The organism is Curtobacterium sp. MCBA15_016, assembly GCF_001865105.1.
GTDB lineage: Bacteria > Actinomycetota > Actinomycetes > Actinomycetales > Microbacteriaceae > Curtobacterium.
The window spans coordinates 1-57,671 of sequence record NZ_MJGR01000029.1; the positions used below are offsets into that span (position 1 = coordinate 1).

General features: G+C 72.1%; 40 protein-coding genes, 3 tRNA genes and 1 other RNA gene (1 of these 44 running past the window's edge). 35 read left to right on the forward strand and 9 right to left on the reverse strand.

The annotated features are described in order from the left end of the window. Window positions 1-123: 123 nt before the first annotated feature. The 6 genes from BIV03_RS12475 to BIV03_RS12500 all read left to right on the forward strand — a co-directional run bounded on the left by BIV03_RS12475 (window position 124) and on the right by BIV03_RS12500 (window position 8,365). On the forward strand, window positions 124-2,349 hold the full coding sequence (locus BIV03_RS12475) for an adenylate/guanylate cyclase domain-containing protein (RefSeq protein WP_083403412.1): 2,226 nt from the start codon (window positions 124-126) through the stop codon (window positions 2,347-2,349). Next, window positions 2,346-3,779 carry a mechanosensitive ion channel domain-containing protein gene (locus BIV03_RS12480; protein WP_070418391.1) on the forward strand — a complete coding sequence of 478 codons (1,434 nt, stop codon included), beginning with the start codon at window positions 2,346-2,348 and terminating at the stop codon, window positions 3,777-3,779. Before BIV03_RS12475 ends, BIV03_RS12480 begins: the two co-directional genes overlap by 4 nt. A 10-nt stretch (window positions 3,780-3,789) precedes the next feature. Beyond that, window positions 3,790-5,154 (forward strand): cystathionine beta-synthase, encoded by a 1,365-nt coding sequence (locus tag BIV03_RS12485; RefSeq protein ID WP_070418392.1) that lies wholly within the window; start codon window positions 3,790-3,792, stop codon window positions 5,152-5,154. 47 nt (window positions 5,155-5,201) lie between these two features. Further along, window positions 5,202-6,347, forward strand: a complete 1,146-nt coding sequence (locus BIV03_RS12490; RefSeq protein WP_071295942.1) for a cystathionine gamma-synthase — start codon at window positions 5,202-5,204, stop codon at window positions 6,345-6,347. A gap of 73 nt (window positions 6,348-6,420) precedes the next feature. After that, window positions 6,421-7,809, forward strand: a complete 1,389-nt coding sequence (locus BIV03_RS12495) for an MFS transporter (RefSeq protein WP_083403413.1) — start codon at window positions 6,421-6,423, stop codon at window positions 7,807-7,809. A gap of 10 nt (window positions 7,810-7,819) precedes the next feature. Further along, entirely contained in the window at window positions 7,820-8,365 is a 546-nt protein-coding gene (locus BIV03_RS12500) for a substrate-binding domain-containing protein (protein WP_175475816.1), read from the forward strand. Window positions 8,366-8,384: 19 nt separating this feature from the next. Here BIV03_RS12500 and BIV03_RS12505 read toward each other — a convergent pair whose 3' ends face one another. Next, complete coding sequence (locus BIV03_RS12505) at window positions 8,385-8,966, reverse strand: TetR/AcrR family transcriptional regulator (RefSeq protein WP_070418395.1); 582 nt, start codon at window positions 8,964-8,966, stop codon at window positions 8,385-8,387. 271 nt (window positions 8,967-9,237) lie between these two features. On the opposite strand from BIV03_RS12505, the gene BIV03_RS12510 reads away from it, so the two are divergent. Both BIV03_RS12510 and BIV03_RS12515 read left to right on the forward strand, forming a co-directional pair. Continuing rightward, window positions 9,238-10,494, forward strand: coding sequence for a multidrug effflux MFS transporter (locus tag BIV03_RS12510; protein ID WP_071295965.1), 1,257 nt, complete (start codon window positions 9,238-9,240; stop codon window positions 10,492-10,494). A 62-nt stretch (window positions 10,495-10,556) separates the two neighbouring features. Next, window positions 10,557-12,527 (forward strand): helicase HerA-like domain-containing protein, encoded by a 1,971-nt coding sequence (locus BIV03_RS12515; RefSeq protein WP_071295966.1) that lies wholly within the window; start codon window positions 10,557-10,559, stop codon window positions 12,525-12,527. Between the two features lie 4 nt (window positions 12,528-12,531). Here the strand turns inward: BIV03_RS12515 and BIV03_RS12520 are convergent, their stop codons facing one another. Both BIV03_RS12520 and BIV03_RS12525 read right to left on the reverse strand, forming a co-directional pair. Beyond that, window positions 12,532-13,173, reverse strand: coding sequence for a hypothetical protein (locus BIV03_RS12520; RefSeq protein ID WP_070418396.1), 642 nt, complete (start codon window positions 13,171-13,173; stop codon window positions 12,532-12,534). Window positions 13,174-13,486: 313 nt separating this feature from the next. Further along, window positions 13,487-13,574, reverse strand: a tRNA-Ser gene (locus BIV03_RS12525). A gap of 120 nt (window positions 13,575-13,694) precedes the next feature. On the opposite strand from BIV03_RS12525, the gene pta reads away from it, so the two are divergent. Both pta and BIV03_RS12535 read left to right on the forward strand, forming a co-directional pair. Next, window positions 13,695-15,803, forward strand: coding sequence for a phosphate acetyltransferase (gene pta / locus BIV03_RS12530; RefSeq protein ID WP_071295944.1), 2,109 nt, complete (start codon window positions 13,695-13,697; stop codon window positions 15,801-15,803). Window positions 15,804-15,855: 52 nt separating this feature from the next. Continuing rightward, a complete protein-coding gene (locus tag BIV03_RS12535) occupies window positions 15,856-17,052 on the forward strand; it encodes an acetate/propionate family kinase (protein WP_071295945.1) in 1,197 nt (398 codons plus the stop codon). A 148-nt stretch (window positions 17,053-17,200) separates the two neighbouring features. Here BIV03_RS12535 and BIV03_RS12540 read toward each other — a convergent pair whose 3' ends face one another. Continuing rightward, a complete protein-coding gene (locus tag BIV03_RS12540) occupies window positions 17,201-17,875 on the reverse strand; it encodes an SDR family oxidoreductase (RefSeq protein ID WP_071295946.1) in 675 nt (224 codons plus the stop codon). A gap of 37 nt (window positions 17,876-17,912) precedes the next feature. Here BIV03_RS12540 and ffs point away from each other — a divergent pair. The 13 genes from ffs to BIV03_RS12605 all read left to right on the forward strand — a co-directional run bounded on the left by ffs (window position 17,913) and on the right by BIV03_RS12605 (window position 39,801). Further along, window positions 17,913-18,009: signal recognition particle sRNA small type (gene ffs / locus BIV03_RS12545), an RNA gene on the forward strand. A 416-nt stretch (window positions 18,010-18,425) separates the two neighbouring features. Beyond that, on the forward strand, window positions 18,426-25,796 hold the full coding sequence (locus tag BIV03_RS12550) for a choice-of-anchor G family protein (RefSeq protein WP_175475818.1): 7,371 nt from the start codon (window positions 18,426-18,428) through the stop codon (window positions 25,794-25,796). A gap of 142 nt (window positions 25,797-25,938) precedes the next feature. After that, window positions 25,939-28,827 (forward strand): DNA polymerase III subunit gamma and tau, encoded by a 2,889-nt coding sequence (locus BIV03_RS12555; RefSeq protein ID WP_071295948.1) that lies wholly within the window; start codon window positions 25,939-25,941, stop codon window positions 28,825-28,827. Next, entirely contained in the window at window positions 28,827-29,426 is a 600-nt protein-coding gene (gene recR / locus BIV03_RS12560) for a recombination mediator RecR (protein ID WP_070418402.1), read from the forward strand. The genes BIV03_RS12555 and recR overlap by 1 nt, the downstream gene beginning before the upstream one ends. Before the next feature lie 131 nt (window positions 29,427-29,557). Then, entirely contained in the window at window positions 29,558-30,823 is a 1,266-nt protein-coding gene (locus BIV03_RS12565) for an aspartate kinase (RefSeq protein ID WP_070418403.1), read from the forward strand. Window positions 30,824-30,840: 17 nt separating this feature from the next. Then, window positions 30,841-31,893 (forward strand): aspartate-semialdehyde dehydrogenase, encoded by a 1,053-nt coding sequence (locus tag BIV03_RS12570; RefSeq protein WP_071295949.1) that lies wholly within the window; start codon window positions 30,841-30,843, stop codon window positions 31,891-31,893. Window positions 31,894-31,986: 93 nt separating this feature from the next. Beyond that, a complete protein-coding gene (locus BIV03_RS12575) occupies window positions 31,987-33,474 on the forward strand; it encodes a malate:quinone oxidoreductase (protein WP_139201961.1) in 1,488 nt (495 codons plus the stop codon). Between the two features lie 46 nt (window positions 33,475-33,520). Beyond that, complete coding sequence (locus tag BIV03_RS12580) at window positions 33,521-34,684, forward strand: Rv2578c family radical SAM protein (protein ID WP_071295950.1); 1,164 nt, start codon at window positions 33,521-33,523, stop codon at window positions 34,682-34,684. A gap of 170 nt (window positions 34,685-34,854) precedes the next feature. Continuing rightward, on the forward strand, window positions 34,855-36,078 hold the full coding sequence (locus BIV03_RS12585) for a sensor histidine kinase (RefSeq protein ID WP_070418406.1): 1,224 nt from the start codon (window positions 34,855-34,857) through the stop codon (window positions 36,076-36,078). Beyond that, window positions 36,075-37,313, forward strand: coding sequence for a hypothetical protein (locus BIV03_RS12590; RefSeq protein WP_071295951.1), 1,239 nt, complete (start codon window positions 36,075-36,077; stop codon window positions 37,311-37,313). Before BIV03_RS12585 ends, BIV03_RS12590 begins: the two co-directional genes overlap by 4 nt. Then, complete coding sequence (locus BIV03_RS12595; RefSeq protein ID WP_229086463.1) at window positions 37,300-38,001, forward strand: response regulator transcription factor; 702 nt, start codon at window positions 37,300-37,302, stop codon at window positions 37,999-38,001. The genes BIV03_RS12590 and BIV03_RS12595 overlap by 14 nt, the downstream gene beginning before the upstream one ends. Beyond that, window positions 38,001-38,627 (forward strand): thymidine kinase, encoded by a 627-nt coding sequence (locus tag BIV03_RS12600; protein WP_071295952.1) that lies wholly within the window; start codon window positions 38,001-38,003, stop codon window positions 38,625-38,627. Before BIV03_RS12595 ends, BIV03_RS12600 begins: the two co-directional genes overlap by 1 nt. 130 nt (window positions 38,628-38,757) lie before the next feature. Next, on the forward strand, window positions 38,758-39,801 hold the full coding sequence (locus BIV03_RS12605; protein ID WP_071295953.1) for an LLM class flavin-dependent oxidoreductase: 1,044 nt from the start codon (window positions 38,758-38,760) through the stop codon (window positions 39,799-39,801). Window positions 39,802-39,980: 179 nt separating this feature from the next. Here the strand turns inward: BIV03_RS12605 and BIV03_RS12610 are convergent. The 3 genes from BIV03_RS12610 to BIV03_RS12620 form a co-directional block, all read right to left on the reverse strand. Then, window positions 39,981-40,054, reverse strand: a tRNA-Pro gene (locus BIV03_RS12610). A gap of 94 nt (window positions 40,055-40,148) precedes the next feature. After that, entirely contained in the window at window positions 40,149-41,105 is a 957-nt protein-coding gene (locus BIV03_RS12615; protein WP_070418410.1) for a metallophosphoesterase, read from the reverse strand. Continuing rightward, window positions 41,102-43,663 carry a transglycosylase domain-containing protein gene (locus BIV03_RS12620; RefSeq protein ID WP_070418411.1) on the reverse strand — a complete coding sequence of 854 codons (2,562 nt, stop codon included), beginning with the start codon at window positions 43,661-43,663 and terminating at the stop codon, window positions 41,102-41,104. Before BIV03_RS12620 ends, BIV03_RS12615 begins: the two co-directional genes overlap by 4 nt. Before the next feature lie 50 nt (window positions 43,664-43,713). Between BIV03_RS12620 and BIV03_RS19670 the strand changes: the two genes are divergently transcribed. Then, window positions 43,714-43,872, forward strand: coding sequence for a hypothetical protein (locus BIV03_RS19670; protein ID WP_022907077.1), 159 nt, complete (start codon window positions 43,714-43,716; stop codon window positions 43,870-43,872). Next, a complete protein-coding gene (locus tag BIV03_RS12625; RefSeq protein WP_071295954.1) occupies window positions 43,869-44,330 on the forward strand; it encodes a RidA family protein in 462 nt (153 codons plus the stop codon). The genes BIV03_RS19670 and BIV03_RS12625 overlap by 4 nt, the downstream gene beginning before the upstream one ends. A 78-nt stretch (window positions 44,331-44,408) precedes the next feature. On the opposite strand, the gene acs is transcribed toward BIV03_RS12625, so the two are convergent. Next, entirely contained in the window at window positions 44,409-46,397 is a 1,989-nt protein-coding gene (gene acs / locus BIV03_RS12630; RefSeq protein ID WP_071295955.1) for an acetate--CoA ligase, read from the reverse strand. A gap of 604 nt (window positions 46,398-47,001) precedes the next feature. Here acs and BIV03_RS12635 point away from each other — a divergent pair. The 9 genes from BIV03_RS12635 (at window position 47,002) to BIV03_RS12675 (ending at window position 55,439) form a co-directional block, all read left to right on the forward strand. Beyond that, window positions 47,002-48,000, forward strand: a complete 999-nt coding sequence (locus tag BIV03_RS12635; protein WP_083403414.1) for a TadA family conjugal transfer-associated ATPase — start codon at window positions 47,002-47,004, stop codon at window positions 47,998-48,000. An 8-nt stretch (window positions 48,001-48,008) separates the two neighbouring features. Then, window positions 48,009-48,845: a type II secretion system F family protein gene (locus BIV03_RS12640; protein ID WP_071295956.1), complete on the forward strand. Its 837-nt coding sequence runs from the start codon at window positions 48,009-48,011 to the stop codon at window positions 48,843-48,845. A gap of 103 nt (window positions 48,846-48,948) precedes the next feature. Further along, a complete protein-coding gene (locus BIV03_RS12645; protein ID WP_071295957.1) occupies window positions 48,949-49,155 on the forward strand; it encodes a DUF4244 domain-containing protein in 207 nt (68 codons plus the stop codon). Window positions 49,156-49,204: 49 nt separating this feature from the next. Continuing rightward, window positions 49,205-49,510, forward strand: coding sequence for a hypothetical protein (locus BIV03_RS12650; RefSeq protein ID WP_071295958.1), 306 nt, complete (start codon window positions 49,205-49,207; stop codon window positions 49,508-49,510). A 440-nt stretch (window positions 49,511-49,950) separates the two neighbouring features. Beyond that, on the forward strand, window positions 49,951-52,743 hold the full coding sequence (gene topA / locus BIV03_RS12655; RefSeq protein WP_070419502.1) for a type I DNA topoisomerase: 2,793 nt from the start codon (window positions 49,951-49,953) through the stop codon (window positions 52,741-52,743). After that, complete coding sequence (gene tmk / locus BIV03_RS12660) at window positions 52,740-53,375, forward strand: dTMP kinase (protein WP_071295959.1); 636 nt, start codon at window positions 52,740-52,742, stop codon at window positions 53,373-53,375. Before topA ends, tmk begins: the two co-directional genes overlap by 4 nt. Before the next feature lie 25 nt (window positions 53,376-53,400). After that, on the forward strand, window positions 53,401-54,543 hold the full coding sequence (locus BIV03_RS12665; RefSeq protein WP_070418418.1) for a DNA polymerase III subunit delta': 1,143 nt from the start codon (window positions 53,401-53,403) through the stop codon (window positions 54,541-54,543). Window positions 54,544-54,677: 134 nt separating this feature from the next. Continuing rightward, entirely contained in the window at window positions 54,678-55,322 is a 645-nt protein-coding gene (locus BIV03_RS12670; RefSeq protein ID WP_071295960.1) for a TetR/AcrR family transcriptional regulator, read from the forward strand. Between the two features lie 44 nt (window positions 55,323-55,366). Continuing rightward, window positions 55,367-55,439 (forward strand) — tRNA-Thr (locus tag BIV03_RS12675). Window positions 55,440-55,605: 166 nt separating this feature from the next. Here BIV03_RS12675 and BIV03_RS12680 read toward each other — a convergent pair. After that, on the reverse strand, window positions 55,606-57,285 hold the full coding sequence (locus BIV03_RS12680; protein WP_071295961.1) for an HAD family acid phosphatase: 1,680 nt from the start codon (window positions 57,283-57,285) through the stop codon (window positions 55,606-55,608). 168 nt (window positions 57,286-57,453) lie between these two features. Here BIV03_RS12680 and BIV03_RS12685 point away from each other — a divergent pair, with 168 nt between their 5' ends. Further along, window positions 57,454-57,671, forward strand: the 5' portion of a protein-coding gene (locus BIV03_RS12685; protein WP_070418420.1) for a Gfo/Idh/MocA family protein. 763 nt of this gene lie beyond the right edge of the window; only the first 218 of its 981 coding nucleotides appear in the window; it begins with the start codon at window positions 57,454-57,456; its stop codon lies off the right edge, out of view.

Consider the following 57,671-nt stretch of genomic DNA (forward strand, 5'->3'; position numbering starts at 1 on the left):
CCGTCCGTCGTCGGGTCGCGACCACGGCGTTTTCCGGTCGACCCGACGGACACGAACGATGCTCGTGTGGTAGCTGTGAAGGAACCACACTCAAGCGCACCGTGCCCCTGAGCGGAGTCCGAAGTGACAGCAGTCCCACCGACGTCCGACCCCATCCCGCCCACGGGCCGGATCGCCCCCGATGCACCACGCGTCGTCGAGGACGCGCCCCGCAAGAAGGGGAAGTTCCGCGCGTTCCTCACGAGCGGCTCCCTCGACATCCAGTCCAAGCTCCTCGTGATGCTCCTCGCGGTGAGCATCGTGGCGGCGCTGGTCGTGGGTGTCGTCGGCTACCTGAACGGCCGGAGCTCGCTCGAGGCCGCGGCGTTCAACCAGGTGACCTCGCTGCGCGAGGCGAGGATCACCGAACTCCAGCGCTCGTTCGGCCAGTTCACCCAGACGGTCGTCGCGCAGACCCGCAACGAGAGCGTCATCGGCGCGACGAAGGCGTTCGAGTCCGGGTGGGACGACCTGCAGTCGCGGCCGGTGTCCGACGACGACCACACGAAGGTCGAGGACTGGTACCGGGACTCCTTCGTCCCGCAGCTCGACGACCGCAACGGCGGCACCGCCAACCCGGACCAGTTCGCGCCGACCGAGGACCCGCAGGCCTACCTGCAGGCGCGGTACACGGCGCCGTTCACCGACTACGACAAGGCCATCGACCAGGACGACGCCGGTGACGGCAGCGCGTGGTCGGCGGCGCACGCCGAGTACCAGCCGTACTTCAAGCAGGCGGTCGAGTCCGCCGGGTACGAGGACCTCCTGCTCATGGACACCGACGGGGACGTCGTGTACTCGGCGTACTCCGGCGCGGACCTCGGCACGGACCTCGAGAGCGGGCCCTACCGCGACTCGAACCTCGCGACCGGGTACCAGCAGGCCCTGCAGCTGACGAGCTCGGACGACTTCGTGGTGACGGACTTCGCGCGGTACGTGCCGAGCCTCAACGTCCCGACGCTCTGGGTGATGTCGCCGGTGGGGGAGGACGGCAAGATCATCGGGGTGATGGCCGTCCAGGTGCCGGTCGACCTCATCACGCAGGTCATGACGGGCAACGAGCAGTGGAAGGACGACGGCCTCGGGGACACCGGGGAGTCGTACCTCGTCGGTGCCGACCACCTCATGCGGTCGTACCCGCGCCAGCTCATCGAGCACCCGAAGCAGTACCAGCGCGACGTCGTCGCTGCCGGGACGGCGCCGTCGACCGCGGCCCGCCAGGTCGCGGTGAAGGGCTCCGTGCTCCTGCAGGAGGTGAACACGACGCCGGTGACACGGGCGCTGCAGGGGAAGTCCGGCACCGTGATCTCGACCGACTACCGCGGGAAGGAGGTGCTCGCGGCGTACGCGCCGCTCGAGGTCGACGGGCTCCGCTGGGTCGTCGTCGCGCAGATGGACACGGCCGAGGCGTTCGCCCCGGTGAACGACTTCGCCCGGAACATCGGCCTCGCGCTCGTCGGGATCATCGTCCTCGTCAGCCTGCTGTCCCTGCTGCTGGCCCAGGTGTTCGTCCGGCCGATCCGCCGGTTGCAGACGGCGGTGAACCGGGTGTCGTCCGGCGACCTCGGCGTCGAGGTGCAGACGAAGGCCGGCGACGAGATCGGCGACCTCGGACTCGCGTTCAACGACATGAGCCGCAGCCTGCAGGTGAAGCAGGACCTGCTCGACGAGCAGCGGCGGCAGAACGACACCCTGCTGCTGACGCTCATGCCGGAGGAGGTCGCCCGTCGCTACAAGCAGGGCGACGAGACGATCGCGGCCGACCACCAGGACGTCGCCGTCGTCTACGCGGACATCATCGGGTTCGACGAGTTCGCCGCCGGCCTCACGGCCGAGGAGTCCCTGTCCCTCGTCAACGACGTCTGGCGCTCCCTCGACGAGGCGGCCACCCGCCACGGCGTCGAGCGGGTGCGCACGACCCGGAGCGGGTACCTCGCCAGCTGCGGCCTGAGCGTGCCGCGCGTGGACAACGTCCGCCGCGTCGTCGACTGGGCGGAGGAGGCGCAGGGCGTGCTCGAGCGCTTCAACGCGCAGCACGGATCGAAGATCGGCTTGCGCGCCGGCATCGACACCGGCCAGGTCACGAGCGGGCTCGTCGGGCGCTCGAGCATCGTCTACGACATGTGGGGCGACGCCGTCAGCCTGGCGTACCGGGTGCAGGGGATCGCCCCGGCGCCGGGCGTGTACGCGACGCAGCGCGTGGTCGACAAGCTCGGCGACCGCGGGGGCGTGCAGGACGCCGGCGAGGTGCAGACGCAGGCCGGACCGCAGCGGGTCTGGAAGCTCGAGCGCACCGGAGCGGCGTCGTGACCGCGTTCTGGGAGCAGCCGTGGTTCTGGCCGGCGATCAGCGTCATCGTCGGCCTGCCGCTGCTGCTGCTCGTCCTGACCGAGCTGCAGTCGAACCTCGAGCGGCGCGGCAACTCGCTGCACAAGGTGGTCGGACTGCTGCGGAACGCCGTGGTGCCGATCATCGCGATCCTCGTCCTGTCCGTCCAGGTCACCGACGCGGTCGACCCGGGCAAGCCCGTGGTGAACCAGATCATCGGCACCGTGCTCGGGTTCCTCGTGATCGTGTTCGTGCTGAACGGGCTGAACATCGTCCTGTTCACGAACGCCCGGAAGGGCACCTGGCGCGAGAAGATCCCGTCGATCTTCGTGGACATCGCCCGCATCGTGCTCATCGCGCTCGGGCTGGCGCTGGTGTTCAAGATCGTCTGGGGCGCGGACGTCGGCGGGATCTTCACCGCGCTCGGTGTCGGCTCGCTCGTCATCGGCCTCGCGCTGCAGTCCGCCGTCGGCCCGGTGATCGCCGGGCTGTTCCTGCTGTTCGAGCAGCCGTTCCGGCTGGGGGACTGGCTCGACGCCGGTGGCGTGCGCGGCCGGGTGGTCGAGGTGAACTGGCGGTCGGTGCACATCGACACGGGCGCCGGGATCCTCATCATGCCGAACTCCTCGTTGGCGGGGGCGTCGTTCACGAACCTCAGCCGGACAGGAGGCACGTTCCCGGTCGCCACGGACGTCACGTTCACGACGGACGACCCTCCGGCAGCGGTGGTCGCCCTGCTGCAGCGGGTCGCGTCCGGCCTGCCCCAGCGGTACCCCGGCACGCAGCCGGTGGCGGTGCCGACCGGCGGATCGTCGTACACCGTGTCCTTCGAGGTGCGCGGACCGTCGCAGGAGGGCGACGCGCTCGCCCAGTTCCGGATGTGGCTCTGGTACGCCGCCCGGCGCGCAGGGCTCGGCCTCGACGGCGACACGACCGACGACTTCGTCACCGACGAGCGTCGGGACGCCGCCCTGGCGTCGATCGCGCCCACGCTGTACCTGACGGGCGACGACGGGGCCGCGCTGGCACCGCTCGTCCGACTCGAGCGGTACGCCGCGGGCGAGACGATCGTCACGGCCGGCACGGTGCCCGACGCCGTCCGGTTCGTCCTGTCCGGCAGCGTCGACCTGCGCGTCCCGTTCGAGGACGCCGAGTTGCCGGCGACGCGCGTCGAGACCGGCGACTACCTCGGGCAGACGGCGTTGACCCGGGAGGCGCTGCTCACCACCGCCGTCGCGCTCACCGAGGTCGCGGTGCTGGTCGTGCCCGCCACCGCGCTCGACCAGATCGTGCGCGGCACGCCGGCGCTCGCCCGGGACATGGGGGAGGTCATCGACCGCCGCCGGCAGGAGGTCTCCGCGGCGGTGTCCGCCCACGTCGCATCCCAGCGGAAGACGGTGTCCGCCGCCTAGACTCGACCGCGTGCGTTACGCGAACTCCGTGGTCGACCTCGTCGGCGACACCCCGCTCGTCAAGCTCAACCGGGTGACCGAGGGGGTGCGCGCGACCGTCCTCGTGAAGGTCGAGTACCTCAACCCCGGTGGGTCGTCGAAGGACCGGATCGCCACCAGGATCATCGACGCGGCCGAGGCCTCCGGCGACCTGGGCCCCGGCGGCACCATCGTCGAGCCGACCTCCGGCAACACCGGTGTCGGCCTCGCGCTCGTCGCCCAGCAGCGCGGCTACCGCTGCGTGTTCGTCCTGCCCGACAAGGTCGGCGAGGACAAGCGGAACGTGCTCACCGCGTACGGCGCCGAGATCGTCGTCACGCCGACGGCCGTCCCGCCCGAGCACCCGGAGTCGTACTACTCGGTGTCCGACCGGCTGGTGCGCGAGATCCCCGGCGCCTACAAGCCGAACCAGTACGCCAACCCGAACGGCCCGCGCAGCCACTACGAGACCACCGGTCCGGAGATCTGGCGCGACACCGAGCAGCGCATCACGCACTTCGTCGCGGGTGTCGGCACCGGCGGCACCATCTCCGGCACCGGACGCTTCCTGAAGGAGGCCTCGGACGGCCGTGTCCGCATCGTCGGCGCCGACCCCGAGGGCTCCGTCTACTCGGGCGGCACCGGTCGCCCGTACCTGGTCGAGGGCGTCGGCGAGGACTTCTGGCCGACCGCGTACGACCCCGGAGTCCCCGACGAGATCATCGCCGTGTCGGACGCCGACTCGTTCGCGATGACCCGTCGGCTCGCCCGTGAAGAGGGACTGCTCGTCGGTGGCTCGAGCGGCATGGCGGTCGTCGCCGCGCTCCGCGCCGCCCGCGACCTCACCGAGGACGACGTGGTCGTGGTGCTCCTGCCGGACGGCGGCCGCGGCTACCTCGGCAAGATCTTCAACGACCGGTGGATGCGCTCCTACGGCTTCGCCGAGACCGACGACGAGCGCACCGTGGGGTCGCTCATCGCGGGCAAGGACGGCCGGCTGCCCGACCTCGTCCACGCCCACCCGGCGGACACCGTGCGCGAGGTCGTCGACATCATGACGAAGTACGGCGTCTCGCAGATGCCCGTGCTCAGCGCCGAACCGCCCGTCGTCATCGGCGAGGTCGTCGGCGCGGTGGCGGAGAAGGACCTGCTCGAGCAGGTCTTCACCGGCGCCGCGAAGATGACGGACGCGCTGTCCGGATTCGTGGGCGACCCGCTCCCGCTCATCGGTGTCGGCGAGTCGGTCTCGTCGGCGCGACGTGCGCTCGAGTCGGCGGACGCCCTGCTCGTCGTCGAGGACGGCAAGCCCGTCACCGTGCTGACCCGCCACGACCTGCTCGCCTACCTGTCCGAGTGACCCGCGTCCCGCGTGACGCCCCCGACCCAACGAGGAACGAAGCCCGCATGACCGAGTTCAGCACCCGCGCCGTCCACGCCGGCCAGGAGCCCGACGGCCCCACCGGCGCCGTCATCCCCCCGATCCACCTCACGTCGACGTACGTGCAGGACGGTGTCGGCGGCATGCGGAACGGCTACGAGTACTCGCGCGCCGGCAACCCGACGCGCGACTCGCTGCAGACCCTCCTGGCGGACCTCGACGGCGGCGTCGCGGCGTACTCGTTCGCGTCCGGGCTCGCCGCCGAGGACGCCCTGCTGCGCGCCACGCTCGTCCCCGGTGCCCGCGTGGTGATGGGCAACGACGTGTACGGCGGGACCCACCGCCTGGTCAGCCGGTTGCACGTGCCGTGGGGCGTCGAGCTCGTGGTCGTCGACATGAGCGACACCGACCGCGTCCGGGCCGCGCTCGAGGGTGCTCCGACGCAGACCGTCCTCTGGGTCGAGACCCCGACGAACCCGCTCATGAAGATCGCCGACATCGCCGCGCTCGCCGAGATCGGCCACGCGGCCGGTGCCGTGGTCGTCGTCGACAACACCTTCGCGTCGCCGTACCTGCAGCAGCCGCTGTCGCTCGGCGCCGACGTCGTCGTGTACTCGACGACGAAGTACCTCGGCGGCCACTCCGACGTCGTCGGCGGCGCCGTGGTGCTCGCCGACGAGGAGCTCGCCGCGAAGGTGCAGTTCCTGCAGTTCGGCGCGGGGGCGATCTCGTCGCCGTTCGACGCGTTCCTCACCACGCGCGGCATCAAGACCCTCGCGGTCCGGATGGAGCGGCACTCGCGGAACGCCCAGGCGGTGGCCGAGGCACTCGTCGGTGCTCCGGGTGTCGAGCGCGTGTACTACCCGGGGCTCGCCGAGCACCCCGGCCACGACGTCGCGGCACGCCAGATGCGCGGCTTCGGGGGCATGCTCTCGGTCGCGCTGAGCGGCGGGCCCGAGGCGGCGCGTCGCTTCGCGGAGTCGACCGAGGTGTTCGCGCTCGCCGAGTCGCTCGGCGGGGTCGAGTCGCTCATCGGGTACCCGTCCGAGATGACGCACGCGTCGGTGAAGGGCACGGAGCTGGCGGTGCCGGAGAACGTCGTGCGCCTGTCCGTCGGCATCGAGGACGCCGGCGACCTCGTGGCGGACCTGCAGCAGGCGCTCGCGCGCTGACCCACTCGACGGCGGTGGCGGGCCCGACCTCGGCGGCCCGCCCGGCGTCCGTGGGCGGCCCTACGATGATCGGGTGAGCACCGCGGCGACGAGGACCAGTCTGTTCAGCGGACCTTACGCCCTCGCCACCGTCGGCATGGTCGCGATCGTCGCGGTCGCGGCGTTCCAGAACCTGGCGATGACGACCGTCATGCCGGAGATCAGCCGCGACCTCGACGGCGAGACCCTCTACGCGCTGGCCTTCGCCGCACCCCTGGCGGCCGGCGTGCCGGGCATGGTCCTCGCGGGCAACTGGACCGACCGCGCGGGTGGACGCATCGTGGCGTGGGTGTCGGCCGGCCTCTTCGCCGTCGGCACCGCCGTCGTCATGCTGGCCCCGACGATGGAGGTCTTCCTCGTCGGCCGGCTCGTCGAGGGCTTCGGTGCCGGCGCGATCGACGTCGTGCTCTACGTCCTCGTCGCCCGGATCTTCCCCGCCGACCTGCACGGCCCGGTGTTCGCCGGGTTCGCCGCCGCGTGGGTGGTGCCGGCGCTCGTCGGTCCGGCGCTCGCGGGCATCGTCACCGACGTCTGGAACTGGCACTGGGTGTTCGCCGGTGCACTCGTCATCGCGGTCGGCGCGTTCGCCCTGCTCGTCCCGACCCTCGGCCGGCTGCACCCACCCGCACCCGAGGTCCGTCCGGCGTGGCAGCGGTCCCGGATCGGCTGGTCGGTCGCCGCCGCGGTGGCGATCCTGCTGCTCAACGTCGCCCCGGACCTCGGCGCGTGGGCGCGGGTCGCCGCCGTGCTCATCGGCCTCCTCGGGACGTGGTTCGCACTCCGCCCGCTGCTGCCCGCCGGCACCTTCCGCGCCGCCCCGGGGCTGCCGTCGGTGATCCTGCTGCGGGGGCTCGTCGCCGCCTCGTTCTTCGGCAGCGAGGCGTACGTGCCGTTCCTGCTGCAGGCGAAGGACGGCCTGTCCGCCTCGGCGGCGGGGCTCGCACTGACGGTCGCGGCGCTCAGCTGGGCCGGGTCGAGCTGGCTGCACGGACGGCTGGGCGAGGAACGGCTCACCGCGACCCGGACCTTCGCGATCGGTCTCGCGCTCGTGCTCGTCAGCCTGCTCACGGCGCTGACGGTCGCCACGTTCGGCCTGCCGTGGTGGCTGCTCGTCGTCGGGTGGTTCGTCGGCGGCGCGGGCATGGGGGCGATCTACCCGCGGACCTCGATGCTGACGCTGCGCTTCTCCGGCGAGGGCGACGACGGGTTCGCGAGCTCGGCCCTGACCATCGCCGACGCCTCGGGCAGCGTGATCGGGCTCGCCGTCACCGGGCTGCTGTTCATCGGGACGGGCGGTGCCGACGCCGCGGTGTCGTTCCCGCTCGTGTTCGGCGGCATGACCCTGATCGCGGTGCTCGCCGTCGCCGCGGTCCGTCGCCTCGGCCCCGTCCCGGCACCGTCCGTCGTCGCGGTGGGCGGGTAGCGTGGCGGTCGTGCTCCTCCGCGTCGTCACCGCCACCGTCGTCATCGGTGCGGCCCTCGCCCTGGCCGGCTGCCAGGGCACGACGTCGGCGGCGCCCACGCCGGTGCAGAGCACGGACCTGACCAGCTCCGACGGCGGGTTCGACCGGCACGCGGTCATCGGCGTGGTCCTCGAACCCGGGCAGGACACGCTCGGTACCGACCTGCGGGCCGGACTGACCGACGCCGGCTTCGCCGCGGACGTCCGCGTCGCACCGGCCGACGGGTCCGCCGCCGCACAGCGCACCGCGGTGGACCAGCTCGTGCGCACGGGCGCGAAGGCGTTGCTCGTGCGGGCGGTCGACGCCTCGGCGCTGACCGGGGTCATCCAGACGGCGCACGACGCCGGTGTCGTCGTGGTGTCGCTGGGGGACCCGCTGCCGACGAGCGGCACGGGTGGCGACGGCGTCTCCGCGGACTACCGGGTGCCGGCCGGCGACGACCAGGCCGACCTCGTCAGCGGGGCCGTCGACGTGGTCGAGTCGCTCCAGCGGGGCGAGAAGCCCACGACCGACTGACGTCCGTCGGGCAGGGCGGTCAGCGCCACCACGACGGGAACGACAGCACGATCGTGTCGACCAGTGCCTTCCGCGACCGCCGCGGTCCGGCGAGCCAGGCCTCGATCGCGCCGACGAAGCCCTGCGCCACGAAGCCCGCGGCGACGTCGTCGAGGAGTTCCGGCCGGTGCTCGCGCTCGAGCGTGCGGATGTGCTGCTCGCTCGACACCGTGAAGTGCTCCACGAGGAGACGGTGCAGCGACGCGTCGTTCGGGTCCGGGAGCGCCTTGCCGTAGATCTCGCGGTGCGCGACGACGTGCTCGACGACGGCGTTGATGCCGCGTCGGGTGATCGTCGCGAACTCGTCGACGCCGGCACCCCGGGCGAACGCCGCGCGTCGGACCTCGGCGTCGTCCTCGCGGATGCGGTCGAGCTCCGGTGTGAGGACGTCGGCGAGCAACGACCCGGGGGAGACCGCGTGCGAGTAGAACGTGGCGCGGTTGATGCCGGCCGCCCGGGTGACGTCGGCGACCGTGATCTCGGACACCGGCCGGTCGGCGGCCAGTCGCAGGATTGCCTCGCGCAGGGCAGCGGTCGTGTGCAGGATGCGGGCATCCACCATGACGCCACCCCCTTCTGATCCGGTTCCGTCCCGCCGGTGTTCCGGCGGAACGGGCGGGACGACGTCCGCCGGCGGTCGACCGGCGGCGAGCAGTCCGACGGTACCGCATGTGCCGCGTCCGAGCGGGGCGGGAGCCGTGGCAACACGCGGGAGAACGCCCCGGACTGCTGCGGTGGTGCTCGGGGGACCCGTAGGATGGTTCCGCGGACGAATCGATTCGATCGACGCCGCGATCACCTCCCCACCCCTCACCGTCGAAGGACTCCTGCTCGTGACCGCGCCCGCCACCACCGGTTCGCTCCGTGTCGTCCTGCACCCGGGAGACGCGCTCTCCCGCCGGCAGCGACTCGTCTACGTCTTCGTCCTGGGCGCCCTCACCGCGCTCGGACCGTTCACGATCGACCTCTACCTGCCGGCGTTCCCGTCGCTCAAGGACGAGTTCGGCATCACCGACGGGGCGGTGCAGCTCACCCTCACCGCGACGACGCTCGGCTTCGCGGCCGGACAGCTGCTGGTCGGCCCGTGGAGCGACAAGGTCGGTCGCCGGCTCCCGCTCATCATCGCGACGAGCCTGCACGTCGCAGCGTCACTCGGAGCCGCACTGGCACCGAACGTCGAGGTGCTGGCGCTCTTCCGCGTCCTGCAGGGCATGGGCGCAGCGGCCGGTGGCGTCGTGGCGATGGCGACGGTGCGCGACCTGTTCGGCGGCAAGCCGCTCGTGCGGATGCTGTCCCGCCTCGCGATGGTGAACGGCCTGGCGCCCATCCTCGCCCCGCTCATCGGCTCGCAGATGCTCCGGTTCGTGAGCTGGCACGGGATCTTCGTCTTCCTCGCCTGCTACGGCGCCGCTGTCGTGCTCGCCGCGGTCCTGCTCATCGTCGAGACGCTCCCGCCGGCACGTCGGCACGAGGCCGGGCACTCCACCATCGGGCAGCGGTACCGGGCACTCTTCTCCGACCGCGTCTTCGTCGGGGTCGCGCTCATCGGGGCGATGGTCTTCAGCGGGCTCTTCTCGTACCTCAGCGCGTCACCGTTCCTGTTCCAGGGCCTGTACGGGCTCGACGCGCAGCAGTACGGTCTGCTGTTCGCGGTGAACTCGGTCGGCGTCGTCGTCGGCGTGCAGGTCTCCGCGCGGTTGGCGCAGCGCGTCGGACCGCAGTGGATCCTCGCGTGCTCGACCGCGACCCTGTTCCTCGCCGCCGTCGCGATCATGGTGCTCGACCAGCTCGGCGCCGGACTGGTCGGGGTGCTCGTGCCGCTCTGGTTCTTCATCGCCGCGTGCGGCTTCTCGTTCCCGCTCGTCCAGGTGATCGGACTCGCCGCCCACGGCAAGGAGGCCGGCACCGCCGCCTCGCTCCTCGGCGCGCTGAACTTCGGCGTGGCGGGGATCATCTCGCCCGTGGTCGGGTGGATCGGCATCACCACGGCGACCCCGATGGCAGCGGTGATGGCGTGCACGTCGGCCGTCGCGATCGTGCTGCTCTGGGCGGTCGTCCGACCGAGGACGGTCCCGGCGCTCACGCACTGACCGTCGCACGGTGCCACGGCACGCGCCGGACAGGAGCGTCCGGCCGTTCGTATGCTGTGGACATGAGCGACGTGGTGGCGCAGGCACGGGCAGCGGCCGAGGCAGCGAAGCAGGCGGCCGACGAGGCCCGGCGCCTCGCGGACGAGGCGGTGCAGCGGGCGGAGGAACTCGCCGCCGCGGTGGCGCAGGGCCAGGAGGCGCGGCTCGACCCCGACGCGGAGCCGGCGGTCGTCGACTCCCCGGCCCCGGCGGTGGACGCGACCGCCCCGGCGGGCGAGCCGACGTCGACGACCGGCACCGTGCCTCCCGAGCCGACCACCACCGAGGGGCCGCTCGGCGCGGACGCCGTCGCGGCGATCCGCGCCGGCTACGAGGTCGAGGGCAGCGCGCTGCAGCTCGGCGCCCTCGTGAACGGTGCCGCGGTGCCCGACGTGCAGGTCCGGATCCCGCTCGGCATGCTCAACCGACACGGTCTCGTCGCGGGCGCGACCGGCACGGGCAAGACGCGCACGCTGCAGGTCCTCGCCGAGCAGATCGCCGCGAACGGGGTGCCCGTCTTCGCCGCCGACATCAAGGGCGACCTGTCCGGGCTGGCGGTCGCGGGCACGCCGAACGACAAGCTCCTCGCGCGCACCGCCGGGATCGGCCAGGAGTGGCGCGCGGTGGCGAGCGAGGCGGAGCTCTACTCGCTCGGCGGGCAGGGGACCGGCGTGCCGATCCGTGCGACCGTGTCCGGGTTCGGACCGCTCCTGCTGTCGAAGGTGCTCGGGCTGAACGACACGCAGGAGTCCTCCCTCGGGCTCGTGTTCCACTACGCCGAGCGGGCCGGGCTGCCGCTCGTCGACTTGTCCGACCTACGGAGCGTGCTGACCTTCCTCGTGAGCGACCAGGGCAAGGCGGAGCTCGCCGAGCTCGGCGGACTGTCGAAGCAGACCGCCGGGGTGATCCTCCGCGAGCTGATCACCTTCGCCGACAAGGGCGCCGACCAGTTCTTCGGCGAGACGGAGATCGACACGACCGTGTTCCTCCGCACCGCCGCCGACGGCCGGGGGATCGTCAGCCTGCTCGAGGTGCCCGGCGTGCAGGACCAGCCCGAGGTCTTCTCGACGTTCCTGATGTGGCTCCTCGCCGACCTCTTCAACGAGCTCCCCGAGGTGGGCGACCAGGACAAGCCGAAGCTCGTGTTCTTCTTCGACGAGGCGCACCTGCTCTTCAGCGGGGCGTCGGCGGACTTCCTCGAGCAGATCGTCCGCACGGTCCGGCTCATCCGTTCGAAGGGCGTCGGGATCTTCTTCGTCACGCAGACCCCGAAGGACGTCCCGAACGACGTGCTCGCCCAGCTCGGCTCGCGGATCCAGCACCAGCTGCGGGCGCACACCCCCGACGACGCGAAGGCACTCCGCGCGACGGTGTCGACCTACCCGACGAGCGACTACGACCTCGGGGAGGTGCTGACCTCGCTCGCCACCGGTGAGGCGATCGTCACCGTGATGAACGAGAAGGGCGCGCCGACGCCGGTGGCCTGGACGCGCCTGCGAGCCCCCGAGGGCTCGATGGACCCGATGCCCGCGGCCGAGATGACGGCACGGGTGCAGGCATCCCCGCTCCTGCCCACCTACGGCACGCGGCTCGATCCCGACTCGGCGTACGAGATGCTCGCCCGCCGGATGGAGGCCGCCGCTGCGGACGCGGCTGCCGCGGACGCCGAGAAGGCCGCGGCGACCGCTGCCGCCGAGGCGGAGAAGGAGGCGGCCCGCGCCGCTGCCGCCGCAGCGAAGGAGGCCGCCGCGAAGGAGAAGACCGAGGCGCGCGAACGAGCGGCGGCACAGAAGGAGTACGAACGGGCGCAGCGGGAGTTCGAGCGAGCCGAACGGGCTGCCGATGCGCGGCGGTCGGGGCGCACGTCGTCCCGGACGACGACGTCACGGAAGGCGGACGACCCGCTGTCGGACCTGCTCGGGTCCGGGCTGGGCAGGACGATCGCCAAGGAGGTCGTGCAGGGGATCTTCTCGACCCTGCGCCGCCGTCGCTGAGGGGTCAGCCGAGGAGGCCGGTGGTCTCGACCACGAGCAGCCCGGCGACCGCGAGGACCGCCACCGCACCGACGGCGACGTACGCTCCGCGCTGCTCGTACCAGGACCGGCTCGCCGGGTAGCGCCGCACGAACTCGCGGATCGACATCGGCCGGGTCTCGTCGGTGACCTGCACGCCGAGGGCGTCCACGATGCTGTCGATGCCGGCGTCGCTCCAGGTGTCGGCGCGGAGGCGGAACAAGTGGGCGCCGGCGGCGTCGAGCGCGATGAGTTCGCGCGTCGTGCGCTCGACCGCGCTGCCGTACGTGGTGGCGAGGACCAGGCTGTGGACGCGGTCGCGGTCCACCCGACGGTTCTGCGTGAGGACGCCGCGCACCGTGATCGCCACGGGGTCGATGCCGATGAACGCGGTGCCGAGGCGCACGAAGACGACGGCGACGGCGGCGGCGAGCAGGATGACCGCACCCGTGACGACCGGCCAGAGGCGCATCGGGAGGGAGACCCAGACGAGGGCGACGGCGAGGGGGACGGCCGAGAACACGACGCTCAGGATCGTCGAGCGCACGAGCGAGCGACGCGGCCGGAGGACCACGTCGTACACGGTCGCGCTCGGCCGAGCTGCTGCCGGCGCCGTCAGGTCCCCCACGTGGACTCCTCGTCCCTCGGGTGCCCGGGCAGCGTTCGACGCTCGCCCGGGGAGCGCGCCCCTGCCGCTCCGTGCACCGTGTCCGACCCGTCCCGGGGCCGTCCTTCGGGTCAGTCTAGGCGACCGACGGGTATCGGGGACAGCCCGTTCCACCCCTCGGCATCGATTCCCGGCCAGTCCATGGCGAACGGGGTTCGGCGGGGTCCGCCGGGTGGGGGACCGTCCTGTCCGGAGTGCGCCGGAGTGCTCCGGAGTGCTCCGGACGACGAACGCCCGGGAACCGATCGGTTCCCGGGCGTTCCGTGCTCTGCTCTGGCGGAGAATGGGGGATTCGAACCCCCGAGGGCTTGCACCCAACACGCTTTCCAAGCGTGCGCCATAGGCCACTAGGCGAATTCTCCTGGCGCCGTCTTCCGACGACGACACCCAATGGTACAGGTTCTCCGGAGTGCTCACGACCGCGTGTCGGAAGTGCCGGGGCTCCCAGATGTCGTGCCGTGTGCGCCGACTACCCTGGACGCGTGTCGACCCGCATCTACATCACGTCAGCAGAAGGACACACGGGCAAGAGCACCGTCGCCCTCGGTGTCCTCGAGACCCTCGCACGCTCGGTCGGACGGGTCGGGGTGTTCCGACCGGTCGCCCGCTCCGTCGACGAGCCGGACTACGTGCTCGAGCTCCTGCTGCAGCACACCGCGGTCGGCATCTCCTACGACGACGCGGTCGGCGTCACCTACGACGACGTGCACGCCGACCCGGACGCGGCGCTCGCGACGATCGTCACCCGCTTCGCCCAGGTCGAGCGGCAGTGCGACGCGGTCGTGGTGCTCGGATCGGACTACACCGACGTCGGCAGCCCCACGGAGCTGTCGTTCAACGCCAAGGTCGCGGTCAACCTGGGCGCTCCGGTGCTGCTCGTGCTCGGTGGCCGCGACGCCGCCGAACGCGGTGCCCGCACCCCCGAGGACATGGCCCAGGTCGCCGACGTCACGACGAGCGAGCTCCGCGCCGCGCACGCCCAGCTGTTCGGCATCGTCGTGAACCGTGCCGACCCCGATGCCCTGCCGTCGGTCGTGTCGAGCGTCCGGCAGGCGGTCAGCGACGACCACCCCGACCTGCCCGTGTGGGCCATCCCCGAGGACCGCGTCCTCGTCGCCCCGACCGTCCGCGCCCTGCTCGAGGCCACCGGGGCGACCCTGGTGCGCGGCGACGAAGCGCTGCTCGACCGCGAGGCCCTCGGTACCGTCGTCGCCGGCATGAGCATGGAGAACGTCCTGCCGCGCCTGATCGAGGGCGGGATCGTCGTCGTCCCGGGGGACCGCAGCGACGTCCTCATCGCGACGCTCCTCGCGAACCAGTCGGAGACCTTCCCGAGCCTCGCCGGGGTGATCCTCAACGGCGGGTTCGAGACGGCACCGCAGATCTCCCGCCTGCTCGAGGGGCTGTCGAGCTCGCTGCCGATCGCGCAGAACGACCTCGGCACCTACGACACCGCGCTCCGCATCACCCAGACCCGCGGACGCCTCGCGGCGGACTCGCCCCGCAAGGCCGACCTCGCGCTCGCGCTGTTCGAGCAGCACGTCGACGCCGACGCCCTCCGCGACCGCCTGCAGCTCACGCCCTCCGGGGTCGTGACGCCGCTCATGTTCGAGCACGGACTGCTCGACCGGGCCCGCGGGTACGGCAAGCGCATCGTCCTGCCCGAGGGCGAGGACGACCGCATCCTCCGCGCCGCGTCCACACTGCTGCAGCGCCAGGTGTGCGAGCTCACGATCCTCGGCGACCCCGCCGCGATCCGGACCCGGGCGACCGAGCTCGGCCTCGACCTCGACGCCGCGCAGCTCGTCTCCCCGTTCGACCCCGACCTGCGTGAACGCTTCGCCGAGGAGTACACCCGCCTCCGGGCGCACAAGGGCATGTCGATCGAGCTCGCCCGCGACACCGTGACCGACGTGTCCTACTTCGGCACGATGATGGTGCAGCTCGGGCTCGCCGACGGCATGGTCTCCGGCGCGAAGCACACGACGGCGCACACCATCCGGCCGTCGTTCGAGATCATCAAGACCCGGCCGGACACCTCGATCGTGTCGAGCGTCTTCCTGATGGCCCTCGCCGACCGGGTCCTCGTCTACGGCGACTGCGCGGTCATCCCCGACCCGACGAGCGAGCAGCTCGCGGACATCGCGATCTCGTCCGCCGAGACCGCGACGCAGTTCGGCATCGACCCGCGCGTGGCGATGCTCAGCTACTCGACGGGCGACAGCGGCTCGGGAGCGGACGTCGACAAGGTCCGCGCCGGCACCGCCTTCGTGCGTGAGCGCCGCCCGGACCTGCTCGTCGAGGGGCCGATCCAGTACGACGCCGCCGCCGACCCGACGGTCGCGTCGACGAAGATGCCGGACTCGCCCGTCGCGGGTCGCGCCACGGTGTTCATCTTCCCCGACCTCAACACGGGCAACAACACGTACAAGGCCGTGCAGCGCTCGGCCGGTGCCGTGGCGATCGGCCCGGTCCTGCAAGGCCTGCGCAAGCCGATCAACGACCTCTCCCGCGGTGCGCTCGTCGGCGACATCGTCAACACCGTCGCGATCACCGCGATCCAGGCCGGCACCGCGACCGACGCGGGCTGACCCGCGCGACCCGCACCGCGCCTCCCGTCCGACCGAGAAAGTGACCCATCCCGTGACCGCAGCCCTCGTCGTGAACTCCGGATCGAGTTCGTTCAAGTACCAGCTCATCGAGCTCGGGGGGGAGCGCACGCTCGCCTCCGGGCTCGTCGAACGCATCGGCGAGTCGACGGGTGCGTGGAAGCACACCAACGCGCTCACGGGGGAGTCCTCGTCGAACGACTCGACCCCGGTGGCCGACCACGCGGCCGGTTTCCAGGCCATGATCGACGCCTTCGCGAAGGTCGGGCCGTCCTTCGACGAGCACCCGCCCGCCGTGGTCGGCCACCGCGTCGTGCACGGCGGCACCACCTTCGACCGGGCCACCGTGGTGACGGACGAGGTCGAGCAGCAGATCGAGGCGCTGAACAGCCTCGCGCCGCTGCACAACCCGGCGAACCTCGAGGGCATCCGCGCGGCGAAGCAGGTCTTCTCGGACGTGCCGCAGGTCGCCGTGTTCGACACCGCGTTCCACCAGACGATGCCGCCGCACGCCTACACGTACGCGATCCCGGCCGACCTCGCCGCGAAGTACGCGATCCGCCGCTACGGCATGCACGGGACGAGCCACAAGTACGTGTCCGAGCAGGCGGCAGAGTTCCTCGGCCGTCCGCTCGCCGAGCTCAAGACGATCGTGCTGCACCTCGGCAACGGGGCGTCCGCCGCGGCGATCGACGGTGGACGCTCGATCGAGACCTCGATGGGCCTCACCCCGCTCGAGGGTCTCGTGATGGGCACCCGCTCCGGAGACCTCGACCCCGCGGTCCTCATCCACCTCCACCGCGAGGCCGGGCTCTCCTTCGACGAGCTCGACACCATGCTCAACAAGGAGTCCGGGCTGCTCGGCCTGACCGGCAACGGGGACATGCGCGACGTGCAGGACGCGGCGCTGCACGGTGACGAGGTGGCCGAGGCAGCGCTCGCCGTGTACCGGCACCGGATCCGTCGGTACGTCGGCGCCTACACGGCGCAGCTCGGCGGGCTGGACGCGGTGGTCTTCACCGCGGGCGTCGGCGAGAACAACGCGCTGCTGCGCCGGCGCGTGCTCGCCGGGCTCGAGCACCTGGGCATCGAGATCGATGCGGACCGCAACGAGTTGGCATCTCGGGAGGCGCGGCTCATCTCCACGGACACGTCGCGCGTCGCGGTGCTCGTGATCCCCACGAACGAGGAACTGGAGATCGCCCGGCAGTCGGCTGCGGTCGCGCTCTGACGCGCGGCGCGGCGCGGCGCCGCGCGGCGGGCGGCGCGCTTGCGGCGGGCGCGGCGCCGCGATCGAACCACGAATCCGACGTCGAACCACCGTCGTCGCCCGGTTCGATGTCGGATCCGTGGTTCGACGCCGCTGCCGTCGGCGGGCGTCAGCCGAGCGACGCGACCGCGGCGGGGATCGGGGTGTCGCCGCTCGTGACCTCGAACTGCACGCCGACCGCGGTGTCGTCGAGGAGCGCGTGGAGCACCACCTCCGCGACGTCCGAGCGTGGGATCGTGCCGCGGGGAACCGTGGCGCCGACGTCGACCGTGCCCTGGGGCGGCGTGTCGAGCAGACCCCCGGGTCGGACGATCGTCCAGCGGAGGCTCCGCGCCCGCAGGTTCGCGTCCGCCTCGGCCTTCGCGCGGAGGTACACCTGGAAGACATCGGCCTCGGACCGGGCGGGCACGACCGCACGCTCCGGGTCGTACGAGTCCGCCGCCATCGCCGAGATCATCACGTAGCGGCGGATGCCGGCGCGCTCGGCCGCGTCCGCCAGGAGGATCGCCCCGTCCCGGTCGACCGAGAGCTTCCGCTCGGCGCCGCTCCCCGGACCGGCCCCGGCGGCGAACACCACCGCGTCGACCCCGCGCAGCCGGAGCCCGAGTTCGTCGTCGTCGAGCTGCTCGAGGTCCGCCACGATCGCCCGTGCGCCCTGCTGCTCCACGTCGGTGACGTGCGCGGGGTTGCGGACGATGGCGACGGCGTCGTGGCCGGCGTCGGTGATCTGGCGGGCGAGGAGGAGGGCGATCTGGCCGTGGCCTCCGGCGATGGCGATCTTCATGTGTCCGATCTTGCCCGTCGCGTCCGGTAGACTTCTCGGCGGCTCCTCACGTGACGCCATCCAGGCCAACTCCCCCAGGGCGGAAACGCAGCAAGGGTAACCGGGCTCTGGCGGGTGCGTGAGGAGTCTTTTCCGTTCCCGGGGGAGGGTAACCGGGGCTGTGTCTGTCCCGGTGCGGGTGCGTGAGGAGTCTTTTCGTGCGCCCGGTGTCTCTTTCGTAACGGGTTGCGGACAGCAACCTGATCGTGTGCAAAGATCGCCCTCAGGAACCCCCAACCAGGGCTCCTGACCCTCCACCGCCTCACCAGCGGGGGAGTTCCGGATCAGGTGGCGAGCGCGCTCGCCAGGAAAAGAGACACGCATGCGCAGGCACGTGTCGCTGCGGGGTACCCGTGTACCCACGACGGCGGGCGACTGGACACGACGGATCTTCGGTGCTGGCGGCCGAGCTCGACGACGAGCATCGGACGATCGGCGTCTCCTCCTGCGCGGCGGCGTCATCGCCACGGTGACGGCGCTCCTCGCCGCCACCGTGGCGATCCAACCCGCTGTGGCTGCACAGACCGACGTCTCCGAGGCCGAGGGGCTCCTGCTCAGCGGCTCGGGCATCGTGGACGTCGACGGCATCGCCCAGCTCGGCGGCGCCTACTCCGCACGCGGTGCGACGACCGGCGGCGGGACGACGAACCAGCCGCTCAACGTCGAGGCCCTGAACACCGTGGGGGTGGACCTCGGCAACGACATCGACCTGCTCGGGGCGAACGGCATCCTCACCCTCGGGGTGGCCGGCCAGTACGCGACGACCTCGGCGAACGGTGCGACGGCGTCCTCCGGCCTCCTGACGAACGACGGCGGCATCGGCGTCGGGACCGGGATCGGCACCGGGGCGTCGACGCTCGACCTCAACCCGCTCTTCAGCCGGGTCGGTGCCGACACGACAGTGCTCTCGAACGCGCAGCTGCGTGTCGGGGCGCTCGCCTCGACCCTGTCCGCGACGCGCGGCGCGACGGTCAGCACCACGAGCGACTACCGGATCGCCGGAGCCGACCTCACGCTGACGAGCCCCGCCGTCCAGGGGCTGACGACCTCGCTCCGCGACGAGCTCCGCACGGTGTCGGGTTCGGTGAACGGCGTCTTCGGCACCGGGGGAGCGCTGCAGGGCACCACCGCAGCGGTGTCCGGCCAGATCCAGACGCTCCTCCGCCAGGCGCTGCTCGGCACGGTGAACGTGAGCGGCACCACCATCACCGCGAACGTGAACCTCAACCTCGACGGCACCCTCACCCAGGTGCTCCAGCAGCCGCTCACGGACGGCGCCGTGACGATCGTCCCGGCCACGGGCACCATCACGGTCGACCTCGACAAGCTCACGGCCCTCAACGGCCAGCCCGCGAACACCCCGGTGCTGACGACGGTCGCGGTGGACTCGATCAACCAGAGCATCGCCACGATCCTCGGCACGCAGCTGCCCACCACGCTGCAGACGGCGGTCGTCAACACGATCAACTCCACCGCGGTGCGCGTGAACATCGCCACCAACGCCACCGTCCTCGGGCAGTCGGCGGCCGCGATCGGTCTGCAGGTCGACACGACCCTCGGCGCGCTGGCCGGCACCGCGACGGCGAACCCGACCATCACCGCATCGGGGAGCCTCGTCGGCCTGCCGCTGCCCCTCGGTACCGTGCTCGCGCCGGTCGTCTCCGGCATCGTCGTCCCGACCCTGCAGACCGCGCTCCGGCCGATCATCGGCGGGACCGCCCTCACGCAGCTCGGCACCACCCTGACCACCACGACCACAGCCGTGGCGACGCTGCTGTCGCCGGTCGTCCTGCTCCTCCGCCAGGTCGTCGACCTCACCGTCAACGCGCAGGACACCACGACCGGGTTCCGCGACGGCCGCGGGTACGACCCCGGCTCGCGGAGCGTGCACGCCCTGCGGCTGTCGATCCTGCCGGGGGCGAACGTCGCCACCGTCGACCTCGCCACGTCGACCGTGCGGGCCTCGGCCTTCGTCGCGCCGACGATCACGGCACCGACCGCGAACCAGGTGTTCAGCGTGCCGACGGCGTCCTCCACCCGCAGCGTCACCGTCAGCGGTGCCGGCGAGCCCGGAGCCACGATCGCCGTGACCCTCGGCGGCGGCCGGACGGGCACCGCGACCGTGGCGGCCAACGGGACGTGGAGCACCTCGGTGGCGAACGTGCCCACCGGCACGTACACGGCGACCGCGACCCAGACCCTCGGGGGAGCAGCGGCGGGCTCGGCCACGCAGCAGTTCTCCGTCGTCGCGCAGCAGGCCCTGACCATCTCGACGCCGACCGCGGGGCAGACCTTCACGACCACCGGCGCCACCGCGCCGGTGACCCTGACCGGCACCGCGACCGCGAACGCCCGCATCGACGTCGACCTCGGCGGCGGCCTCACCGCGACCAGCACGGCGAACGCGAGCGGCGCGTGGAGCACCACGGTGCCGAACGTCCCGATCGGCGAACCGACCGCGAGCGTGACGCAGACGGTCGGGGACACCACCTCGGCGCCCGTGACCCGGGCCTTCCGGGTCGTCGCCGCAGCCGGCCTCACGGTCGACAGCCCGACGGCCGGCCAGGACTTCCCGCTCGCCGGCACCACCCGGGACGTGCCGTTCTCCGGTTCGGCGCAGCCCGGCGCCCGGGTCGACGTCGACCTCGGTGGCGGCCGCACGGCCACGACCACGGCGAACGCCGGCGGTACCTGGTCGACGACGGTGACGGGTGTCCCCGCGGGGTCGTACTCCGCCCAGGTGACGCAGACCGTCGGGTCCTCGACGAGTGCCCCCGTGACACGTGCCTTCACGGTCACGGCCGCCCCGGCGCTGACGATCGACGCACCCGAGGACGGCAGCACGATCACCGTCGCGGACCCGACCTCGACCACGCCCGTCACGGTGTCCGGCACCGCCGCACCGAACGCGCAGGTCACGGTCGGCATCGGCGGGTCCTTCACCGCGACGGTGACCGCGAACGGCGACGGCGACTGGGAGGCGACCTTCCAGGGCGTCCCGGTCGGCGACCGCACCGCGACCGCTCGGCAGACCGTGGGCGGGACGACCTCCGGCCCCGTGACGAGCGACTTCACCGTCGCCGCCGGTGACCCGATCGCGATCACCGCCCCGGCACCCGGTGCCACCGTCACCGTGCTCGACGCGGACACGACGACCGACCTCGACGTGACCGGCACCGCCGTCCCCGGCGCCGACGTCGCGATCTCGCTCGGCGGCGGGCTGACCGCCACCGCGACCGCGAACGGCGACGGGGACTGGACCGCCACGGTCCAGGACGTCCCGGTCGGCCGGTACACGATCCAGGCGACGCAGACCGTGGGCGGGACCACCTCGCCGGCGGTCCGCCAGGTCGTGACGGTCGTCGCCGGCGCGGCGCTCGCCGTGACCTCGCCGACCCAGGACGGCACGACCGACGTCGCGACCGACGACTCGACGATCGACGTCGTCGTCTCGGGCACCGCGCAGCCGGGCGCCGGCATCAGCGTCGTCCTCGACGGGACGGGCGACCCGGTCACCACGACCGCCGGTGACGACGGTGCGTGGTCGGTGACCCTGCCGGACGTCGGCACGGGCGACCACACCGCGAGCGTCACGCAGACGGTCGGCGGGCAGACGTCCGCAGCCGTCGACCGGGACTTCGCGATCGCGGTCGGCGACGACCTGGTGATCGAGTCGCCCACGGACGCGCAGGAGGTCCCCGCGGGAGCGGGCGGCCAGATCGGCGTCGTCGTGCGCGGCACCGCCGAGCCGGGTGCGAGCGTGCGGGTCACGGTCGACGACGGCGACCCGGTCGACGTGGTCGCCGACGGCTCCGGCAACTGGGCGACCGACCCGACGCAGCTCGGCATCGGCGACCACACCGTCACCGCCGTGCAGACCGTGAACGGCACGACCGGACCCACGGTGACGCGCGACTTCACCGTCGTGCCGGGGACCGCCGTCGCGATCGACTCGCCGGCCGTCGGTTCGCGCTTCGTCGTCGTCGACGGCGACGCGACCGCGACCGTCCCGATCTCCGGCACCTCGGAGCCGGACGCGGACATCACCGTCTCGCTCGGCCCGGACACGCAGTTCACCACCACGGCCGACGGCGACGGTGTGTGGAGCGTCGACGCCACCGGTCTCGCACCCACCGGCACGTACACGGTGAACGCGAGCCAGAGCGTCGAGGGCGTGGTCACCACCGCGATCCCGACCACGTTCCAGGTCGTCTCGGCCGCGCAGCTCGCGATCACCGCCCCCGGCACGGCGCCGATCACGGTCGCGGGCGACGACGTCCGACGTGACGTGACGGTCTCCGGCACCGGCCAGCCCGGCGCCGCGGTGACCGCGAGCACGACCGGCGAGGACGACCAGCGGACGACGGTCGCCCCGGACGGCACCTGGTCGGTGACCTTCCCGGACCTCGCCGTCGGCGAGCACCCGGTGTCGGTGACGCAGACGCTGCCCGGGACGGTCTCGTTCCCGGCGGTCTCCGACCCGGCGACGCGCACCGTCACGATCGAGGCCGCGGACGCGGTCACGGTGACGACCCCGGCCGCCGACGCCGTGCTGCTCGTCCCGGACGCCGACGCGACGCGTGACGTCACGGTCACCGGGACGGCCGAGCCGAACGCTCCGGTCACGGTGCGACTCGGCGACGACGAGACGACCACCACCGCGGACGGCGACGGCGACTGGACCGTCACGTTCGGCGGGGTCGGTGTCGGTGACCCGACGCTCACCGCGACCCAGACGGTCGGCGGGACCAGCGCCTCCAGTCCCGCACAGACCGTCACCGTCCGTGCCGGGACCGCGCTCTCCCTGACCGCTCCGACGAACGGCGCCGTCCTGTCGGTCGCCGACGCGGCCGGCACGGCCGACGTGCGGGCCGCGGGCCGGGCACAGGGCGGGGCCACCGTCACGGTGACGCTGTCGAACGGCGACTCCGACGAGGTGACCGCCGCTGCCGACGGCGCCTGGGAGACGACGTTCGCGGACGTCCCGGTCGGCGACTACACGGTCCGCGCGACGCAGGTCGTCGGCGGGCAGACGTCTGCACCCGTCACCGCGGCGGTGTCGGTCCGCGCCGGTGCGCCGCTCACGGTGACGACCCCGGCCGGGGCCACCTCCGTGACGGTGGCCGACGACGACGCCACGACCGACGTGCGGTTCGCCGGCACCGGCCAGCCCGGGGCGACCGTCACGGTCGACCTCGGTGACGGCGGGACCGCGACGGCACGGGTCGACGACGACGGGGACTGGGCCACGACGGTCGAGGACGTGCCCACCGGTTCGTGGACGGCGGAGGTCACCCAGGCCGTGAACGGGACGACGAGCGCGGCGGTCGCACGACCGGTGTCCGTCGTCGCCGCGGCCGACCTGACCGTCCGCCAGCCCGGCGAGGACCCGATCACCGTCGCGGACGGCGACGCCACCACCACGGTGACGATCGCCGGTGACGCCCAGCCGGGCGCCACCGTCACGGTCACCGTCGACGACCGCGACCCCGTCGAGGTCACCGCCGGTGACGACGGCGCGTGGAGCGTCGACGTGCCGGACCTCGGCGTCGGCACGCACGACGTCAGCGTCACGCAGACGGTCGACGGGTCCACGTCCACCACCCCGGTCGAGTCGGCCTTCGAGATCGAGGCCGGTGCCCCGGTCGAGATCGCCGAACCGACGGCGGGCCAGGAGTACACCGTCGCCGGCGAGGGCGCGACCACCACGGTCGACGTCAGCGGGACGGCGGAGCCCGGTGCGACCGTCGTGGTCGACCTCGGCGGCGGACGCAGCGAGTCCACCACCGCGGACACCGACGGCGACTGGAGCGTCTCGGTGCCCGACGTGCCCGCCGGCACCCCGACGGTCAGCGTCACGCAGCGGATCGGTGACACCGTCTCCGCCCCGGTCACCGTCGGCATCCGGGTGCTCGTCGCGGACCCGATCACGATCGCCACCCCGGCGAACGGATCGACCGTGCGCGTCGCGCAGCAGGACTCGATCGCGACCGTGACCGCGAACGGCGCCGCCGAGCCGCTGGCGACCGTCCGGGTGGCGGTCGACGGGGGCGACCCCCGGACCGTGACGGCGACCGCCGCCGGCACCTGGTCCGTCGACCTCGAGGGCCTCGGCACCGGCGAGCACACCGTCCGTGCCACCCAGACGGTCGAGGGATCGACCTCGGCGCCGGTCTCGACGACCTTCACGGTCGCCGCGGGTGCAGCGCTGACGGTCGACACGCCGGCGGACGGCGACACCGTGACCGTGCCGGCCGGCACCACGACCGCGAGCGTCCCGGTCAGCGGCCAGGGGCAGCCCGGCGGCACCGTGCGGATCGTGACCGACGACGGCGACCCCGTCCAGGTCCCGGTCGGCCCGGACGGCCGCTGGTCGACCGAGCTCACCGGTCTCGACGCCGGCGACCACACGATCGTCGTCACGCAGGTCGTGAACGGCACGACGTCGTCGCCGATCGAGCGCGACCTGACGGTGGAGGTCGCCGCGGTGGACGCGATCGTCGTCACCTCCCCGGAGAACGGCACCGCCTACCGCGTGCTCGGCGGCTCCACGGACGTCCGGGTCACCGGTGTCTCCGCCCCGAACGCGGCCGTCTCGGTCCGCGTCGACGGCGGGGCCCCGGTCACGACGACGGCGGACGGCGACGGCGAGTGGGCCGTCACCGTGCCGGACGTCGGCACCGGCCCGCACACGATCGCCGCCGCGCAGACGGTCGGCGGGACGACGACGAACGCCCCGCAGGTCGGGTTCTCCGTCGCCGCGGCCGCACCGGTCCGGATCACCAGCCCGACCGACGGCCAGGTCGTCCCGACCACCGGTGCCACGACGTCGATCCCGGTCAGCGGCACCGCCGAGCCGGGCGCCACGGTCTCCGTCGACATCGACGGCCGGACCGCGACGACGACCGCGGGTGGTGACGGCTCGTGGACCGTCACCGTCACCCGGGTCCCGCCGGGCACCCACACCGTGTCGGCCACCGAGACCGTCGGCGGCGTGACCTCCGACCCGGTGACGAGCACCGTGCGGGTCGTGGTCGCCCAGTCGACCGACGTGACCATCGCGAGCCCGGTCCCCGGCCAGCTCATCCCCGCGACGGGCACCGGCGACACCGGCAGCTTCACCGTGACCGGGCACGCCACACCGGGAGCGCTCGTCACGGTGCGCCTGTCGAACGGGCAGGTCCGCACCACGACCGCGGACGCCGACGGCGACTGGAGCGTCACGTTCGACCGCGTCCCCGAGGGGGAGTGGACCATCGAGGCGTCGCAGTCCGTGAACGGCACGACGACGGTCTCGCAGCCGGTCCCGATCGTGGTCGACGCGGTGGAGCCGCTCGCGGTCACCTCGCCCACGCCGGGCGCGCACCAGACGGCCTCGGCCGCCGGGACCGTCGACTGGCGGGTCACCGGGACCGCCGAGCCGGGAGCGACCGTCACGGTCGTCGCCGACGACGGCACGCCCGTCACGACGACGGCGGCCGAGGACGGCACCTGGTCGGTCGTCCTGCGACTGGCGGTCGGGCAGCACACCATCCGCGTGACGCAGACGGTGGCGGGTGCGACGTCGGCCGTGCAGTCGGTCGCGGTCGTGGTCGACGCCGCGGTGCCGGGTGGCCCCGGCACGCCGGGGACGCCCGGGACGCCCGGAACGCCTGGGACACCCGGAACGCCCGGTGCGCCCGGGATGCCGGGCGCGCCCGGGACCGGCGGCAACGGGTCCGGGAGCGGGAGCGGGACCGGTTCCGGGCCCGGCGGGCTCGCGTTCACCGGTGCCGACGTGGCCCCGCTCGCCGGGGCAGCGGGTGGCCTGGTGGTGCTCGGCTTCCTCCTGCTGGGTCTGTCGCGGCTCGCCCGCGGCGTCCGCCGCCGCGGACGCGTCTGAGTCCGTCGCACGCACGAACCGCGCCTCCCGTCCCGTCGTCTGCACGGACGGGAGGCGCGGTTCGTCACGCGCCCGCCGCCCACTTCCCACAGGCGGTCCGGTCCGACCATCGGGTGTCGGTCGTCCCGGCTACCCTTGGGGCGTGGTCACCGCCCTGTATCGCCGTTACCGGCCCGAGAACTTCGCCGAGCTGATCGGACAGTCGCAGGTCACCGATCCCCTCCGGACGGCCCTGCGCACGAACCGGGTCAACCACGCCTACCTGTTCAGCGGGCCGCGCGGCTGCGGCAAGACGACGTCCGCGCGCATCCTCGCGCGCTGCCTGAACTGCGCCGAGGGCCCGACCGACACCCCGTGCGGCGTCTGCCCGAGCTGCGTCGAACTGGCACGCGGCGGCGGGGGATCGCTCGACGTGATCGAGATCGACGCCGCCAGCCACAACGGTGTCGACGACGCCCGTGACCTGCGCGACCGCGCCGTGTTCGCCCCGGCACGCGACCGCTACAAGATCTTCATCCTCGACGAGGCGCACATGGTGACGCCGCAGGGCTTCAACGCGCTGCTCAAGCTGGTCGAGGAACCGCCGGAGCACGTCAAGTTCATCTTCGCGACGACCGAGCCCGAGAAGGTCATCGGCACGATCCGGTCGCGCACCCACCACTACCCGTTCCGCCTCGTCCCGCCGGCCGCGATGCTCGAGTACGTCGAGCAGCTCTGCCAGCAGGAATCGGTCTCGGTCGCGCCCGGCGTGCTGCCCCTGGTCGTCCGCGCCGGCGGTGGTTCCGTCCGTGACACCCTGTCGCTGCTCGACCAGCTCATGGCCGGCAGCGAGGACGGGGCGATCGCGTACGAGCGGGCCGTCGCGCTCCTCGGCTACACCGACGCCGCACTGCTCGACGACGTGGTCGACGCGCTCGCCGTGGCCGACCCGGCATCGGCGTTCGCCGCCATCGACCGGGTCGTGCAGACCGGGCAGGACCCTCGTCGCTTCGTCGAGGACCTCCTCGAGCGCCTCCGTGACCTCATCGTCGTGGCCGCGACCAACGAGAGCGCCGCGGCCGTCCTCCGGGGCGTCTCACCGGAAGAGCTCGACACGATGACCCGGCAGGCCGGTGTCTTCGGTGCGACCGGGCTCTCGCGTGCGGCGGACATCGCGAACCGTGCACTGACGGACATGACCGGGGCGACCTCGCCGCGGCTGCACCTCGAACTCATGACCGCGCGGATGCTCGTGCCCGAGGCCGACGACACCCAGCGCGGTGCCCTCGCCCGGGTCGAGCGACTCGAGCGACGCATCGGTGTCGGGGACGCCGGCGGGCACCAGGCCGGGCCGGAGTCGCTCCCGGCCGCGGGGTCGACCACCGCCCCCGCGCCGAGCACGCAGCCAGCCGCCCCCGCTCCTCGGGCGGCCCAGGCCCCCGCGGCTCCCGCCCAGAGCCAGGCCCAGACGCCGGCGCCGGCTCCCGCTCCGGCCGCTGCCGAACCGACCGCCACCCCGGCCACGACGTCGACCGACCCCGGTGCCACCGCTCGGGATGCTGCTGCCTCGTGGGCCGCCGCGGTGCCGAGCGCACCCGAGGCGCCGTCGAACGGACCCGGGTCCACGCCGGCACCCGGAGCCACGCCGACGCCCGCCGCGGGCGCTGCGAACGCGTCCTCGACCGGCCAGGGCACGACTGCGGGCGACGAGCCGGCCGTGCGTCCCATCGGCGCCGTCGGGTTCCAGCAGCTCCGCGACTCCTGGCCGCAGATCGTCGAGCACGTCCAGCGGCAGAAGCGTTCGGCGTGGTCCGTGGTCGTCACGGCGCAGGTCACGGCGCTGCGCGACGACGTCCTCACCCTCACGTTCCCGAGCCAGCAGGACGTCGCCTCGTTCAAGGAGATGTCCGACCCGAACGCCAGCGTCAGCGAGCTCCTGCGGGCCGCGATCGTCGACGTGCTCGGGCTCCGTGTGAAGTTCGTCGCCCGTGGTCCCGGTGGGCCGGGGCAGCAGCGACCGCCGCAGCAGCCCGGGGCCCAGCCGCCGCAGGGGGCCGCGCAGCCGACGCCGAGTGCCGCGCCTGCCCCTGATGCTGCGGGTGCTGCGGGTGCTGCGGGTGCTGCACGGCCCGGTGCCGACCGGTCCGCCGAGACGGCTCCGGCCGCTCCCGCGCGTCCGGAGCCGACGACGGCCGAGCCGCACGGGTCCGCCGAGCAGCAGGCGGCGGGGGACTCCGCCGACCGGTCCGCTGCGCAGGAGTCCGGCGGGGGCGCATCCGCCACGGGAGCACCCTCGGCGGCCGAGTCCGCCGCGCGCGAGACGGCAGCGTCGGAGCACGCGGCACCAGCACCGGCACCGGCACCGGCACGGCCGGACGCGGCGCCCGCGCAGGGAGACCAGCGCCCGACGCAGTCCCGCCCTGCACCCACCCCCGCCCCGGAGCCCACCCCCGCCCCGGAGCCCACCGGCGCCCCGGTCACCGAATGGGCCGTCGCCACGATCCCCGCCGCGGATCCCACCGCCGGGGCCGAGCGCTCGTGGTCGGCCCCGTTCGGCACCACCGACACCGGTGAGCCCGTCGCTCCCGTCCCGACCACGTCCGACCCGACGGTGGACGCGGCCCTCGCGGCACAGCTGCGCCCCGCGTCCTCGCTGGGCGCCCCCGCACCGCAGGCGACCCCGTCGACGCAGGCCGCGCCTCCCGGCAGTCCGGATGCCGAGGCCGACCGCGGCCCGGGCGCCGAGCAGTCCACCGGTCCGGCCGCCGCACCGGGCGGCAGCCCGGACGTCCCCGTCGACGACTACCCGCTCGACGACGACCCGTACGGCGACGGCGACCCCTACCCCGACGCGCAGCAGTCCGCCGCACCGCAGCAGCCCGCCGCCCCCGCGCCGAGCCAGCAGCGCCCGGCACCGGCCCAGCGCCCCGCCGCACCCGTACCGCAGGTCCGCCGGACCCCCGTCGCGGGCCGCTACGGCGAGGCCGTCGTCCGTGAGATCCTGAACGCCCAGTTCATCGAGGAGACCTCCCTCCACGAGGAAGGCGCCTGATGTACGACGGCATCGTGCAGGACCTCATCGACGAGTTCGGTCGCCTCCCCGGCATCGGACCGAAGTCGGCGCAGCGCATCGCGTTCCACATCCTCCAGACCGAGTCGTTCGACCCCACCCGGTTGTCCGAGCTCCTGGCGGACGTCAAGGAGCGGGTCCGCTTCTGCGAGATCTGCGGCAACGTCACCGAGAACGTGCAGTGCAGCATCTGCCGTGACCCGCGCCGGTCGCCGGCGGTCATCTGCGTCGTCGAAGAGGCGAAGGACGTCGCCGCGATCGAACGGACGCGCGAGTTCCGCGGGCTGTACCACGTGCTCGGCGGCGCGATCAGCCCGATCGACGGCATCGGCCCGGACGACCTGCGCATCCAGCAGCTCATGACGCGACTGGCGGACGGCACGGTGGACGAGGTCATCATCGCCACCGACCCCAACCTCGAGGGCGAGGCCACGGCGACGTACCTCAGCCGGCTGCTCGTCCCGATGGGCATCCGCACGACCCGCCTGGCGTCCGGGCTGCCCGTCGGCGGTGACCTCGAGTACGCCGACGAGGTCACACTCGGCCGCGCGTTCGAGGGCCGTCGGGTCGTCGGCGGCTGACCTGCCGGAGCCGAGCAGCGCGCAGGATCCTTGCGTCTGCACCGGCTCTGACGCAACATCCTCGAAACACCGACTACCATCATGAGACCGCGTGACAGTCGCGGAACCGTCGTCCCCGGGAGTACCAACCAGTGGCCTTGATCGTGCAGAAGTTCGGTGGATCGTCCGTCGCGGACGCCGAGAGCATCAAGCGCGTGGCGAAGCGGATCGTCCAGACGAAGAAGGCCGGCAACGACGTCGTCGTGGCCGTCTCGGCGATGGGCGACACCACCGACGAGCTCGTCGACCTCGCGCACTCCGTGACGCCGATCCCCGCCGGACGTGAACTCGACATGCTCCTCACCGCGGGGGAGCGCATCTCGATGGCGCTCCTGGCGATGGCGATCAAGAGCCTCGGGGTCGAGGCGTCGTCGTACACGGGCAGTCAGGCCGGCATGCTCACCGACGCCCAGCACGGCAAGGCCCGCATCGTCGACGTCACCCCGAAGCGCGTGCGCGAGGCACTCGACGCCGGGCACGTCGCGATCGTCGCCGGGTTCCAGGGCTTCAACCGCACGACCGGCGAGATCACCACGCTCGGTCGCGGCGGTTCGGACACGACGGCCGTCGCCCTCGCCGCGGCGCTCGACGCCGACATCTGCGAGATCTACACCGACGTGGACGGCATCTTCACCGCCGACCCGCGCGTGGTGCCGAAGGCCAAGAAGGTCGACCGCATCACCAGCGAGGAGATGCTCGAACTCGCAGCCTCCGGTGCGAAGGTCCTCTACATCCGTGCCGTCGAGTACGCCCGTCGGCACGGCGTCACCCTGCACGTCCGCTCCTCCTTCAGCAACGCCGAGGGAACCATCGTCTACAACCCTGCAGAGGGGGAAACCGTGGAAGAACCGATCATCACCGGCATCGCCGGAGACCTCTCCGAGGGCAAGATCACCGTCGTCGGCGTGCCCGACACCCCGGGCAAGGCGGCGGAGATCTTCACGATCGTCGCCCGCGCCGGTGCGAACATCGACATGATCGTGCAGAACGTGTCCGAGGCCGTCACCGGGCGGACCGACATCTCGTTCACGCTGCCGAAGGACCAGGGCCAGGGCGTCCTGACCGCGCTCGAGGTCGCGAAGGCCGACATCGGCTACGAGGGCATCCAGTACGACGACCAGATCGGCAAGCTCGCCCTGGTCGGCGCCGGCATGCGCACGAACGCGGGCGTCTCGGCGGCGCTCTTCCGCGCCCTGCACGAGGCGTCGATCAACATCGAGATGATCTCCACGTCGGAGATCCGCATCTCGGTCGTCACCCGTGCCGACACCCTCAACGAGGCCATGCGCGTGGTGCACAACGCGTTCGGCCTCGACGCCGACTCCGAGGCCGTCGTCTACGCCGGCACCGGCCGCTGACCCGTCAGGAGCACCGCATGAGCACCCTCACCGTCGCCGTCGTCGGCGCCACCGGCCAGGTCGGCGCCGTGATGCGCCGCCTGCTCGAGGAACGCGCGTTCCCGGCCGAGCACGTCCGGTTCTTCGCGAGCGCCCGGTCCGCCGGCACCACGCTGCCGTTCCGCGGCGAGCAGATCGTCGTCGAGGACTCCGAGACCGCCGACCCGTCGGGCATCGACATCGCGCTGTTCTCGGCCGGTGCCACCGCCTCGCGGGCACTCGCGCCGAAGTTCGCCGCCGCGGGCGCCCTCGTCGTCGACAACTCCAGCGCCTGGCGCATGGACCCGGACGTCCCGCTCGTCGTGAGCGAGGTGAACCCGCACGCCATCGACGATGCGCCGAAGGGCATCATCGCGAACCCGAACTGCACGACGATGGCGATCATGCCGGTCCTCAAGGTGCTCGACACCGAGGCCGGCCTCCGTCGCCTCGTCGCCACCACCTACCAGGCGGTCTCGGGTTCCGGGCTCGCCGGCGTCGAGGAGCTGCTCGGCCAGGCGCGGGCAGCGCTCGAGCAGGACACCGCGGCGCTCACCCACGACGGCTCCGCCGTGACGTTCCCCGAGCCGGTCAAGTACGTCCGCCCGATCGCGTTCGACGTCATCCCGCTCGCGGGCAGCATCGTCGACGACGGGCTGGGCGAGACCGACGAGGAGAAGAAGCTCCGCAACGAGAGCCGCAAGATCCTCGAGCTCCCCGCCCTGCTCGTCGCCGGGACCTGCGTCCGCGTGCCCGTCTTCACGGGCCACTCCATCTCGGTCAACGCCGAGTTCGAGCGCCCGCTGTCGCCCGAGCGTGCGACCGAGATCCTCGCCGACGCACCCGGGGTCGAGCTCGCCGACGTCCCGACGCCGCTGCAGGCCGCCGGGCAGGACCCGTCCTTCGTCGGCCGCATCCGTGCGGACCAGTCCGCACCCGAGGGACACGGCCTCGCGCTCTTCGTCAGCAACGACAACCTCCGCAAGGGCGCCGCGCTGAACGCGGTGCAGATCGCCGAGGCGATCGTCGCGCGCCGGACGGTCGCCGCGTAACCCTGTGCGATCCAGGAGGTGCGGTGCCAGCTGGCACCGCGCCTCCTGGCGTTCCCGGCCCGGCTTGTCAGCCGACGCCGCTAGCATTGTCGGGTGGCAGTGAAGCAGGTGGACCCCATCGACGTCGTCCTGGTCGGGGGAGGGATCATGAGCGCCACCCTCGGCGCCATCATCCACCGGCTCGAACCCACCTGGAAGATCCGCGTCTACGAGCGCCTCGGCACCGTCGCGCAGGAGAGCTCGAACCCGTGGAACAACGCCGGGACGGGCCACTCCGCGCTCTGTGAGCTGAACTACACGCCGGAACTGTCGGACGGCCGCGTCGACATCAGCAAGGCCGTGACCGTCAACGAGCAGTTCCAGGTCTCGCGCCAGTTCTGGGCCCACCTCGTCGAGACCGGTGACCTGCCCGAACCGTCGAACTTCATCAACCCCACGCCGCACATCTCGTTCGTGTGGGGTGCCGACAACGTCGAGTACATGCGCAAGCGGTACGTGGCGATGCAGGACCACCCGCTCTTCGCCGGGCTCGAGTTCTCCGACGACCCGCAGCAGATCCGGAAGTGGGCGCCCGCGCTCATCCCGGGCCGGAAGAAGGACCAGCCGATCGCGGCGACGTACTCCGCCGCCGGGTCCGACGTGGACTTCGGGTCGCTCACCCGGCAACTCTTCGACCAGCTCGAGATCGACGGTGTCGAGTTCGAGCCGTCGCACCAGGTCACGAAGCTCACGCGTTCGACCGTCAGCGAGGGCTGGGTGCTCGACGTCCGCAACGAGATCGGTCGGTCGACCCAGCGCATCGCGGCGAAGTTCGTCTTCGTCGGCGCCGGGGGCGGGGCCCTCCACCTGCTGCAGAAGTCCGGCATCCCGGAGATCCGCGGGTACGGCGGGTTCCCGGTCTCCGGCGAGTTCCTCCGCACCGACGACCCCGAGGTGGTGCAGAAGCACTCGGCGAAGGTCTACGGCAAGGCCAGCGTCGGTGCACCGCCGATGTCCGTCCCGCACCTCGACACCCGGATCGTCGACGGCAACGCCTCGCTCATGTTCGGGCCGTACGCGGGCTTCAGCCCGAAGTTCCTCAAGCAGGGCTCGCTCTTCGACCTCGTGAAGTCGATCCGGCCGCACAACCTCCGGCCGATGCTGAGCGTCGCGTTCTCCAACTTCGACCTGGTGCGCTACCTGATCGGGCAGCTCCTCGCCTCGAAGCAGACGAAGTTCGACGCCCTGCGCGAATTCATGCCGAGCGCCGAGCCGGGCAACTGGCACCGGATCACCGCCGGACAGCGCGTGCAGGTCATCAAGCCCGACAAGGACAAGGGTGGCGTCCTGCAGTTCGGCACCGAGGTCATCACCTCGGCCGACGGCTCGATCGCCGGCCTGCTCGGTGCGAGCCCGGGGGCGTCCACCGCGGTGCCGATCATGCTCGGCCTGCTCCGGAAGTGCTTCCCGGACCGCTGGGACCGCTGGGAAGCCGCGGTCCGCGTGATGGTGCCCACCTACGGGCAGGACCTCGGGTCCGACGCGGAGCTCGCCGACGCGACCCTCGAGCGCACGGCGAAGGTGCTCGGACTCCACCACTGAGCCGACCCCGCTTGCATGTCGTTCGAACGTGTGTTCGAATGACTGCATGCGGTGGAGTGGGCAGGCGATCGATGCCTCGCGGAGCGATGCGCTCCCCGGGCTCGAGTCGAACAGCGGGTTCGTCCGGAGCGTGACGACGCCGGAGTTCGCGGGTGTCACCTTCCACGAGGTCCTGGCCAAGAGCGCGCTGAACCGCGTCCCGAGCGCGGACGGCAGTGGGACGTACGGGTGGACGATCAACCCGTACCGGGGCTGCAGCCACGCGTGCGTGTACTGCTTCGCCCGCCCGACGCACACCTACCTCGAGTTCGACGGGGGAGCGGACTTCGACCAGCAGATCGTCGTGAAGACCAACGTGGCCGACGTCCTGCACCGCGAGCTCACGAAGCCGAGCTGGGACCGCCACCCGGTCGCGCTCGGCACGAACACCGACCCGTACCAGCGGGCCGAGGGCAAGTACCGGTTGATGCCCGGAGTCATCCGCGCCCTGGCCGACTCGGGCACGCCGTTCAGCATCCTGACGAAGGGCACCCTGCTGCGCCGCGACATCCCGTTGCTGGTCGAGGCCGCGCGGTCGGTGCCGGTCGACCTGGCGATGTCGATCGCGGTCTACGACGACGAACTCCAGCAGCAGGTCGAGCCAGGCACCCCGACGACGGCGGCGCGCCTGGCGACGGTCCGGGCCATCCGTGACGCGGGCCTGACGTGCTCCGTGTTCCTCATGCCCGTCCTGCCGTACATCACCGACACCCGGGCCCACCTCGACGACGCCGTCGGGCGAGCCGCGGCGGCCGGGGCGTCGAGCGTCATGTACTCCGCACTCCACCTGCGTCCTGGCGTGAAGCCCTGGTGGTTCGCGTGGCTCCAGCGCACCCGGCCGGACCTCGTCGAGCGGTACCGGTCGATGTACCTCGACAACACCTTCGCGCCGAAGGACTACCGGCGCTGGTTGTCCGAGCGGGTCCGTCCGATCCTGCGCGCGCACGGCATGGGGCTCGGCCACGTCGATCCGGCGACGGGCTCGATGGGGTTCTCGAACCGGCTGAGCGACCCGGGGGCAGCGCCCGCGACGCCGGCGGGAGCGATCTCCGGACCGTCGCCGTTCGAGGAGCAGTCCCGGTCGACGTCCTCGCCGCTCAAGCGCGCCGATCCGGGGTTCGACCAGCGCCTGGTCCCACGCGCTGCACCGGTCGTGCCGACGCTCTTCTGACGGGCCTCGGGCACGAGGGCGTCGGTCCGCGTTCGGGGGACACCGGGAACACCCGTGTGCCGGTATCATCGAGCGGGTCGCCGATCACTCCGACAATCGGGGTACACGGTCGCACCAACCGTGGTTGGATCGTGGGCGGCGTTCCCCCACGTCCGGAAGGACCCCCACCCGTGCTCGGCATCCCCACGCACCTCGCTCCGCGAGTGAACGCGTGGTCGACCGTTCGGGCCTTCCACGCCGCGGCGATCGGTTCGCTCGCCGCCGCCGCGATCGCCCTGGTGCTCTACCGCCTGGCCGAACCGGACGTCCGGGTGATCGGTGCCGTGCTGGCGCTGGTCCCGATGCTCGGCATGATCGCCGTCCACGTGCAGTTCGGCACGTGGCGGTCGGCCGTCGCGTTCCTCGTCGTCGGCGGGGTGTGCGCGTGGTGGTTCGCCGTGGTCGTGCAACGCGAGGTCCCCGCCGGGTGGGTCGCCTCGTACCTGCTCTCCCTGTCGATCATCCCGCTCGTGCTGGTGGGCGGTGCCGGCGCGGTCGCGGGGCGGGTGGCGCTGTGGTCGATCGCCGGGTTCCTGGTCGGTCGGGTCGCGACGTCGATCGCGATCGCGCAGGCGGGCGGTCCCACGCACCCCCTCGTGCTCGCGTGGGTGACGCTCGCGTTCGTCATCGCCCTCGTGCTCATCACGAGCCGCAACACCGCCCGCTCCGAGCGTGTGCAGCCCGAGCTGCTCCGTTCCGCGCGCGAGGAGCACGTGTCCGCGTACCGCGCCGGGGTCGAGGCCGAGGCGGCGGCCATCCTGCACGACACGGTCCTCAACCACCTCGGTGCGATCGCCCTCGCGCCCGACGGCCCGATGGACCCGCAGCTCGCCCGCACGGTCGAGGCGGACGTCGCGATGCTCACGGGCAAGGAGTGGCTCGCGCCGGGGGCCCGCCCGGCCCGCGCCGAACCCGGTGCCGCGGTGCGCGCGTTCGAGCAGATGGTCGACGACCACCGGGCGCTCGGACTCACGGTGACCGTCACCGGTGACCCCGCGGCCCTCGTCCGGTTGGACCAGGCGGCGATGACGGCGATCCTCCGTGCCGTCGGCCAGTGCCTGGCGAACGTCCGGAAGCACGCGGGAACCGACGCGGCCGAAGTGAGCGTGTTCGACGACGGGGTGGCGTGCACGGTCATGGTGGTCGACGACGGGCGCGGTTTCGACGAGTCCACGACGAGCCCCGACCGGATGGGCCTGCGCGGATCCGTGCGGGAGCGGATCGGCCGGGTCGGCGGCGACGTGCAGGTGTGGTCGTCGCCGGGCTCGGGGACGAGCGTCATGATGTCCGTGCCGTACGGTGCGGTCACCGGGACGACCCCGGTGCCGAACGCCGGGTCCGAGGTCGGCCGGTGACGCGCCCCGGTCCCGCCCGCGACGCCGGCCGCACCGCGCAGCAGTACGACCCGCTCGGCGCGATGGGGTCCCGCCCGCTGGCCATCGTGCTCGGCGCCTGCGGCGTGCTGTGGGCGCTGTTCGTGTCCGTCTTCGACCGGGACGTCGTCGGCAGCCCCACCCTGAGCGCCCTCACCGTGCTGCTCGTCGCGGCCTCCGGAGCGGTCGTGTTCGTCGCGTCGAGTCCGTTCCGCGCACCGTTCCCGCGCTGGGCGTTCGTGGTGCACGTGCTGCTCCTCGCCGCGGCGACGATCACGAGCGTCGCCGCCCAGTGGGGCCCGGACCGCAGCGCACTGAACGACTTCATGTCCCTGCTCGCCGCGACCGGCATCGTCATGACGGCGCCGTACCGACCCTGGACGGACCTGGCCCTGGGCGGCCTGCTGCTCGCGGTCGTCACCGGGGTCTCGTGGGGCATCGCGGCGTGGGCGTTCCCGCACCACGTCCCGATCGGCGTCGCGGCGTTCCTGGCGGCAGCGCCGACGCTCGTGCTCACCGCGGCCTCGGCGGTGTTCGCGTGGACGTTCGCCGGGCTCGCCGAGCGCGTGCAGATCCGTGCCGGGTCGTACTCGGTCGAGCGTGCGGAGCGCGACGGCATCGACGCCAGCGTGCAGCAGGACCGCTCGACGATCCTCGCCCGCGACGTCGCACCCTTCTTCGCCGAGCTCCGCACGCGCGAGGTCATCACCGACGCCGACCGTGCCCGGGCCCGGTCGATCGCCGACGGCATCCGGCGCTCGATGGTGGCCGACGCCGACCGGACCTGGTTCGAGCAGGCCGTCCGCACCGACGGGGGTACCGACGCCGTCGTCGACGACCCCGACGGGCTCATCGCCACCCTCGACGCCGACCAGCGGACGGTGGTCCGGACGTTCCTGCGGGCCGCGCTGCGTGCCTCCACGGTCGACCCCGCCGGGTTCCGCGCCACGATCCGAAGGACGGGGACGGACGACGGGGCGGCCGGCGACGCGGACGGAGGGATAGGCGGCGACGAGCGGACCACCGCCACCGCGCAGCCGCCCGCGACGAGCCGCGGCGTGACCGTCGCGATCGACCTCGCCGTCGCCGATTCCGACGTCGGCATCCACCGCACCTTCGACCCCTACTTCGCGGTCCTCCGCGTGACGTTCCCCGATCTGGACGTCGCGGTCCGACCCTCCGCCCTCGCACTAAGGTTCTCGTATGACCAGCACTGACCCGAGCCGGATCACGGATGGTGCGCCCGCCGTCCCGAACCCGGGGACACGACGCGTGCGGCTGGCGATCCTCGACGACCACGAGGTGCTGTTGGACAGCCTGTCGAGCTGGATCGCGGTGAACGCGTTCGACTTCGACCTCGCACTGACGGCCCACACGTGGCTCGAGATGGTGCACAGCGAGAACTTCCCGACCGACCTGGTGTTCCTCGACTTCCAGCTCAAGGAACCCGTCTCGATCGAGGCCCGCGTGCGCACCTGCCGTGCCGCCGGGGCCAAGGTCATCGTCCTGTCGAGCGTCGACAGCCGTGAGTCCCGCGACCGTGCGCTCGCCGCCGGCGCCGCCGCCTTCCTGTCGAAGTCGCTCCCCATGCGCGAGGTCATGGACGTCGCGCGCGAGATCATGGGCGTCGCGCGGGACACCCCGCCGCAGCGCGACTGGCGTCCGCTGCCGACCGGGGCGAACGCACACCAGCGGCCGAAGCTCAGCCACGGCGAAGAGGAAGCGCTGCGCCTGTACGTGTCGGGCTACTCGACGAACGAGGTCGCCGCGCAGATGAACGTGCAGTACGAGACCGCGAAGACCTACCTGCGCCGCGTGCGCGAGAAGTACAGCAAGGTCGGCCGGCCCGCGTCCAAGAAGTCCGACCTCATCCGTCGTGCGGCCGAGGACGGGTTCCTCGCGTAGTGGCGAAGCTCTACTTCCGCTACGGCGCCATGAACAGCGGCAAGAGCACCGGGCTCCTGCAGGCGGCCTACAACTACGAGGAACGCGGTCACCGGGTCCTCCTCGCGAAGCCGTCGGTCGACACCAAGGGCGACCGTGAGATTGTCTCGCGGCTCGGGGTGACCCGCACCGTCGACATCGTGTTCACGCCCGACGCCGACGTCCGCGCGGCGGTCACCGAGGCCGGTGCCACCGACCCCGAGTCCGACCGGCTCGACGGCATGGTCCGGCCGGTCAGCTGCGTGCTCGTCGACGAGGCGCAGTTCCTCACGCCCCGCCAGGTCGACGACCTGCTGCGCATCGCCGTCCTCGACGAGGTGCCGGTCATCACGTACGGCATCCGGACGGACTTCCGCACCGAGGCGTTCCCCGGCAGCGCCCGCCTGCTCGAGGTCGCGCACTCGCTCGAGGAACTCAAGACGATCTGCCGCTGCGGCCGCAAGGCGGTCTTCAACGCCCGCAAGGTCGACGGACGGTTCGTCTTCGACGGATCGCAGGTCGCGATCGACGGCGTCGACGTCACCTACGAGTCGCTGTGCGCCAACTGCTACCTCACGGAGTCCGGCGGACGCCTCGACGGCGACTGACGGGTCCGCCGGCCCGCCTCGTGCAGACGCGACCGTCTGCCGGACTGGAGGCGCGGGTCGGCGCCGACCCGCGCCTCCAGGCCCGCACGCGGTGCGGAATGCACGTCGGCCGGGTGGCGTTGGCGATTGCATGAGCGACGCATCCGTGCACCTGTCCGTCCTCGACCTGGCGACTCGCGAGTACGGTCAGTCCAACACCGAAGCCCTGCAGGGCTCCATCGACATGGCGGTGCACGCCGAGAAGCTCGGCTACGAGCGCTTCTGGGTCGCCGAGCACCACGGCATGCCGGGGATCACGTCCTCTGCGCCGGCGGTGCTGCTCAGCGCCGTGGGTGCCGCGACGTCCGCCATCCGGATCGGTTCCGGCGGCGTCATGCTGCCGAACCACGCACCGCTCGTCATCGCCGAGCAGTTCGGCACGCTCCGCGCGCTCTACGGCGACCGGGTCGACCTCGGCCTCGGGCGTGCCCCGGGCACCGACGGCGCGACCGCGATGGCGCTGCGCCGGACCGACCGGCTCGACGTCGACGACTTCCCCGACCGGCTGGCCGACCTGATCGGCTTCTTCACCGGGATGGACCCCTCGAACCCCCTCGCCAGGATCCAAGCGGTACCGGGCTACGGCGACGTGCCGGAGTTCTGGCTGCTCGGGTCCTCCGGGTACAGCGCGCAGGTCGCCGGTGCCCTCGGCGTCTCGTTCGCCTTCGCGCACCACTTCGCGTCGGACAACACCGAGGCCGCGCTCGCGCTCTACCGTGACTCCTTCCGGCCGTCGCGCTTCCGGCAGACCCCGAACGCGCTGATCGGCGTGCAGGTCGTCACCGACGAGGACCCCGCCGTGATCGACGAGCAGAGTGCTCCGGGCATGATCTCGTTCATCCGGATGCGGCAGGGCGCGAAGCCCGAGCCGGTGTCCATGGAGGAGGCCCGCGCGTACGAGTTCAGCGACCTCGAGCGGCGGTTCATCCAGGCACGGACCGAGCGTCAGGCGTACGGCACCGCGGACGAGGTCGCGGCGAAGATCAACGCGCTCGTGGCCTCGACCGGGGCGAACGGCGTGATCGTCGCTCCTGGCGCAGCCCAGGCGCGGTACCGGCACCAGGCGCTCGACGTGGTGGCGGGGCTGCACGCGGAGGGCCGGCTCGTGGCTGCGGGGGAGGGCGCGTCGGTCTGACGCGCCCGCGGGTACGCGCGCGCGCGGCCACTTCGTGAGCAGGAATGGTCGGGTCGCCGCACGCCACCCGACCATTTCTGCTCACGAACGCGCGAGCGCCCCCGGCCGACACACCACGCAAAGCAGAAGGCCCTGGTTCCGGAGAACCAGGGCCTTCTTCGTACTGTCTCAACACAGTGTCGGGGTGACAGGATTTGAACCTGCGACCTCCTCGTCCCGAACGAGGCGCGCTACCAAGCTGCGCCACACCCCGCGGTGTGGTCACTCCGTACCGGAGCAACCCCAGAAGTCTATCCGATGATCGGGGGTGGTCGTGACCATCCGGCGAACTCCCGGGCGCGTCGTGTTCAGTCCGTGCGGGCCGTCAGGGTGACCACGACGGCCTCGGGTCGGCAGGCGAAGCGGACCGGCGCGTAGATCGACGTGCCGAGGCCCGCAGAGACCTCGAGCCACGACCAGTGCCCACGGTGCTGCCACTTGTGCAGCCCGCTGACGTACCGACGCGGCAGGTCGCAGTTCGTGACGAGCGCGCCGACACCGGGGACCTGGACCTGTCCGCCGTGGGTGTGCCCGGCGAAGATGACGTCGGCGCCCTGGGTGACGAAGGCGTCGAGCACCCGGCGGTACGGCGCGTGGGTGATGCCGAGGGCGACGGGGGAGGGGCCGTCCTCGTCCTCCGACCAGGGCACGTCGCCGCGCATCTCGTCGACGTTGGTCGGCAGCAGGTCGAGTCGGTCCCAGTCGCGGTGGGCGTCGGACGTCCCGAACAGCTCGAACCGCGACCCGCGGAGTTCGATGGCGTGTGCCTGGTCGTTCACGTCGAGCCAGCCGAGGGACTCGAAGAACGCCGTCTGCCGGTCGATGTCGAGCTCGACCGGGCGGGTGCCGTGCTTGTGGGTGCTCGGACCGCCGAAGTACTTGAGCGGGTTGCGCGGCGTCGGCCCGTAGAAGTCGTTCGACCCGTACGCGAACGCCCCGGGGACGCCGCGGAACGGCTCGAGCGCGTACTCCACCGCAGCGTTGGCCGTGGGGTGCCCGAGGTTGTCGCCGGTGTTGACGATGAAGTCGGGCTCGACGAGGCTCAGGTCACGCAGCCACTGCTGCTTGTCGGCCTGCCACGGCGCCATGTGGATGTCGGACAGGTGCAGCACGGTGACGTCGCGCGACCCCGGCGGGAGCACCGGGATGGTCTCCCACCGGATGCCGAACCGACGTCGCTCGACGAGCGTGCCCCAGGCCGCCGACGCGGCACCGACGGCCGCGCCCGCTGCGATGACCCCCAGCGCAGCGCGACCGCGACTCACTTGCAGTCCTTGGGCGCCTTGCCGTTCTTGTCGCCGTAGAGGGTCAGCGTCACCGCGGAGTCCTTGCTCGCCGCAGCGTGCACGCCCGGGTCGACCGAGGCCACACGGCACGTCTTGCCGGCGCCGCCCTTGACGTACGAGTCGGAGATGCTCACGTTCGAGAACCCGAGCTCGTTGAGCTTCGATCGCGCTGTGTCCAGCGTTGCTCCGGCGATCGCGGGCATGACGATCTGCGAGCCGTCGGAGGTGTAGACGGTGACGCTCGAACCGCTCGAGAGCAGCGAGTTGGCCGACGGCGAGGTCGAGGAGACGGTGCCGGCCTTCGCGGAGCCCGGCTGCGCGCCGCCGTCCACGTAGGTGAACCCGGCGCCGGCGATCGCGGCCTTCGCCTCGGCAGCGGTCTTGCCGGTCACGTCCGGGACGGCCTTCGCGTTGCCGCGCAGGGCCGAGGACGACGGGTCCGTGAAGGCACCGGCCGGGTACAGCGCGTTCATCGGGGTCTGCGCCTGCCGCCAGACGTCCGCACGGGCGCTCGCGTAGGTGCCGCTGACACCGTTGCCGTAGTGACGGAGGTTGTTCTTGCCACCGTCGGTGTTGCCCTGCCAGTAGGCCGTGGCGACGCGGGTGCTCGACCCGACGAGCCAGATCTGGTCGGCGTCGTCGGTGGTGCCCGTCTTGCCGAACAGCTGGGTGCCGTCGTAGGTCTGGGCGCCGACCGCGGTACCGCCGGAGATCGTGCCCTTCATCGCGTAGACCGCGGTCTGCGCAACCGAGGGGTCGAGGACCTGCTTGCAGGCCTTCGGTTGGCCGCCGAGGCTCTTGCCCTCGGCGTTGGTGACGTTGTCGATCGCGATGGGCTCGCAGAAGGTGCCGTTGTTGGCGACACCGGCGTACGCGGCGGCCATCGTCAGCGGCGCGATGTTGTTCGTGCCGAGGATGGACGACGGGTACGAGTTGAGCTCGGTCTTGTCGTCACCGGAGTGCACGCCGAGGTCCTGCGCAGTCTGCTTGATGTCGCAGAGGTCGAGCTTGGCGGCCATCGAGGCGAACGCTGCGTTCACCGACAGCGCGGTCGCACGGGCGACGGTGTAGTTGCCGTTCTCACCCGCGGAGTCGTTCTTCGGCGCCCAGTTCGTGTAGCTCGGTTCGCCACAGTGCTGCCAGACGGCGGTGTTGTGCGGCGTCCCGTTCACGGTCTCGTTGAGGCCGTGGCCGGCCTTGAGCCACTGCAGCAGCGTGAAGAGCTTGTAGGTCGACCCGACCTGGAAGCCGATGCCGCCGCCGTACTTCTTGTCGACGCTGTAGTTGATCGACGTCGACGTCGGCGGGGACTGCAGCGACTGGTCGTAGTCCTTGTTCTGCGCCATCGTCAGGATGCGACCCGTGCCGACCTCGACCGAGTCGAGCGCTGCGCCGAGCTTGAAGTTCGTCTCGGCCTTGTTGTCGTAGGTGTTGAGCACCTGCTTCTGCTGCGCGTTGGCGTCGATGTCGAGCGTCGTCTGGATCTTGTAGCCGCCGTTGCGCCAGGCGGCGTCGCGCTCCTTCTGCGTGGCGCCGAGCTGCGACATCTCCTTGACGACCTGCACGGCGTAGTCGCAGAAGAACTGCGAGCCGTCGCCGACCGAGGCCTTGCAGCCCTGGGACGGCTGCGTCAGGTGGACGTAGTCCTTCGGGTTCGACTTGACGGCTTCGTCGTACTCGGCCTTCGTCAGGTGCTTCTGCGCGTACATCGACTTGAGGATGACGTTGCGGCGAGCGACGTTGGCGTCGTAGTACTTCGGGTTCGACAGGTTGCGCGTGTTCGGCGACTGCACGATCGCGAGGATCGAGGCGGCCTCGGCCGGGGTCAGGTCGGTCGCGCTCTTGTTGTAGTAGTGCTGCGCGGCGGCCTGCACGCCGTAGGTCTGGTCGCCGAAGTACGCGATGTTGAGGTACCCGGTGAGGATCTCCTTGTGGGTGTACTTCTTCGCGAGCCCGATCGCGAGCTTCATCTCCTCGAGCTTGCGGGGGATGGTCTGCTCGACCGCGTCGTTGTAGGCCTTGAGACGCTCTTCCGGAGTGGTGAGCTCGAGCGCCTGGTTCATCTTGATGTTGCGGACGAGCTGCATGGTCAGCGTCGACCCACCGCCCGACTCGCCGAGGCCGCCCGCGAGGGAGCCCACGCCCGCACGGACGAGCGAGGTCATGTCGACGCCGCCGTGGTCGTAGAAGCGCTTGTCCTCGCCGTCGATCGCCGCGTTCTTCAGCTGGTCGCTGATCTGGTCGAACTTCAGCTCCTGACGGTTCTGGTCGTAGACCGTCGCGAAGTGCACGCTCTTGCCGCCCTGGTACGCGTACAGCTCGTTGCGCTGCGGGAGGTCACCGATCTCGATGTACTCCGGCAGGGACTCGAACACGCCGATCGTCGACGTCGTCGTGACACCGGCGACCGCGATGGCCGGGGTGACACCGATCGTGACGAGCAGACCGGCGAGCACGCTGAAACCGACGAAACCGACGAAGGCGCCGACTGCAGAGACGGGCTTGGTCCGCGAGGCAGACGTCTTCTGGGCAGACATAGGATGCAGCCTAAACGACACCGCCGACTGAAAGGCTGGCAAGGATCTCCATGACTCGCTGGGAATACCTCACGACCCCGTTGATCATCCACAACACCACCGCCATCCTCAACAACTTCGGTGACGAGGGGTGGGAACTCGTCCAGGTCGTCACCGGCCCCGAGGGCGGCCTCGTCGCCTACCTGAAGCGCCCGAAGGCCGACGCATGACCGTCGCCGACCGGCTCGCCGAGCTCGGACTGACCCTGCCGGCGGTCGCGGCCCCCGTCGCGGCCTACGTGCCCGCCGTCGTCACCGGACGGTACGTCTACACGGCCGGTCAGCTGCCGTTCGTGGACGGTGCGCTGCCGGTCACCGGCAAGGTGGGCGGCACGGTCGACGCCGAGACCGCCACGGCCCAGGCGCGGGTGGCAGCACTCAACGCCCTCGCCGCCGTCGAGTCGGTCGCCGGTTCGCTCGACCGGGTCGCGCGCGTCGTCAAGGTCACGGTGTTCGTCGCGTCCGACGCGTCCTTCACCGGGCAGCCCGGCGTCGCGAACGGCGCGTCGACGCTCGTCGGCGACGTGTTCGGTGACGCCGGCGTCCACGCGCGGAGCGCGGTGGGCGTCGCCGTGCTCCCGCTGGACGCGCCGGTCGAGGTCGAGCTGGTGGTGGAACTCACCGACTGACGGACCGGCAGCAGCGCACGTCACGCGAGCCGCGCCTCCAGTCCGATCGGACAGGAGGCGCGGCTCGCGTCGTTCCGGCTACATGAGTTCCGAGATGGTCGCCATGATCGTCGGGTCGGCCAGCGTGGTCGTGTCGCCGATGCGACGGCCCTCGGCCGCGTCGCGGAGCAGGCGACGCATGATCTTGCCGGAGCGTGTCTTCGGCAGCTCGGGCACGATCACCACCTGCCGGGGCTTCGCGATGGCGCCGATGCGCTTGCCCACCCAGTTCCGGAGCTCCGCGGCCGCGGACTCGCGGTCGACGTCGGCCGCCGCCTCCGACGTGAGGATGACGTAGGCCACGACCGCCTGCCCGGTGGTCTCGTCGGCGGCACCGACGACCGCGGCCTCGGCCACGCCCTCGTGCCCGACGAGGGCCGACTCGATCTCGGCCGTCGACAGGCGGTGTCCCGACACGTTCATGACGTCGTCGACCCGACCCTGGATCCAGATGTCGCCCTGGCCGTCGAGCCGGGCGCCGTCGCCCGCGAAGTACCGACCGGGGAACCGTGACCAGTAGGTCTCGACGAAGCGGTGCGGGTCACCCCAGATGCCGCGCGCCATCGACGGCCACGGTTCGGTGATGGTGAGGTAGCCGCTCTCGCCGGGGTCGGCGCGGTGGCCGTCGTCGTCGACGATCTCGGCGACGATGCCCGGCAGCGGTGTCTGGGCGGCACCGGGCTTGAGCTTCGTGACGCCGGGCAGCGCGGAGATCATGATCGCGCCGGTCTCGGTCTGCCACCACGTGTCGACGATGGGCGTGCGGTCGTGGCCGATGACCTGGCGGTACCAGTTCCACGCCTCGGGGTTGATCGGTTCGCCGACGCTGCCGAGCAGTCGGAGGGTCTCGAGGCTGCGGGCCTCCGGGACCGCGCGGCCGGCCTTCATCGCGGCGCGGACCGCGGTCGGCGCGGTGTAGAGGACCGTGACGCCGTACGCGTCGACGATGTCCCACCAGCGGCCGGGCTTCGGCTCGTCCGGGGTGCCCTCGTAGAGCACCTGCGTGACGCCGTTCGCGAGGGGGCCGTAGACGACGTAGGAGTGCCCGGTGATCCAGCCGATGTCGGCGGTGCACCAGTAGACGTCCTTCTCCGGGTGCATGTCGAACACGTTCTTGTGCGTGTACGCCGCCTGGGTCAGGTACCCGCCGGAGGTGTGCACGATGCCCTTCGGCTTCCCGGTCGTGCCCGAGGTGTAGAGGATGAAGAGGGGCGTCTCGGCGGGGAAGGCCTGCGCCTCGTGGGTGGGGTCCGCCTTCGCCAGTTCCTCGTGCCACCAGAGGTCGCGCTCGTTCCAGGCGATGTCGTTGCCGCCGCGCTTGACGACGAGGACGTGCTCGACGCTGTCGGTGCGCTCGCCCTCGAGCGCCTCGTCGACCGCGGGCTTGAGCGCGGACACCGCGCCACGGCGCCAGCCGCCGTCGGCCGTGACGACGAGCTTCGCGCCGGCGTCCTCGATGCGGGCGCGGAGGCTCTCCGCGCTGAAGCCACCGAACACGACCGAGTGCACGGCGCCGATGCGGGCGACGGCGAGCATCGTGACGACGGCCTCGGGGATGAGGGGGAGGTAGACGACGACGCGGTCGCCCTGCCCGACGCCGAGGTCGGTGAGCATGTTCGCGGCGCGCTGCACGTCGGCGGTCAGCTCGGCGTAGGTGATGCGTCGGGTGTCCCCGGGAGCACCCTCGAAGTGGATCGCCACCCGGTCGCCGTTGCCCGCGCGGACGTGCCGGTCGAGGCAGTTCTCGGCGACGTTGAGCGTGCCGTCGGCGAACCACTTCGCGAACGGGGCTCCGGACCAGTCGAGGGTCTGGGTGAACGGCGTCCGCCAGTCGAGGAGCGCGCGGGACTGGTCCGCCCAGAACGCCTCGCGGTCGGCGGAGGCGGCCTCGTGCAGGTCCTCGTGTGCGACGGCGTCGGCGACGAACTCCGGCGACGGGGGGAACGTGGCGTCTCGGCCTGCGTCCGGGGTGTCCGGGCTGCCGGGGGCTCCGTCGTTGCGGGGGTCGGTCTGGGTCGGAGCGGACATCGATGTCCTTTCGCGTCGTTGCGGCAGGGGTGCAGTCGGAGACTACCCCTCGGCATGGGCGCGGGTCGGCGGGGGCGCGTGCGGCCGTGGCGGTCCTGTTCGCTCTGGGCGTGCACCGCGGCACGCCCAGAAGTCCATCCGGGGGTTGCTTCCGGAGGCCGATCATGGGGTACAGTAGTTCCCGCTGGACTCGTTTCCGGCGGCAACGGTTCGGATTCCCCCCAATCCACCGATGTCAAGGCGGCACCTGTTCCCCCCAACCGGTGCCGCCTCTTCTCGTTTCCGGGCCGGTTCGTGCCACGGATGACCGCGCTCGTGGTCGGTGACACGCGTCGATCCGCGCGGGCATGCCGAAGCGTGGACAGACCTGTCCATGCTCCTGCATGGAACGGTGCGTCGGGTTGTTCGACACGTGTTGCACAAACGAACTCGGCACTGCTCGGCGGGCCGTAGCGTGCGGGTGTTCCGACGCTGGGACACCGAGTGGGGTACGGCATTGCGTGCCGGGGTACAAAACGGTCCGTTGCTCGCCGAGCGGGCAGCTCTCCACAGAAGGTGCAGTGGACCGCCGAACGGCGACGGCCGTTCCCTACTCTCTGGTCGCATGCACCGACACCGTGCCGACGCCCCGTTCCTGCCCGGCGCCACGCGACCGATCCGGAGTCGGGACGTCGTCGCCGCTGAGTTCGAGGAGCTCGCCGCGCTCGTCGGCGACGCGGGCGTCACCGACGTCCTCGTGGTCGGTGGCCGCGGGACGTGGGTCGACCGGGGGTGCGGGCTCGAACGAGCCGGACCCGAGCTGCCCGAACGGCGGGTGCGGGAACTCGCGACCGAACTCGTGGCACGGGGCGGGCGGCACGTCGACGAGACCACGCCCTGCGTCGACGTCCGGCACGGCGACGGCATCCGCGTGCACGTCGTGCTCGCACCCGTGTCCGTCGGCGGGACCGCGGTCTCGATCCGACTGCCCGCACCGACCCGGCCGACCCTGCAGTCGCTCGAGGCGCTCGGAGCGTTCGCGCGCGTCCCTCGATCGGTCCTCGAGCGAGCGGTCGACGAGCGCCGCAACGTGCTCGTCACCGGCGCGACCGGGAGCGGCAAGACCACCATGCTCGCCGCGATGCTGGCGGCCGTCCCGCCCGACGAGCGGATCGTCACCGTCGAGGACGTCGCCGAACTCCGGATCGACCACCCGCACGTCGTCACGCTCGAGGCCCGGCAGGCGAACGCCGAGGGCGCCGGTGCGCTCGGCCTCGACCGGCTCGTCCGCGAAGCGCTCCGCATGCGACCCGACCGCATCGTCGTCGGGGAGTGCCGGGGCGCCGAGGTCCGAGAGCTCCTCTCCGCCCTGAACACCGGGCACGACGGGGGAGCGGGGACGGTGCACGCCAACGGGATCGCCGACGTGGCAGCGCGGCTCGAGGCACTCGGTGCGCTCGCCGGGCTCGGGCCGGAGGCGCTCGCCCGGCAGGCGGTCAGTGCGCTCGACCTGGTGGTGCACGTCGAGCGGCACGCGGGACGGCGGCGGCTGGGCGCGGTGGGTGCGTTCCGTGTCGGTCCGGACGGGAGGCTCGTGGTCCGTCCGGTGGACCGGTCGCGGTGAGACGGTCGGTGCGCCCACGGCACGCGGCCCTCGACCCAGCGGCGGCGGCCCGGACGCTGGACCGGGTCGCGACGCTCGTCGCCGCCGGCGTTCCGCCCACCCGGGCGTGGGCACTGGTGGGCGGCTTCCCGCGGGACGCCGGCCCCGCGTGGCAGGACGTCGCCGCCGTGCTCCGCGTCGCCGAACACACCGGGGCGCCGTCGGCGGGCACCGTCCGCACGCTCGCCGGAGCGCTCCGGCGGTCGGCGGCATCGGACCGCGCTGTCCTCGTGGCACTCGCCGGTCCACGCGCGAGCGCCCGGGTGGTGCTCGCGTTGCCGCTGCTCGGCCTCGCGCTCGGGTCGACCTGGGGATCGGGTGCCGTCCAGGTGCTCGTGGCGTCGCCGATCGGCTGGACCTGCGTCGTCCTCGCCACCGCGCTGGTCGTGCTGGGGCGGGCGTGGACCGCGCGCCTCGTCCGTGCGGCGACGCCCGACGGGCACCTGCCGGGCGTGCTGCTCGACGCGTGGGCGGTCGCGGTGTCGGGTGGTGGGTCGTGGGCGGACGGGGGAGCGGCCGTGCGGACCGCCTTCGCCGACCGACCGTGCCGTGCCGCGGACGGCGAACACCTCCGGGAGGTCCTCGCACTCGCGCAGCGTGCCGGGGTCCCGGCGGCGTCGCTGCTCCGTGCGGCTGCCGAGGACGTCCGCGACGACGTCGCTGCCGCGGGCCTCGCCGCCGCGGAACGACTCGCGGTCCGGCTCGTCCTGCCGCTCGGGGTGTGCGTCCTCCCGGCGTTCGTCCTCGTCGGGGTCGTCCCGGTGGTGGTCGGCGTCCTCTCCTCCACCGTCGTCGACGTCGGCTGATCCTCCACAGATCCGGTGACCGTTCCCGTGCCGAGGGCCGCCCGCGGCGAGGCTGGTCGCATCGCATCGCATCGCACCGCACCGCACCAGGAAGGACAGTCACATGACCGACTCACCCAGCACGCACCGCCAGCCCCTCGGCGCACGACTCCGGCGACGACTCGACGACGACCGGGGATCGGCGACGGCCGAGTACGCGGTGGTGATCCTCGCCGCCGTCGCGTTCGCCGGGGTGCTCGTCGCCGTGATGCGCTCCGGAGAAGTGCAGAGCATCCTCACGGAACTCGTCCGCGGTGCCCTGTCCCTCTGACCCGCGCACGGCTGACCCGCGCCCGCCGGCGGACGGGGAGCGCGGCACCGTGAGCGTCGAGTTCGCGGTCGTGCTCCCCGTCGTGGCACTCGTCCTGACCTCGCTCGTCGCCGCGGTGCTCGTCGTCGACGGCCTCGGTCGCCTCCAGCTCGCGGCGGCCACGGCGGCACGAGCGTTCGGTCGCGGGGACGACGACGCCGGGCGCGCAGCCCTCGAGCACCTCGCACCCGGGGCCGGCATGACGGTGTACCGCGACGGTGGTGTCGTCTGCGTCCGGGCAGCACGAGGGGCCGCGGGGCCGTTCGAGGCCGTCCCGCTCCGTGCCACCGGCTGCGCTGCGGAGGACGGACGGTGAACGAGCGCGGGTCCGCCACCGTCCTCCTCTCGGCGGTCGTCGGCGTCGTCCTCGTCGTCCTGACGGCGGCGCTCGCCGGAGCCGGACTGCGCGTGGCCACGATCCGCGCCCAGGCCGCTGCCGACGCCTCGGCGCTCGCCGCCGCGGCGGCCCTCGTCGGGCTCGTCCCGGGCGAACCCTGCTCCGCCGCGACGCGCGTGGCAGCGAGGAACCAGGCAGCCCTCGACACCTGCGGGACGGCTGCCTCCGCCGCGCGGGTCCGGGTCGTGGTCGGCGGCGGACCGTTCGCCGTGGGCGCAGTCGCAGTCGCCGGTCCGGCGGACGACCAGCCCGAACACTATGTGTATGGTGTGCCTGTCGGCCCCCGGTCATCGGTGCCCCGGTCGACCCGGACGCGCTCGTCGTCCAGGGCCGACGCGCACCATCGATCAAGGAGACACGTGCCAGGCACGAAGAAGCTCGTCATCGTCGAGAGCCCCGCGAAGGCCAAGACGATCGCGCAATACCTCGGTGACGGATACGAGGTCCAGGCGTCCGTCGGACACATCCGGGACCTCGTCGAGCCCAAGAACCTGCCGGCGGAGCTCAAGAAGGGCTCGCTCGGCAAGTTCTCGGTGGACGTCGACAACGGCTTCGAGCCCTACTACGTCGTCTCGGACGCGAAGAAGAAGACCGTCTCCGAGCTGAAGCGTGCGCTCAAGGAAGCCGACGAGCTCTACCTCGCAACTGATGAGGACCGCGAAGGCGAGGCCATCGCGTGGCACCTGCTGCAGGTCCTCAAGCCCAAGGTGCCGGTCAAGCGCATGGTCTTCCACGAGATCACGAAGGAGGCGATCCAGCGCGCGCAGGAAGCCACCCGTGAGCTCGACACCGCGCTCGTCGACGCGCAGGAGACCCGCCGCATCCTCGACCGTCTCTACGGGTACGAGGTCTCGCCCGTGCTCTGGCGCAAGATCGGTCCGGGGCTCTCGGCCGGTCGCGTGCAGTCCGCTGCCACGCGTCTCGTCGTCGACCGTGAGCGCGAACGCCTCGCGTTCGTGTCCGCCAACTACTGGGACCTCAGTGCGCGCTTCGAGAAGGAGGGCGACGCCGCCTTCACCGCTCGACTCGCGCGGGTCCAGGGGACCCGGGTCGCCTCCGGTCGTGACTTCGACGACCGCGGTGCCCTGAAGGGCGAGGCCGTCCGCCTCGACGAAGCCGCCGCGGCCGCGCTCACCACCGTGCTCGAGCGTGCCGGTGACGCCACCGTCCGCAGCGTCGAGTCGAAGCCCTACACGCGCCGCCCGGCAGCACCGTTCACGACGTCGACCATGCAGCAGGAAGCGGCGCGCAAGCTCCGCCTCTCGCCGCGACAGACCGCCCGTGCGGCGCAGACGCTGTACGAGAACGGCTACATCACCTACATCCGTACGGACTCGGTCAACCTGTCGAAGCAGGCGCTCGACGCCGCTCGCAAGCAGGCCGCGGACCTCTACGGCGCCGCGACCGTGCCGGACAAGCCGCGCGTCTACGCGAGCAAGAGCAAGAACGCGCAGGAAGCGCACGAGGCGATCCGGCCCGCCGGCGACACCTTCCGCACCCCGTCGCAGCTCGAGGGGACGCTGACCGGTGTCGAGTGGCGCCTCTACGACCTCATCTGGAAGCGCACCATCGCGTCGCAGATGGCGGACGCCAAGGGCTCCACAGCATCGATCGTGCTCGGCATCTCCTCCGGGGAGTCCGTCGAGGGCATCCCGGCCACGGCGAACGGCACCGACGCCGAGTTCACGGCGTCCGGCACGGTCATCACCTTCCGCGGGTTCCTCAACGCCTACGAAGAGGGCAAGGACGAGGACCGCCACGAGTCCTCGGACCGCTCGGGCAACGACGTGGCGCTGCCGGACGTCAAGGAAGGCGAGCACCTCGCCGTCGACGACGTCGTCGCGAAGGGCCACGACACCACCCCGCCGCCGCGCTACACCGAGGCGAGCCTCATCAAGACGCTCGAAGACCTCGACATCGGTCGCCCGTCGACCTTCCCGACGATCAGCCCGACGATCATCGACCGCGGCTACGTGTCGCTGCGCGGGACCCAGCTCGTGCCGAACTGGATCGCGTTCAGCGTGGTCCGGCTGCTGGAGGAGTACTTCGGTGACCTCGTGCAGTACCAGTTCACGGCCGACATGGAAGCCGACCTCGACCGGATCGCGAACGGCGACGCCGACCGGGTCGACTGGCTCAAGGAGTTCTACTTCGGTGGTGGTGACCAGCGCGGGCTCCGCACGGTCATCGACAACCTCGGCGAGATCGATGCGCGCGAGATCAACTCCGTCGAACTGGCGCCGGGGCTGACCCTCCGCATCGGTCGCTACGGCCCCTACATCGAGGTGCCGAGCGACGACCCCGAGAAGCCCCGTCGCGTCAACGTGCCCGAGGACCTCGCTCCCGACGAGCTCACCGCCGAGAAGGCCCGCGAGCTCGTGGACGCCCCGGTGCTCGGGGACCGCGTCGTCGGCATCAACCCCGAGACCGGAAAAGAGGTCCTCGCGAAGGACGGCCGGTTCGGTCCGTACGTGACCGAGCGCACCCCGGAGCCGGAACCCGCGGTCGACGCCGCGACGGGCGAGGTGCTCGACGCGCAGGCCACGCCGGCCGCCGCCGAGGCGGAGCCCGCAGCGAAGACCACCGCGAAGGGTGCCGCGAAGAAGGCTCCGGCGAAGAAGACCACGAAGAAGCCCGCGGCGACCAAGGAGCGCACGGCGTCCCTCTTCAAGTCGATGGACCCGCAGACGGTCGACCTCGAGACGGCGCTGAAGCTGCTCGACCTGCCGCGGGTCGTCGGCAAGGACCCCGAGTCCGGCGACGACATCACCGCGCAGAACGGCCGCTACGGTCCGTACCTCAAGAAGGGCACGGACACCCGAACCCTGCCGGGCGAGGACGCGATCTTCGACATCGACCTCCCCGGTGCGCTCGAGCTCTTCGCCCAGCCCAAGTACGGCGGCCGCAGCTCGGCGAGCGCAGCGCTCAAGGAGTTCGACGCCGACCCGGTGTCCGGCAAGCCGATCAAGATGAAGGACGGCCGGTTCGGTCCGTACGTCACGGACGGCGAGACCAACGCGACGATCCCGCGCGGCGAGGACGTCGAGGCCGTCGACCACGCCCGCGCCGTGCAGCTCATCGCGGACAAGCGTGCCAAGGGACCGGTGAAGAAGAAGGCACCGGCGCGGAAGCCGGCGGCCAAGAAGAAGTGACCGGCCGGTTCATCACGCTCGAGGGCGGCGACGGTGCGGGCAAGACGACGCAGGCGGAGCTGCTGACCGCCTGGCTCGAGGAGCACGGCCGGACCGTGGTGCGCACCCGTGAGCCGGGCGGCACCGACCTCGGCACGCGGATCCGCGAGATCGTCCTGCACGAGCGCGGCCACGTCGCGCCTCGGGCCGAGGCCCTGCTCTACGCGGCCGATCGCGCGCACCACGTCGAGACCCTCGTCCGCCCCGCCATCGCCCGCGGCGACGTGGTGCTGCAGGACCGGTACATCGACTCCTCGGTGGCGTACCAGGGGGTCGCGCGCGGCCTCGGCGCCGAGCACATCCGTTCGGTGTCGGACTGGGCGTCGGACGGGCTCACGCCGGACCGCACGATCCTGCTCGACCTCGACGTCACCGTCGGGCGTGCGCGGGTGGCCGCGGCGCGCGGAGACACCTTCGACCGACTCGAGTCCGAGGCCGAGACGTTCCACGAGACGGTCCGCCAGGCGTTCCTCGACATGGCCGCCGCCGAGCCCGAGCGCTTCCTCGTCGTGGACGCGTCCGCCCCGGCCACGGACGTCCAGCGCGCGATCCGTTCCGCGGTCGGTCCACTGGTCGGGATCGTCGAGGGATGACGGTGGCGGCTGGCAGGATGATCCCGTGAGCGTGTGGGACGGCCTGACAGGGCAAGAGGAAGCGGTCGCGTCGCTCCGCAACGCGGCCGAGTCGCCCGACGGCACCGGTGGCATGACGCACTCGTGGCTGATCACCGGGCCTCCCGGCTCCGGCCGGTCGAACGTCGCGTCCGCCTTCGCCGCCGCACTCGTCGGCAACGGTCCGGACGACGACCACACGCTCCAGCAGATCACCGCGAAGACCCACCCCGACGTCTCGGTCCTGACCACGCAGCGGGTCATCATCACCATCGACGAGATCCGGCAGCTCGTCACGTCGTCGCACTACTCGCCCTCCGTCGGCCGGTACCGCGTGGTGATCATCGAGGACGCGGACCGCATGACGGAACGCACGTCGAACCTGCTCCTCAAGGCGCTCGAGGAACCGCCGGAGCGCACCGTGTGGATCCTCTGCGCCCCGAGCGAGGCCGACCTGCTGCCGACGATCCGGTCGCGCGTGCGGTCGGTCCGCCTCCGCGTGCCGGGCATCGAGTCCGTCGCAGACCTGCTCGTCGCCCGGACCGGTGTGGACCGCGTCCTCGCGATGGACGCCGCACGCCAGGCGCAGAGCCACATCGGCATGGCACAGCGTCTGGCGACCAGCGAGGACGCCCGCGATCGTCGACGCCGCACGCTCAGCACGGTGCTCGGCGTCCGGACCGTCGGAGACGCCGTGATGGCCGCCGCCGACCTGCTCGCCGTCGCCGACGAGGACGCCAAGGCGATCACGCAGCAGCGCGACGCCGAGGAACGTGACGCCGCGATGCGCTCGCTCGGCATCGAGCCCGGTGGCACGATCCCACCGGCACTCCGTTCGCAGCTGCGCCTGCTCGAGGAAGACCAGAAGCGTCGGGCGACGCGGAGCCTCCGGGACGGATTGGACCGGATCCTCGTGGACGTCTCGTCGCTGTACCGTGACCTGTTGCTGCTCGGGCTCGGGGCGCCGGCGGAACCGGTGAACCTCGCGATGCGGGAACAGCTCGACCACGCGCTGCAGTCGGTGCCCCCGGCCGCTGCGCTCGAGGTGCTCGACGCCATCGCGCTCGCTCGGCAGCGCATCGCCGCGAACGTGGCGGCCCTCCTCGCGCTCGAGGCGCTGCTCGTCACCATCGCCCGCGCGCGCCGCTGACCCGCGCCCTGGGCGGGACCACCTGCCCGAGGTGAGACGCAGGACGCGCTCGCACCGCGCCTCCAGGCCGTCCCGGACCGCACCCTGTGACGTTCCCCATCCGCCCGCGCCCCCGCGCATGGGACAATCACCGCATGTCCGACGCAGAACCCGGCCTGCGCGAGCGGAAGCGCCGCGCCACCCGACTCGCGATCCAGCAGGCCGCGCTCCGCATCGCGATCGAGGAGGGGCTCGCGGCGGTGACGGTCGACGAGATCTCGCGGCGTGCGGACGTGTCGCCGCGGACGTTCTTCAACTACTTCCCGAACAAGGAAGGCGCGATCCTCGGCGACGATCCCACGCTCCCGGACGACGACACCCTCGCGGACTTCGTGGCCGGTGGGCCGACGGGGGACCTGCTCGCCGACCTCGGGGCGTTGCTCGTGCACTCGACGCGCGAACTCATCGAGGAGCGTGGGCTGATCGAAGAGCGGCAGCAGGTGCTCCGCGCCGCGCCGGAGCTCTTCAGTCGGCGGATGGAGTCGATGAAGGAGTTCCAGGCGGCGATCGAGGGGGCCATCGTGGCGCGCTTCGCGGCGGCTGCGGACGGAGCTCCGGACGCCTCCGGCGAGACCCCGGAGCGGCGTCGTCGGGCGCGGCTGGCGTCCCTCGTGGCGTTGGCTGCGCTGCGGCACGCGTGGTGGGAGTGGTCGGACGCGGGGTCGGACACCCACCTCGTCGACGAGCTCGAACGGTCCTTCGCCGACCTCGACGCGCTCGTTTCGCGTTCGCTCGTCTGAACCTGTATAGTCGTGTCCCGTGCCGCTCCGGCAACGGAGCGTCCGCCGCCTTAGCTCAGTCGGCAGAGCGATTCACTCGTAATGAATAGGTCGTCGGTTCGATTCCGACAGGCGGCTCCGAGAAGCCCCGGTCAGACAGTGTCTGACCGGGGCTTTCTGCTTCCCGACCCGGGAGCCGGGCCCGAGCCGCGCCGGGCGCCGGGCCCGAGCCGGGCCGGGCGCCGGGCGCCGGGCGCCGGGCCTGAGCCGGGCCGGGCGCCTGCGCGCCCGGCCCGACCCGGCCTCAGGGCAGGTAGTACGTCGGGTTCGGCAGCTTCACACTCCGGTCCGCCGACCCACCGAGCAGGTCGCTGTACTGGTCGCCGAAGTTCGCCACCACGTCGTAGCGCCCACCCGAGCGCGACTCGATGTGCGCACGGGTCTGCGACTTGTACTCGACGGTGGTGCACTTCGCCGTGGCGCAGGTGATGTACGACGGCTGCTGCGAGGCACCGACGCCGGTCCACTTCGTGTAGTACGTCTGCGTGCCGCGCTGCGTCGCCGCGAACTGCGGGTACCCGACCTTCTGCAGGTTCTCGATCGTGGCGGTCTTCTGGTCGTCGTTGCGCCCGGTGAGCCCGATGATCGTGCAGCCGGAGCGTTGGGCGATCGACACGAGCGAGGTCATCGACGGGGTGGCGGGGAAGCGCTCGTCCTGCACCCACTCGTCCTGGCGGGCGGGATCGAACACGAAGTGCATGTCGGCGACCTCCATGTCGTAGGTCCACAGGGTGGTGTCGTCGGCGTCGAGCACGATGGCGGGGTTGCGGTGGAGCTTCCGGCCGACGGCGCACTGAGCGGCGACGACGGGAGCCTGCTTCCGGACGATGGACCGCATCTCGCGGATGTACGGGGAGTCGGTGCGGTTGGCGAGGCCGGTGCCGGGGTCGCCGTAGTACGTCGCGATGGTCGACTTCACCGAGTCGATGTTCGGGATGCCCTCGCCGCTCTGGGTGGCGCCGGAGGAGCCGTCGGCGGCCATGGTGAAGTGCGTGCGGGGCGTCAGGCGCGGCTCGGACACGCCGGGCAGGTCGGCCGAGGGCAGGTAGTAGGTCGGGTTCGGCAGCTTCACCGAGCGGTCGGCGTACCCGCCCTGCAGGTCGCTCCACTGGTCACCGACGTTGAGCGCGATGTCGTAGCCGAGGTCCTGCTCGATGTGCTTCCGCGTGAGCGCCTTGTACTCGACGGTCGTGCACTTCGCCGTGGCACAGGTGATGTACGACGGCTGCTGGGACGCACCGACTCCGGTCCACTTCGTGAAGAAGCGGTCCTGGGTGAACGCGGTGTAGCCGACCTTCGACAGGTTCTGGACGGTGGCGGCCTTCTGGTCGTCGTTCCGACCGGTGAGGCCGAAGACCGTGAACCCGAGCGACTGCGCCCGGTTCACGAAGCCGACCATCGACGGCGTCGCGGGGAAGCGCTCGTCCTGCACCCACTCGTCCTGGCGGGCCGGGTCGAACACGAAGTGCATGTCCGCGACCTCCATGTCGTAGGTCCACAGCGTCGTGTCGTCGGCGTCGAGGACGATCGCGGGCTTCTCGCCGCGACGGACCGCGGCGTCGTGGATGCGCTGCAGCTGGGCGCTCTGCCGGTCGACGATGGACCGCATCTCGCGGATGTAGGGGGAGTCGGTGCGGTTCGCGAGTCCGGTGCCGGGGTCGCCGTAGTACGTCGCGATGGTCTTCTTGACCGAGTCGATGTTCGGGATGCCCTCGCCGCCCTGGCTCGCGCCGGAGGAGCCGTCGGCCGCCATCGTGAACTGCGTCCGGGGCTGCAGTCCCGCGTCGGCCGAGTGTCCTGGCGGTGCCCAGCCGTGTCCGGGCGATCCCCAGCCGTGAGCGGTCGCCGGGGTGACACCGACGAGGGTCGAGGTGATGACGATGGCCGCGCTCGTGGCGACGACGGACAGGACGGATCGGCGCATGGAGGACCTGATCGCTTTCTGCTGGGGGAGCGGCCGTCGGACGCGACCGCGGGACCCCCGTTCAGGGGGTGCAGCAGCACGCTAGCTGGCAATCACCGGTGCAGTCCATACCAAAGTGCTGCGGGCGGACCGCGGTGTGCCGACCGTGGCCCCTGGTAGACAGGTCCCATGACGGTTCGCTGGGGAGTCATCGGTACGGGCGGCATCGCACGGTCCTTCGTGGGCGACTGCACGGCCGCGGGGGTCGAGTTCGTCGCGGTCGGCAGCCGGACGCTCGCGAGCGCCGAGACGTTCGCGGCCGAGTTCGGGATCCCGCGGGCGCACGGCTCCTACGAGGACCTCGTCGCCGACGACGGCGTCGACGCCGTGTACGTCGCGACACCGCA

What these genes read in the sequence shown, in the direction of transcription:
- BIV03_RS12490 (WP_071295942.1), top strand. Translation starts at nt 5,202, where the DNA reads ATGACCGAGTTCAGCACCCGCGCCGTCCACGCCGGCCAGGAGCCCGAC.
- BIV03_RS12505 (WP_070418395.1), bottom strand. Translation starts at nt 8,966, where the DNA reads ATGGTGGATGCCCGCATCCTGCACACGACCGCTGCCCTGCGCGAGGCA.
- BIV03_RS12515 (WP_071295966.1), top strand. Translation starts at nt 10,557, where the DNA reads ATGAGCGACGTGGTGGCGCAGGCACGGGCAGCGGCCGAGGCAGCGAAG.
- BIV03_RS12540 (WP_071295946.1), bottom strand. Translation starts at nt 17,875, where the DNA reads ATGAAGATCGCCATCGCCGGAGGCCACGGCCAGATCGCCCTCCTCCTC.
- recR (WP_070418402.1), top strand. Translation starts at nt 28,827, where the DNA reads ATGTACGACGGCATCGTGCAGGACCTCATCGACGAGTTCGGTCGCCTC.
- BIV03_RS12570 (WP_071295949.1), top strand. Translation starts at nt 30,841, where the DNA reads ATGAGCACCCTCACCGTCGCCGTCGTCGGCGCCACCGGCCAGGTCGGC.
- BIV03_RS12580 (WP_071295950.1), top strand. Translation starts at nt 33,521, where the DNA reads ATGCGGTGGAGTGGGCAGGCGATCGATGCCTCGCGGAGCGATGCGCTC.
- BIV03_RS12595 (WP_229086463.1), top strand. Translation starts at nt 37,300, where the DNA reads ATGACCAGCACTGACCCGAGCCGGATCACGGATGGTGCGCCCGCCGTC.
- BIV03_RS12605 (WP_071295953.1), top strand. Translation starts at nt 38,758, where the DNA reads ATGAGCGACGCATCCGTGCACCTGTCCGTCCTCGACCTGGCGACTCGC.
- BIV03_RS12620 (WP_070418411.1), bottom strand. Translation starts at nt 43,663, where the DNA reads ATGTCTGCCCAGAAGACGTCTGCCTCGCGGACCAAGCCCGTCTCTGCA.
- BIV03_RS19670 (WP_022907077.1), top strand. Translation starts at nt 43,714, where the DNA reads ATGACTCGCTGGGAATACCTCACGACCCCGTTGATCATCCACAACACC.
- BIV03_RS12625 (WP_071295954.1), top strand. Translation starts at nt 43,869, where the DNA reads ATGACCGTCGCCGACCGGCTCGCCGAGCTCGGACTGACCCTGCCGGCG.
- acs (WP_071295955.1), bottom strand. Translation starts at nt 46,397, where the DNA reads ATGTCCGCTCCGACCCAGACCGACCCCCGCAACGACGGAGCCCCCGGC.
- BIV03_RS12635 (WP_083403414.1), top strand. Translation starts at nt 47,002, where the DNA reads ATGCACCGACACCGTGCCGACGCCCCGTTCCTGCCCGGCGCCACGCGA.
- BIV03_RS12645 (WP_071295957.1), top strand. Translation starts at nt 48,949, where the DNA reads ATGACCGACTCACCCAGCACGCACCGCCAGCCCCTCGGCGCACGACTC.
- BIV03_RS12670 (WP_071295960.1), top strand. Translation starts at nt 54,678, where the DNA reads ATGTCCGACGCAGAACCCGGCCTGCGCGAGCGGAAGCGCCGCGCCACC.
- BIV03_RS12680 (WP_071295961.1), bottom strand. Translation starts at nt 57,285, where the DNA reads ATGCGCCGATCCGTCCTGTCCGTCGTCGCCACGAGCGCGGCCATCGTC.